Origin of the sequence: Roseateles sp., from assembly GCF_965262435.1 — a bacterium.
Taxonomy (GTDB): Bacteria; Pseudomonadota; Gammaproteobacteria; order Burkholderiales; family Burkholderiaceae_C; genus Paucibacter_A.
In genome coordinates, this window is record NZ_OZ253537.1 from 916,795 (window position 1) to 973,681 (window position 56,887).

Here is a 56,887-nt window from a genome sequence, read left to right on the forward strand (position 1 = left end):
TGCGCAGGCCAGCGAGTGCACGCCTGCCAGCAATGATAGGTCGGCTGTGAACTCGCTCCTTGTCAACCCTGCTCAGGGGCAGAGCCCTCACCTCTTGGTCGACGGGCTTATGACCGATCGTTCTGCTCGGGCCATTTGGCTTGAAGGCAAGCTCTGAGGCTGTCTTCGGCTGCGCTCAGGCAATGCATCACAAGGCTGATCGGAGTCAGCGGCTCGCGTGTGGGGGGCATGTCGAAGAAGCCGAAAACCCGCTGATGAGGACGATTCGCCGGCTCGACAAGCTCTTCGACCAGCAGGCCCGAGGCAAGGCCAAGCTGCTGCGCAGCTGAAGGTGCCCCCCGAAATGGGCACTAGCTTGTCCCATTGCACAATGCATGCCTAACGCCACTTCAATTCGGAACAAATGCCTGTGCGCGCCACGGCCAGTCGTTTGAAGTGGGAGCTAGCTCTGTACAAACCCAACACCACTCCTCATGCGCTTTGAAGGCATCTTGACTTCCTGGAACGACGAACGTGGTTTCGGCCGTATTGAATCAAGCCAAGGCGGCGAGCCCATTTTCGTGCACGTCTCGGCCTGGCCTCGCAACAGCGGCCGTCCGCTGCTGAATCAGGCGGTTTCGTTCGAGATCGAGCTTGGGCCCAAGGGGAAGCGTGCGTTGAAGGTCCAGCTGCTCCAGGCTCGACGACCGCCAAGACAGTCCGCGCGCGCCAGCCAGGCCCAGTGGGGAACGGCAACCTTGTTTGCGATTCCAGCTTTCTTGGTGATTTATCTGCTCCTTGCCATGGCTTGGAAACTGCCGATCTGGGTGGCCGGCTTGTATCTGGCTATGAGTGTTGCGAGCTTTCTGGCATATGCGGCAGACAAGTCGGCAGCAAGCAGGGGTTCTAGGCGCACGCCAGAAAGCACGCTGCACATGCTGGCACTCATTGGCGGTTGGCCGGGTGCGCTGTTGGCGCAGCAGCTGTTGCGCCACAAGTCCAGCAAGCAGGAGTTCAGGCAGGTGTTCTGGGCAACCGTGGTCGCCAATGTCATCGGTCTCGCGGTTCTGGCCTCACCCTTTCGACAGGTCTTGCTCAAATCTCTGGGCTGAAGGCGTCGATTGCGAGTTTTCGTGCCTGCCGGCCCGTAGACCCGCAGCGGTAGGAAGGGGACCTTGGCTTGAATTTCAAGGCAAGACCTGACTCCTCGACACCCCTGAGGCGAAACTGCCGCCCCACCTCGCTAACTTGGAGCCCGTGTTTGTTGCTGGACATCTGCCACAACAAGCGGCTGGAGGTCTTGAGCTACCGAGGCCACGCCAAGGTCGGACGCTGAGACCTGTGAACTGCATCGTGCATGGCATAGATAAGTTCGCGCTTGGGCTTGGGGCAAACCGGGGTTCCGTAACGCGTCCTGCGGACGGCACAATCGGGCTCAGACCCCGAGAACGGGGTTCACAGATTCCATCTCTCCGATGAGCTCAACGACTCGCCCGCGCAGACATTCTCACGCCACAGGCGGCGTGGTGGCTGTGGATCTCGGCTTGTTCGATAGCCTCGTTGGCCATCACTCTCCCGCGACCCAGGTGATACATGTCGGACCCGAACCCACCTAGCAAGACCATCGACCCACACATCGAGCTTGGGCAGTTGTTGCCCGCTTTGTCGGCGGTGGTGTGGCTGCTCCTTGCTTACGGCTCGGTCACAAAACTAGCCAGCAGCACGGCGTCTTTGATGACCTGCCTTGCAATGGCCGGTGCATTCGCCTCGGTGCTGCTGCGTTCGATGTTTCGAGGCCAGACATTCGCTGCGAAGACATTGGGTTTTGGCCTTGTGGCTTGTTGCCTCCTGATCCTTGCTCCCGTCTTTGGATTGGATGGCAGCTTCTCCGGTCCAGTCGATTCCTATCAATGCGTCGGCGCCGGCACAGCCTGTTGGGTAGAGCTCAGGAATGCCTTGCACATTCAGGGCGCCATCTGCGCTATCGCCGCTGCGATCGTGGTCGCTGGGCGGACCAAAGCTCAGTGAGACCCAGCCAAGGAGTGACGAGTTCCCGCCGCAGGTTTCAAGTCAAGACCTGACTCCTCGACTCCACCGCGGTGGCATACCTCACCGTATTGGGGGTGTACATCCAGCCCATAGAGCGTGAATACTCTCTTGAAGTCGGTCGAGCTTCGCCAACTTCACTGCAGCGAGCTGGAGGTACGGTATGAGCACCGAACACGGGTTGGACAAGTGGGCGAAAGCGAGCGTGGCTCGCGAGCAAGGGCGTCCAAGGTGGCAGAGGATCCTTGGCAACTTTGGCTTTGGTTTCGTCTTTCTCGGGGCGCTTCTGAATCTCGCGCTCTTCCTGTTCGTCACTGCAACAGGGCCGGGTTTCCCGTATTTGTATGAGCCGTGGTGGCTGACGTATTACTTGGTCAGCTGCATCGCCGGTTGGTATTGGCAGCGGCGCGCACGTTCAATCGCTGGCGAATAACGCAATTTTCAAGCGGACAGACGCTGGAAGGTGACCGGCCGCGCCCTGCGTTTGGCTGCCCCTGAATCCAGGCGGCGGGTTCAGGCTCTGAAACGCAAGACGGTACCCGACCCTGGTACCCAAGCGCGGGTATGACACGCAGCCCGCGAATCGGCACGGCCGAGCCGGCGCTGTTGTTTGAGAGCCTGCAGATCAGCATGAGTCGACTCGAATGGGGCGGAGGCCCCTTCTTTCTCACGTCAAACGAATCCGGCCAGAACAGCGGGTTGGTGGCGGAGTCCAAGTGGCGGAGCCTGGTCTCAAGCGCTTGTTTGAGCTGCCCCCGGCATCGACGCCGGGTCCATCCAGAACGCGCCCCACAGATGCCCGTCCGGGTCGGACAGATCACGGGCGTACATGAAACCCAAGTCCTGCACCGGGTTCACATCGGCCTTGCCGCCGTGTGCGGCGGCGGCGGTGTTCATGGAGTCGACGGCTTCGCGGCTGCCCAGCGACAGGTTCAGCATCGAGTCGGCTGTGCCGGCGGGCGGGAAGGGGCGGTCGGTGAAGCTGCGCCATTTGGCGTGCGTGAGCAGCATCACATGGATGGCCTCGCTCCAGACCATGGCCGTGCCGGCCTCGTCGCTGAGCTGCGGGTTGGGCTCAAAGCCCAGGGCTTGGTAGAAGGCATTCGAAGCCGGTAGGTCCTGCACGGGCAGGCTGATGAAGATCATCTTCTGGGTGGTGGCCATGGATGGGGCGCTCCTGTGGGTGAGGTCGGTGGGCTTGCTGACTGAATGAACGATACGGCGCTCATCAGCCCTACGACGCTCCAGCATGGGCCGAATCGACAAGCACCGAGAGGGCTTGTGATTCAAACCGCCAGAAGAGCGGTTCTTCAGCGGGCCGCTGCCTGCGCCACCAACTGCACCAGCAGCGCCGAGGACGCCCGCGCCATCGGCCCGTCGGCTCGGCTGGTCAAGGCGATGGGCACGCGGGCGCCGAGCACGATGCCAGCACCGGTGGCGCCGGCCAGGTATTCGAGCTGCTTGGCCAGCATATTGCCGCTTTCCAGGTCGGGCACGGCCAAGATATCAGCCTGGCCGGCCACCGGCGAGGCAATGCCCTTGATGCGGGCCGCCTCCGCCGAGATGGCGTTGTCAAAGGCCAGGGGGCCGTCGAGCACGCCGCCACTGATCTGGCCTCGGTCGGCCATCTTGCACAGCGCGGCTGCGTCCAGGGTCGAGGGGATGTTGGCGTTGACGGTCTCGACCGCCGAGAGCAGGGCCACATGGGGCCGATCGACGCCGAGGATGCGCGCGAAGTCGATGGCGTTCTGCACGATGTCGCGCTTCTCGTCCAGGGTCGGCCGGATGTTGAGCGCGGCGTCGGTGATCAGCAAAGGCTTGCTGTAGAGCGGCACATCGAAGCGGAACACATGGGACACGCGCCGGCCGGTGCGCAGCTCCTTGCGCGCCAGCACGGCGCGCACCAGCTCGTCGGTGTGCAAGCTGCCCTTCATCAGGCTGGCTACGGCGCCGCTGGCGGCCAGCTCGGCCGCATGTTCGGCCGCCGCGTGGCTGTGCGGCATGGCGATGAGGTCCAGGCCACCCAGGTCCAGGCCGCAGGCCTCGGCGACCGCGCGCAGGCGTGCCTCCGGGCCGATCAAGACCGGCTCCAGCAGCCCCAAACGCGCAGCATCGACGGCGCCGGTCAGCGAGGCTTCGTCGCAGGGGTGGACCACGGCGCAACGCACGGCCGGCAGCGCGCGGCCCAGGGCCAGCAAGGCATTGAAGCGCGCTTGCGGGTCGAAGAGGTGGATCTCGGGCCGGCTGCTGCGCGGCAGGCGGATCTTCTGCGTCGGCGCCAGCACGCGGGCGATGCCGCTGGCGACGCGCTCGCCCTTCTGGTTGATCAGCTCGCAGGCGAGCTCGACGGCGCCGCGCGCGGCGTCTTTGGCCGTGACCGTGACGCTGACGGTCAGCGTGTCGCCGACGCGCACCGGGACTATGAAATGCAGGCTCTGGTCCAGATAGCGGGTGCCGGCGCCGGGGAACTGGGTGCCCAGCAAGGCCGAGACCAGGGCGCCGCTCCACATGCCGTGGCCGACCACCTCGTGCATCAGCGGCGCTGTGCCGTCGCCGCTGTCCAGGTGGGCGGGGTTGCTGTCGCCCGAGACGGCGGCAAAGGCGGCGATGTCCTGGGCACTCAAAGTGCGCACCAGGCGGGCACCCTGGCCGATCTGCAGTTCGTCAAAGGTCAGGTTTTCGACCAGGTCGGAGGCGACGTTGTTCATGGCGGGCCCTGGCAGCAAGAGAGAAGTAGATGCCCATGGTCTGCGATGCGGATGGCAGGGCCATGACAGGGGCTGCAGTCGGCTCAAAGCAGCTCCTTCGGTCTCCCTCGTGAGGCCCTGCAGTTCGGGCCGCCGCCGGGCTCATAGTTCCGGGGTCGGCCCTGGCGGGCCGACTGCCTTGCGCTGCTCGCGTCTCGGGGCTGGCGCATAACTCACTGCACTCACTGCGCTCGTTCCGTTCAGACAGACGCGCCAAGTTAGAGCTTGAAGCGCGCGGGTACGCGCGCGCCCCGAGCCGCTGCGCTGCTCAGCCCTTCACAAATCGCCCAGCAGCGGCCCGAACTGCAGGGCGCTTGCATCGCGGTCAATGTGCCCCTCGGAGATGAGCCACGCCAGCGCAGCGAGGTCGCCGGGCAATCAAACTTCCGCTTTCAGCTGGAACCGCGGCTCGCGGAGCTTGAGAATTTTTGTAGCGAGCGGCTGTCAGGCTAGGCTAAGCCCGGACAGCACCAGTCCTGAGGACTGGCGCTGCCTGGTGAAGGCCGAGGCCTCCGGCCGAGGCGGACGGAGCACAGGAACCGGAACGTACTTCCTGTACGTGAGGATTCCGAGCACCGGACCAACGACGCATGGCAGTCGCGCAGTAGAAAATTCACAAGCGTTCAGGCGCCGCGCACGGGCAGGCGCAGATCGTCTAGGTAGTCGCGTTTGATGTTCACGCTGCTGCGCTGGCCCAGGTCCTTGAAGTGGTGTTGCAGCCAGTTCTGGGCATGGCTGCGGCCCAGGTCGCGCAGCTGGTGGATCAGGGCGGCGCTGGTCGAGCTCTTGCTGGCGGCGCTGAAGGCCTCCAGCGCTTCGCCGCCGTCGATGCGGTGCATCAATACGTCTTTGTAATGCGCCGGGTCCAGCTTGCCTTCGGCCAGCAGGCGCTTGACGAAGTCGATGGCGCGCATCTCGGCGATCAGGGCGGCGTTGAAGCTGATCTCGTTGAGCCGGTCCAGGATTTGGGCGCTGCTGGTGGGCAGGGCTTCGCGTTCGATCGGGTTGATCTGCACCAGCACGATGTCGCGGCCCGTGCATTGATAGATCAGCGGATGGATGGCCGGGTTGCCGGAGTAGCCGCCGTCCCAGTAGTGCTGACCGTCAATCTCCACGGCCTTGAACAGGGTCGGCAGGCAGGCCGAGGCCATGACGGCGTCGACGCTGAGGCGTTCGCCCGAGAAGATCTCGGCCTTGCCGGTGCTGACCCGGGTGGCGACCACAAAGACCTTGGGGATCTTGCCGGCCTGGCGGGCCATGGCCTCGAAATCGATCTGGCCAGCGACAAAGCTGCGCAGCGGGTTGATGTCGAAGGGGTTGGACTGGTAGGGCGAGACCGTGCTGGTCCAGAGCGCGCTCATGGCGCTGAGCCAGGGTGCGGCGGCCGAACTCTCGTCCGCCGCCTGGCCAAACAGAAAGCCGAAGGGCGCGCGCTGCGCCTCGCCCAGCGCGCCCATGGCGATCACACCATTCCAAAACGCAGCCAGCGACTCGCGCGCCGCCTCCCGGGGGTCAGGTCGTGCCTTGTCCAGGGCCTGAGCAAAGCCATGGGCCAGGGCCACGGCATTCATGGCGCCAGCGCTGGTGCCGCTGAGGCCCTCGATTTCGAGCCGGCCGTCTTCCAGCAGCGCGTCCAGCACGCCCCAGGTGAAGGCGCCATGTGAACCGCCGCCCTGCAGGGCCAGGTTGATGGGCGGCGGTGGCGCGCTGCTGGGGCGGGTCATCGCTCAATCGCCAAACACGACCTTCTTCTTCTTGCCGACCCAGTTCTCCAGCTGCGGGCCATACACCTCATCCACGCGGTTGCGCTTGACCTTGAAGGTCGGGGTGATGAAGCCGTTGTCCACCGTCCAGGGTGTCTTGACGGCGACCAGGCAGTCCAGCTGCTCATGTGGGTCGAGGTGGCTGTTGACCTCGGCCAGGTGGGCGCTCAAGGTCTGCACCAGGGCGGCGCGGTCGGCTTCGTTGGCGCTGTGCTCGATGGCGTTTTGTGACAGCATGACCACGCCGACCGGCTGGCCCATATTGGCGCCGGTCACCACGCAGGCTTCCACGGCCGGGTGGGCGCCCAGGCGGTCTTCGATGGGCGCCGGGGCCACGTACTTGCCCTTGCTGGTCTTGAACAGGTCCTTGACGCGGCCGGTGATGCGCAAGCAGTTGCGGCCGTCGAACTGGCCTTTGTCGCCGGTGCGCAGCCAGCCGTCTTCGGTGAAGGCAGCGCGGCTCATCTCGGGCTCTTTGTAGTAGCCGCTCATGGTGGCGGGGGTGCGCACCAGCAGCTCGCCCGTCTGCGGGTCCAGGCGTGCTTCCACACCTTCATAGCCAGGGCCGACGGTGCCGATCTGGTTCTGGCCCGGCACGGTGATGTGCGAGATGGCCAGGTTCTCGGTCATGCCATAGCCCTCATTGATGTGCAGACCGAGCTTGCGGTACCACTCGAGCAAGGGCACGGGCATGGGCGCTGCACCGCCGGCGCAAACACGCGCCTGGTCCAGGCCCAGGGCCTTGAGGATCTTGCGCCGCACCAGGCCGCCGATCAGGGGCAGGCTGAGCAGCAGGTCGAGTTTCTTCTGCGGCATCTTGGCCTGGATGCCTTGCTGGAACTTCACCCACAGGCGCGGCACCGAGAAGAAGATGGTGGGCCGGGCACGCTGCAGGTCGAGCGTGAAGGTGTCCAGGCTCTCGGCAAAGTAGACCTGGAAACCGGTGCGCAGCCAGCCGTGTTCGATCAGCACGCGCTCGACCACATGGGCCAGGGGCAGGTAGGACAGCAGGCGGTCTTCTGCGCCCATGGGGATGCGCTTGAGCGCAGCGCTCAAAGCCCAGGCGAAGTTGCCGAAGCTGTGCATCACGCCCTTGGGCGCGCCGGTCGTGCCCGAGGTGTAGATCAGGGTGGCCAGGTCTTCGGCCGCGCGCACGGGTTCGCCTTGCAGCGGCGCGGTGCGGGCGCAAATGGCGTCCCAGCCCTCGTAGGACTTTTTGGCGTCGTCGGGCGAGAGCGGGTAGCTGATGCAGGGCAGGCCGGCGGGCACACCGGGCTTCATGCCTTCCCAGCCGTCGAGCTTGCCGATGAAGCAGGCGCGTGCCTCGCTGTGCTCAAGGATCTGGCGGATGGTCTCCGAGGCCAGGGTCGGGTAGAGCGGCACCGAGACGTAACCCGCCATCCAGATGGCCAGATCGCTGAACAGCCACCAGGCGCAGTTCTTGGACAGGATGGCGACCTTGGCGCCCGGCTCCCAGCCCTGCTCCTGGCCCATGGCCTGCAGGTGAGCGGCCATGCGCCGTACCTGGTCGCCGACTTGGGTCCAGGTGAACTCCTGGGTCTGGCCCTGGCCCATGGGCTGGGTCAGGGAGATCCGCTCGGCCTGGGTGCGTTCCAGCAGGTAGAAGCGTTGCAGGGCCAGGTTGTCGGTCGGGATTGCGGGCATGGGCTGTCTCCTTGTGTGGACTGCATGAAAGCAGGCGCGTTTGTACGCCTAGGCTAACCAGGGCGTCAGGAGCAGCCTAGCGGGTTTTTGCTGGCCTTGTGTTGATCAGGGGCAGCTCTCTAGACCGGCGGCGCGAAAAAAGTAGCCGCCGCTCGGGCCCGAGCGCCTCAGCTGGCCTCGGCTTCTGCCAGGGCCTGCAGCGCGGCGGCCAGGGCGGCCTCGTCGACCCCCTCGCCCCGCTGCACCGGCGCCTCAGCCAGCGCGGCTGTGCCTTCGCGCTTGAGGCGGCTCACCCACTGGCCGGCGTCGCGGCCGCCGGCGAAGGCAGCGCTTTGCAGCAAGACCTGACCCTCGGCGCTGACCAGCTTGAAGTAGAACTGGCCATCGGCCTCGCGGTACTGCTTGAACATCGGCAGGGCGGCCTTGGCGGCCTTGGCCGTGTCGACCGCAGGCGCAGCCACGGCGGTGAAGCGGCGCAGGCCCACGGCCTCGCGGGCTCGGGCCAGCAGTGGGCCGGCGATGGCGCGGGCCTTTTCGGCACCTTGCTGCAGGATCTCTTCGATGCGCTCGGGGTGGGCCATCAGGGCGTCGTAGCGCGCGCGCATGGGGGCGATCTCGGCCTCGATCAGCTCGAACAGTTGCTGCTTGGCCTCGCCCCAGGCCAGGCCAGCGCGCAGGGCGGCGCGGAAATCGGCGCGCTGCTGCGGCGTGGCGAAGGCGTCGTAAATCGTCACCAGGGCCTGGCCTTCCGGCTCCTTGGGCTCGCCGGGCAGGCGGCTGTCGGTGACGATGCGGGCGATCGCCTCCTTCAGGCCTTTGCTGCCGCCTTCGAACAGCGGGATGCTGTTGTCATAGCTCTTGCTCATCTTGCGGCCGTCCAGGCCGGGCAAGAGGGCCACGTCTTCCTCGACATTGGCCTCGGGCAGGACGAAGAACTCGGTGTTCCGGCCGAACTGGTGGTTGAAGCGCTGCGCCACGTCGCGCGCCATCTCGATGTGCTGCACCTGGTCCTTGCCGACCGGCACGCGGTGGGCGTTGAAGATCAGGATGTCGGCCGCCATCAGGATGGGGTAGCTGTAGAGGCCCATGGTGATGCCGGCATCCGGGTCCTCGCCGGCGGCCAGGTTGGCGTCCACCGCGCCCTTGTAGGCATGGGCGCGGTTCATCTGGCCCTTGGAGGTGATGCAGGTCAGCAGCCAGGTCAGCTCGGGGATCTCGGGGATGTCGCTCTGGCGGTAGAAGGTGACGCGAGAGGTGTCCAGGCCGGCGGCCAGCCAGACGGCGGCAATCTCCAGGCGCGAGCGGTTGATGCGCTCGGGCTCGTCGCACTTGATCAGCGCGTGATAGTCCGCCATGAAGAAGAAGCTCTCCACGCCCGCCTCGCGGCTGGCGGCGATGGCCGGGCGGATGGCGCCGACATAGTTGCCGAGGTGCAGGGTGCCGGTGGTGGTGATGCCGGTCAGGACGCGCTGATTCATGGTGTGTGCGGGAATATCGGTGAGCGAAGGAAGAAAAAGGGCTCCGCGCCATTCTTTGTGAGCGCTTATTGTCACTGCAAGCGGCGCCGCAGCCGCTAGCATGGGGGTTCGTGTCGCCACCGCTGCCTCTGCCGGGTCCAGAGGCCATGTCTGCCTGCCATGACTGCGCTGATGTTGATGGGTGCCGGGTTGAACGCGATGCTGGGCATCGCCCTGCTGCTGCTCTGGCGCCAGGACCCGCGCTTCCCCCAGGTTCGGCAATGGGGCTACAGCTGGATTCTGCTGTCCCTGGGCCTGACCCTGGGCATTGCGCTGGCGCCCGAACAGGAGCCCAGCTGGCAGCACGACTTGCAGGCGCTGGCGGCCTCGGCCAGCCTCATGGGTTCGCTGATGCTCTTGATCGCCGGCGCGCGCAGCTACCGCCAGTTGCCTTTTCATCGGGCCCTGTGGTTGCCGGCCTTTTTGCTGATGATGGCCAGCATCGTCGTGCTCGCCCGCCTGGACCACAGCCTGGCCGTGATCGCGGCCACGGTTTATCTGGTGGCCGGCTCCTGGGCTTGCGCTTGGTGGATGGGGCAAGGCGGCCATGCCGGCGAACGCTTTGTGGCGGCTTGCTTCGTGGCCGTCGGCTTCGTCCATGCCAGCAGCCCCTTGCTCGACCCCCTGGGCCGCTCGCCCATCACCCACACCCTGGGCCTGTTTGTGCAGACGACCTTGTCCCTGGGCCTGATCCTGCTGTCGGTGGCGCGCGCCCATGCCGACACCCGGCGCCAGAGCAACCGCTTTGAACAGCTGACCCAGCATTCCCTGCAAGGCCTGGTGGTGCTGCAGCAGCACCGTGCCGCTTATGCCAACCCGGCGGCGCGCGAGATGTTCGGCTTCCCGCCCGGCGAACAGACCGTGTCCCGGGACCAATCTTCCGATCTGCTCTCGACCCTGGTGCCCATGGACCAGCAGCGTTCGGCGAGCGAGCGCCATGCCCTGGTGCTGGCCGACCCCGATGCGCGCATCGAATGGGAGGCCACACGGCTCACCCGCGAGGGCCGTGCCCTCTATGTGCGCGGCCTGTCCAGCCATCTGGAATGGGACGGCGCGCCGGCCGAGCTGCTGGTGATGATCGACGACAGCTCACGCCAGCGGGCCGTCGACGCGCTGCGCCGCCAGGCCCTGCACGACGAGTTGACCGATCTGCCCAACCGCAATTTCGCGGTCGCTCGCCTGCGCGAGCTGACGCGCACCGGCGGCGCGCCCTTTGCGTTGATCTCGGCCGATGTCGACCGCTTTCAGCTGGTCAATGAAAGCCTGGGTCATGCCGTCGGTGACGCCTTGCTGCACGCCGTGGCGCGCCGCCTGTGCCGCCACTTGCCGGTGCAAGCCATGCTGACGCGTTTGGGTGAAGACCAGTTCCTGGTGCTGCTGGAGGGTGTGGCCGAGCGCCGCGAGGTAGAGCCGGTGGTGGCGCAGATCCTGCAGCTGCTGGAGCAGCCTTTTGAGGTCGATGGCGAGGCCTTGTTCGTCCATCTGTCCCTGGGGGTGGCTCGCTTCCCGCAGGACGGGGCGGACGTCGACAGCCTCTTGCGCGCGGCCGACTCGGCCATGCACCGGGCCAAGCAGCGCGCCGGCAGTGCCTGCGAGTACTTCGAGCCGCGCATGAATGTGCGCTCGCGCGCCCGCCTGGAAGCCGAGCAGTCCCTGGGCCGGGCCATCGTCGAGCGCGAGTTCATCCTCGAATACCAACCCAAGTTCCGCGCCGACAGCCGCAAGCTCTGCGGCTTCGAGGCCTTGGTGCGCTGGGAGCGGCCGGGCCTGGGCCGGGTCAGCCCGGCCGATTTCGTGCCGGCGGCCGAGCGCACCGGCCAGATCAGCGCGCTCGGCCAACTGATCGTCGAGATTGCCAGCCAGCAGCTGCGCGAGTGGCTGGACCGCTGGGGCCTGTTGATGCCAGTGGCCGTCAATGTCTCACCGCTGCAGTTCGACGACGCGAGCTTTGCCCAACGCCTGCTGGACCGGCTCGATGCGCTGCAGCTGCCGCACCAGAGCCTGGAAATCGAGATCACCGAGTCCGCCGCCATCGGCCACTTGGGTCGGGTTTTGCCCCAGCTGCAACAGCTGCGCCAGGCTGGCGTGCTCTGCAGCATGGACGACTTCGGCACCGGCCAGAGTTCGCTCACCATGTTGCGCCAGCTGCCCATCAGCTGCATGAAGCTGGACCGCAGCATGATCGAGCCGCTGCCCGAGCCTCAGGCCAGCGCCATCGTCAAGGCCACCTGCGCGCTGGGTCGCTCCTTGAGCCTGGAGGTGGTGGCCGAGGGGGTCGAGAACGAGGCCCAGGCCCTGGCGGCACGCGATCTTGGGTGCACGCAGTTGCAGGGTTATCACCTGAGCCGTCCGCTGGCCGCAGCGGCGGCCGGCGAGCTTCTGGGGCGCAGCCTGGGCTGAAAGAAAGACAGAAGGAAGGCTCGCCGTTCAGCCGCGCGCCGACTCGATGCCGACCCAGCCTTTCTCGGTGTAGCGCTCGCCGGCCACGCTGCCGGCCGCGAACAGGCTGTCGAGGGCGCTCAGCTGGGCGCTGTCGAGGCGGATCTCGCCGGCTTGCCAGTTGCTGCGCAGATGGGTCTGGCGCCGGGTGCCGGGATTCACCAGGGTGTGCGGCTGCTTGTGGATCACCCAGGCCAGGGCCAGCTGAGCGGCGCTGTGTCCCCAGTCTGCCGCCAGGCCGGCCAGGCGCTCGGCCAGGGCGCGGTTGTGCTCCCCGGCCTCGCCATTGAAACGCGGCAGGGCACGGCGGAAGTCATCGGGGGCCAGGTCTTGCGTGGCCGGCAGCTGGGCGCTCAGCAGGGCGCGGCCCAAGGGGCTGTAGGCGACAAAGGCCACGCCCAACTTGGCAGTCGCGGCGAGCATGGCCTGCTCGGCGCTGCGCTCCCAGAGCGAGTATTCGTTCTGCAGCGCCGCCACTGGCAGCACCGCATGAGCGCGGCGCAGCGTGTCTTCGCTGACTTCGGACAGACCCACGGCGCCAATCTTGCCCTCGGCCTTCAGGTCTGCCAGGGTCAGCATCAGCTCCTCGATCGGCACGGCCGGGTCGCGGCGGTGCACATAGAACAGCTCGATGCGCTCCAGCCCCAGGCGCTGCAGCGAGGCTTCGCAGGCAGTGCGGGCGTATGCGGCGGAGTTGTCGATATGGCGCTCGTAGGTGCCCGGAGGGCGCTTGATGCCGAATTTGCTGGCCACCAGCATGTCCGCCCGCTGCGCCGGGCTCAGCTCGGCCAGGAAGCGGCCGAGCAGGCGCTCGTTGTGACCGGAGCCGTAGGTGTCGGCGGTGTCGAGATGGCGCACCCCGAGCTCGCGGGCGGCATGCAGGGTGGCCAGCGACTCGGCGTCGTCGAAGGCGCCATAGAACTCGCTCATGCCCATCAGGCCGAGGCCGACGGCGGGGATGTCGCGGCCGGCCAGGCGGCGGTGCAGGGGAGCTGTGGACGAGGTGTTCATGCGGTGGTGCTCACGGTAGGCGGTGGATCGAGGTCTGCATGGTGACGGCCGGCCCTGGCCTTCACAAGCCGCCGCAAGCCGCACGGGCTGTGCAGCCCTGCTTCACAATCGCCGGGTGTCTGGGGAAGCTCTTCATCCATCGGCCCGGCCCCTGAGAGCGCGGTCTCGGGCGGCCTGCGGTGTTGCACTTCTCGCCAATAGCGACGGCTATTGGCTTCAAACTGCGCCTTGCAGCCCATCCCGATCCGCGCCACATGGCCTCGCCCCGATTGATGAAGAGCTTCCCTCGCGAAACCGAACTCCAAACCCTGCGTGTCTTTACCGCCGTGGCTGAAGCGCGCAGCTACCGCCGCGCGGCCCAGCAGCTGGGCCTCTCGCCATCGGCCGTCAGCCAGGCCATGCGCCGGCTGGAAGCGCAGCTGGGCGTGGCCTTGTTGAACCGCAGCACCCGCAGCGTGGCGCTGACAGCCGCGGGTGAGCGACTCCTGGCCGGTGCCGTGCCCGCCATGCTGAGTCTGGAGCGGGCTTTGGCCGGCGTGGTCGAGCTCGGCGGGCGGGTCTCGGGCAGCCTGCGCCTGAGCGTGCCGCGCAGTGCAGCCCGACTCTTGATGACCCCATTGTTGGCGCGTTATGTCGCCGCCCACCCTCAGGTGCAGGTGGAGCTGTGCACGCAGGACGGCCTGGTCGACATCGTCGAGCAGGGCTTCGATGCCGGCGTTCGGTTTGCCGAGCGCTTGCCGGCCGATATGGTGGCGGTGCCGCTCGGTGGCGCGCAGCGTTTTGTCGCGGTGGCGTCAGCTGAGTTCTTGCTGCGCCACCCGGCGCCGCAGCAGCCGCAGGACCTGCTCGGCCTGCCCTGCGTGCGCCAGCGCTTCGCCAGCGGCGGCTTGTTCCGCTGGAGCTTTCTTGAACACGCGGGCGGCTGCCGTTGCGCTGGCCTGGCTTGCGCGCGAGCGGGCCTGACGATCGATCTCGACGTGCCGGGCCCCTTGACGGTGGATGATCAGGCGGTGGCCCTGCAAGCGGCGCTGGACGGCGCGGGTGTTGCGTATGTGTACCAGCTGGCGGCCGCACCCTTGTTGCAGAGCGGCCAGCTCGTCGAGCTGCTGGCTGACTGGTGCCCGCCGGGCACCGGTTTCGCGCTCTACTACCCCGGCCGGCGCCAGACCAGCCCGGCCTTGCGGGCCTTGATCGAGCTCTTGCAGTCGCCGTCTACGTCGCTCAAGCCTGAGCCGAGGTGAGCCGCGCGGTCGGGCTGCGGCGCTGGCGCGCCAACAAACCCAACGTCAGCAAGCCGGCCAGCAGCATGACCGAGCTGGCAGCTTCGGGCACGGGGGTGAGCAGGTAGCCGAAGCCGTTCTGGTCGCTGACCAGCACCTGGCCGGCGTCATTGAGACCCCAGACGTCGTTCAGATACAGGCCATCGCCGAGGCTGACCAGGCTGTTCATGTCCACCATGCCCTGGCCATTGGCGCCGGTGATGAAGGCGTGACCGGCGGCGTAGGAGGCGCCGTCAGTGCCGTTGAACAGATTGCCCACCACGACACCGGCGTTGTTGATGAAGCTGGCCTGGCTGTGCAGCCAGCCCAGGGTGCCGAGATCGCTCATGCCCTGAGCGCCAGCGCCGGTGATGAAGGCGTGCAGGTTGCCGTCTGCCATGCGCGAGCTGCCCGACACCTGCCCCAGGCTGTTGATGGCCAGGGCCGTGCTGCTGCGGCCACCCAGCGTACCGAGGTCGGTGATGGCGAGGCCGTTCAGGCCCCAGACCACAGCGTGCACGCTGCCATCGCTCAAACCGGAGTTGCCGACGATCAGTCCGGCATTGTTGATGCCCAGGGCGGCACTGGTGCTGCCCCCCAAGGTGGCCAGGCGCAGCGCTTCGGTGCTGTTGGCCAGCCATTGAACCGCTTGAAACTTGTTGCTGCTGTCACGGGCCATGCCGACTGCAGTGCCGCTGTCGTTGATGCCACGTGCGGTGCTGACATTGCCACCCAGGCCGCCAAGCAGCACGGGGTTCTGGCCCTGGGCACCGGTGACAAAGGCTTGGACACTGAGCGGGCCGCTGCCTGCGGCCAGTTCGCCGGCGATCTGACCTGAGAAGTTGATCGCGTTGCCGGTCGCATCGCCTGGCAGTTGGGTGCGGGCCACCAGGCCCAGGCCGTTGGCACCACTGAGGAAGGCTTGAACGTTGCCCTGCGCGTCGGCGCTGGTGCCGCTGACCTGGCCCTTGGCATTGAGCGCGTAGGCGAACACATTGCCGGTGCCGCTCAGGCTCTGGACCTGGTAGCTCTGGGCTTGGGCCTGGCCGCTGCACAGCAGGCCGAGGCCGAGCGCCAGCAAGGTCATCAGCGGCAGGGCGGCGCGCAGGCGGGGCAGGGCTTGGAGCTTGCTGGAGGCGGGCTGTGTCATGAATGTGGAGTGCAGAGCAGAGGCCGTGAGCACGGTGAGCAGCGGCCCTCACTGGAGAACGCATGCAGCCCGCGCCACCGGCGAGGTGGTCGAAGCGCGCGATTCTCGACAGGCCCGGGCCCGCTCGCTCTCCGTGCAATCCCTGTGTTGCAGCGGCATCCCCCTGAACCCAGGGGGGCGGTGTCAGCTGGCCATTGCCTCGCCCAGGCGCACCGCGCTGCCGCGCTGCCCCAGGCTTTCGCCCTGCCAGGCCGGGTTGAACTGCAGGCCCTGGCTGGCCGGGAAGAGCATCACCACGGTGGAGCCGAGCAGGAAGCGGCCGAGCTCGTCGCCCTTCTTGAGGCTGACCTGGCCGGGTGCGTAACTCCATTCGCGCACGGAGCCCGGGCGCGGCGGGTTGACCACGCCGTGCCAGCTGGTGGCCATGCTGCCGACGATGGTCGCGCCGACCAGCACCATGACCCAAGGGCCTTGCTCGCCTTCAAAGACGCAGACCACGCGCTCGTTGCGGGCGAACAGGCCCGGCACGCCGCGCGCTGTCACCGGGTTGACCGAGAACAGATCGCCGGGCACATGGATCATGCGCGTCAGGCGGCCATCGCAAGGCATGTGGATGCGGTGGTAGTCCTTGGGGCTGAGGTAGATGTTGGCGAAATGGCCGTCGCGGAACTGGGCGGCCAGGCTGGCGTCGCCGCCGACCAGGGCGGTGCAGCTGAAGTCGTGGCCCTTGGCCTGGAAGATCTGCTCACCCTGGATGCGGCCGAACTGGCTGATCGCGCCGTCCACCGGGCAGATCAGGGGTGCATCGGCCAAGGGGCGGGCGCCGGGCTTGAGCGCCCGGGTGAAGAACTCGTTGAAGCTCGGGTAGGCGGCGATGTCGGGGTTGGCCGCCTCGGCCATATTGACCTGGTAGCGGGCCACGAAGCGCCGGATGATGGCTGTGGTCAGCCCGCCCATGCGTGCGCCGGCGACCCAGCCGGCAAAGCGGGTCAGTGCCTGCTTGGGCAGCAGGTGTTGCAGCAGCACGGCGTGGCGTTCGGACAGGGCCATCGTGGTTTCCGGTGAGAAGGGCGCGCGATTGTAGCGAGCCGTCGTTTTGGGCTTTGGGCGGATGCCTCTATACGAAACGTATATGTTTTGAATACAATGGTGCCATGGGAATCGTCAAAATTTCAGACCAAATGCACGAGAGCCTGCGCGTCGCCAGCCAGGCCTTGTCGCGCTCCATCAATGCCCAGGCCGAGCACTGGATGCGCATCGGCCTCTTGGCCGAGCTCTACCCAGACCTCGACCACCGCGAGCTCTGCCGCCTGCTGATCCGCGCCGAACAGGCCGGGGGGCTGGACCTGGCCAGCGCTGCGGCCGGCCAGCTTGATGCTGCCTCAGGCCGTCCGGCCGGCCATGCCAAGGGCATGCAATGAACGGCCGCGTCAAGATCCGCACGGCGGAAGAGATCGCCAAGGCGCGCGAGTCGGGCCGCCTGGCCGCCCAGGTGCTGCAGATGATCACGCCCCATGTGCAGCCCGGCGTCAGCACCGACGAACTGGACCGCATCTGCCGCGAGTACATCGTCGATGAGCTCGGTGTCACGCCGGCCAATATCGGCTACCACGGCTACCCCAAGACCCTGTGCAGCTCGGTCAACGAGGTGGTTTGCCACGGCATCCCTTCGCCGACCAAGATCCTCAAAGAGGGCGACATCGTCAATCTCGACGTGGCCCTGATCAAGGACGGCTGGTTCGGTGACACCAGCCGCATGTATTTCGTCGGCCACCCCAAGCCGGCCGCGCGCCGCCTGGTGCAGGTGACCTACGAGGCCCTGCGTGCCGGCATCCGCAAGGTGCGGCCCGGCGCCACCCTGGGCGATATCGGCCACGCCATCCAGAGCGTGGCCCACCAGGCCGGCTACAGCGTGGTGCGCGAGTATGGCGGCCATGGCATCGGCGATATCTATCACGACCAGCCTCACGTCAACCACTTCGGCAAGCCCGGCGAGGGCTTGAAGCTGCAGGCCGGCATGATCTTCACCATCGAGCCCATGATCAACGCCGGCAAGCGCGGCGTGAAGGAGCTCTCGGACGGCTGGACCGTGGTCACGCAAGACCGCTCGTTGTCGGCGCAGTGGGAGCATATGGTGCTGGTCACCGACAGCGGCTTCGATCTGCTGACCGCCTGGCCCGAGGGCACGGGCGACTACCCGGCGATTGCCTGAGCGTCTGCCGCCTCCGCGGGCGGGCTGCGCCGGCCCGCATGGAGCCGGTGGCGGCGGCGCAGTTCCTGCAGCAAGGGCAGCAGCTCTTCGCTGGGCTGCGGATTCTGGCGCTGGTAGCGGCGCCCGCCGTCTTCGCGGCTCAGCAACTTCATCTCCACCAGCTCGCGGCGCAGGGTGCAGTGGTCACCGAAGCAGTGCTGGGCCTGGAGCAAGGCGTTGACCTCGCCCTCGGTGTAGATGCGGCGGCTGTCGAAATGCAGCCACAAACCCCAGATGGCCAGGCGCTGAACCTGATGCCGGCTGGGCCAGCGGGCAAGGCGCCCTTGCTCGTCAAACTGGCGCAGCGCGCGGTCGGCCAGCTCGCTCAGGCCCGGATGGCGTGGGCCGCGGGCCGGCGCGATCGGCTCGGAAGGAGGCACTGCTGCGGCGAGCAGCACGGGCTGCAGGGCGGCCTGCGCACGCAAGGCCTGCAAATTGCGGTGGCCGGCGGCGCGCGCCAGCATATTGAGCAGGCTCAGGTGCGAGGGCGCCTGCGGCGTGCTGGCCAGATGGCTGTCCAGCTGTTGGCGCAGGGATTTGGCCAGGGCCGAGAGGTCCTCGGCATGGAAGGGAATGGCAAGACGGGTCATGGCGTGAAAGTCTCCACAGCGCGCGCGCAGGGTCTGCTCGGCTCCAAGCTGAACAGTGCTGGTGCTTGCCGACTTCCAGACGAGCGCACGCAGGGGTGAGGATGATCACGGGCCTGAGTCTGTGCTTCTGGTGCCAATGGCAGGTTTAGCTCGCGGCAGCGCCGCGCGGCAAGGCCTGGGTGTGCTGCCGACCCGGGGCCGCAGTATAGGTGTGGCGCGGGCGGCCGGGTACCATGGCGACTCTGCCTTTTTCCCCCACCTTGCCCTGATTTGTGCCTGCTCATGCAGGTCTGCCTGGGCTGCTTTGTCTCCCGTACCCACTGATCGCCATGGAAATCTATCTCGACGCCAATGCCACCACGCCCGTGCTGCCGCAGGCCAAGGCGGCGGCCATCCAGGCCATGGTGGAGGACTACGGCAACCCCAGCAGCGTGCACAGCACCGGGCTCAAGGCGCGCGCCCTGATCGACGGCGTGCGCGCCCGCGCTCAGCGTCTGCTGGACACGGGCCGCGGCCAGCTGCTCTTCGTCAGCGGCGCCACCGAAGGCATACAGACGGCCGTGCTCTCGGCCCTGCACGCGCTGCGCGAGCGCCGTGAGGCCGGCGAGGCCATCGGCAGCCAGCTGCTCTACGGCGCCACCGAGCACAAGGCTGTGCCCGAGGCGCTCAAGCATTGGAATGCGGTGCTGGGCCTGAACCTGGCGATTCGGGCGATCCCGGTCAAGCTCCAGGGCCAGCACGACCTGGATTTCCTGCGCCGTGAAGCGCCCCAGGCCGGCCTGGTCTGCACCATGGCCGCCAACAACGAAACTGGCGTGGTCAGCGACCTGGCCGGCATCGAGGCGGCGCTCGAGGCCAGCGGCAGCGCCGCTTTCTGGATGGTGGACGGCGTGCAGGCCCTGGGCAAGATCCCGCTGCGCCTGAGCCAGAGCCGCATCGATTACGCGCCCTTCTCCGGCCACAAGCTCTACGCGCCCAAGGGCATCGGTCTGCTCTATGTGCGCAATGGCGCGCCCTTCACCCCGCTGATGGCCGGCGGGGGCCAGGAGGGCGCGCTGCGCTCGGGCACCGAGAACATGTCCGGCATCGCTGCCCTGGGCGCGGTGTTGGAGGCCCTGGAAGACCCGGAAGGCAAGACCTTCCGAAGCCATGCCGAGATGAGCGGCTTCCGCGCCCGCCTGGCGGCCGCGCTGGAGCAGGCCTTTCCTGGCTTGGTCTATAACGCGCCGCTGGCGCAGAGCCTGCCCACCACCCTCAATTTCTCGGTGCCGGGCCTGAGCTCGCGCCTGCTGCAAGACCTGTTCGACGCCGCCGATGTGCGCGTCAGCGGTGGCTCGGCCTGCAGCGCGGCCAAGGCTGCGCCGAGCTTTGTGCTGCAGGCCATGGGCTTGCCCGACTGGCAAGCCGCCGGCGCCGTGCGCCTGTCCATCGGCCCGGCCGTGGACGAGGCTTTCATCGCCGAAGCCTGTGCCCGCATCCAGGCCTGCGGAGAATCGCTGCGCCGCAATTGCATGAGCCCGACTGACAACCTGCCCACCGTCGGCGAGGGCCTGAGCCGCTTCATGCTGGAAGGCGCCTGCTGCTATGTGCTGGCCGATGCGGCCGCGCAGCGCTGTGTGCTGATCGACCCCCTCCCCGAGCAACTCAGCCGCCTGGCCCAGGTCTTGCGCTGTCAAAACTATCCCATTGCCGCCGTGCTCAGCAGCAGCGGCGCGGCTGCCCACGGCGAGGCACGCGCCTTGCTGGCGGCCGAGCTGCCCGACCTGCTCGACGCCGCGGCCGAGATCGATGCGCTCGGCTGGCCGCTGACGCAGACCGAACTGGACTTGGGCGCCAGGCGCTTGCGCCGCGTGCTTTTGGACGGTGGCGGCCAGGCCTTGCTGCTCAGCGAAGGCGGGCCGGCGCAAGCCTGCTGCCTGGCTTTCGTCGACCCGCAGCAGGCGCTGGCGCTGGCCGAGCAGATCGGTCCGCAGGCCTTGATCGCACCGCCGAGCGACCTGGCCCAGCTGCTGGCCAGCACCGTGGCGCTGGAGCGTGGCGAGGCCGTGGCCGCGCCCCTTTTGCAGCTTTCGGGCGAGCAGCTGCAGCGCTTTGTCGACGCCCACCCCGACGCCTTGCTGATCGATGTGCGCGAGCCCTACGAGCAGTTCCTGAGCCAGACGCCCGAGCTGGCCGGCGTTGCCTTGCAAGCCATGCCGCTGTCGCGCTTTCTCAATGCCATTCCGGGCTGGCTGGCCGAGCAACAGCCGCTGCTGTTCTTCTGCCGCAGCGGCAACCGCAGCCGCCAGGCCGCGCAAGCCCTGGCCCGCCTGGGCCATGGCCAGGCCTGGACCCTGGCCGGAGGCCTGGCCCTGCTGCCCGATGCGCCCATCGTGGCGCCTGCGGCCGACCCGGCCTTGCTGGTCTGAGGGCAGGCGATGAGCGAACCTCATGTCCATTCCTCCTTCTACCGTTTTGTCGCCCTGGCCGAGCCCGAGGCGGTGGCGGCCCGGCTGCGCGAGCTGAGCACACCTGAGACCGGCATCGGCGGCAACATCCTGGTGGCCGGCGAAGGCATCAGCGGCGCCATCGCCGCGCCGGCCGGCGCGCTGTCCGCCTTCGAGCGCGCGCTGCACGAAGACCCCGCCTTTGGCGGCGCGTTCCAAGGCCTGGTGTTCAAGCACAGCGCTTGCGCGACCCGGCCCTTCACCCTGATCAAGGTCCATTGCAAGCCCGAGATCGTCGCCTTCGGCGTGCCCGGTGTCAGCGGCCTGCCGGCCCCCGATCTGCCTGACACCCATGTCTCGCCGCAGCGCTGGCGCGAGCTGATCAGCGAGCCCGATGTGCTGGTGCTGGACAACCGCAACAGCTTTGAGTACCGGCTGGGCCGCTTCAAGAATGCGATCGACCCTGAGGTTGCGCATTTCCGCGACTTTCCGGCCTATGTGGAGGCCCATGCCGAGGCCTGGAAGGCCGAAGGCAAGCGCATCGCCATGTACTGCACCGGCGGCATCCGCTGCGAGAAGACCAGTGCCTGGATGCAGAGCCAGGGTCTCGATGTCTACCAGCTCGACGGCGGCATCGTCAGCTATTTCGAGCAGATGCCCGATGCGGCGGCCGACTGGCAGGGCGAATGCTTTGTCTTCGACAAACGCATGGCCCTGGACACCCGGCTGCAGGAAACCGCCACCACGGCCGAGCAGGTCTATGGCGACGATCCCAAGGAAGCCTGGCGCTTGGCGCGGGCCAAGCGCCTCGATCCGGCCGGCTGAAGCGGAGCCCTCACTGCCATGCGCCAATTTCTTGCCGTCCTGCTGCTGAGTCTGCTGCTCTACCTGGCCTGGCAGCTGCTGGGCGGCCGACGCCGCGCCGAGCTGGGCCGCCTGCTGCGGCGCCATGCCTGGCGCCTGGCCTTGCTGTTTGCGCTCTTGCTTGGGCTCTTGCTGCTGGCCTATTTCTTCCCGCCCATCCACCTGCTCTGAAGGCCCCGATATGAAACGAAGCCCCACCACCCTGGCCCTGCTGGGCCTGTGCGCCCTGCTGAGCGCTTGCAGCCAGATCGACACCGGCAATGTCGGCGTCGAGCGCACCCTGGGCAAGGTCGGTGCCGAGTCACTGCCGCCCGGCGTCTACTTCACGCTGTTCAAGTCGGTGGACGAGTTCACGACCAAGGAGGTCAGCTTCTCGCTCAATGACATGACGCCCAAGAGCCGCGACAACCTGACCATGAAGGACGTGGACCTGGACATTTACTTCAAGACCACGCCTGGTGCGGTGCCGGGTCTGTATGTGAAGTACCAGGGCGATGTGGTCCAGCATGGCGACATCGTCAAGGGCGGCACCAAGGACCTGGTGATCGCCTTCAGCCGTGTTTCGCGCGAGGCGCGGGAGGCGGTCTACAAGGCCATCGCCCAGCTCGATGCCACCACCATGCACACCAAGCGCACCGAGCTGGCTGAGCTGGTGCGGGCCGGCCTGCAGCAGGAGCTGGACGCCAATGACAAGGGCGCCTTTGTCGTCACCGCCGTCAATGTGCGCAATCTGCTGACCGACCCGGCCATCGAGTCGGCGATCCGCCAGCGCGCCGAGACCGACCAGGCGATCGAGAAGAAGCGCAAGGAGATCGAGCTGGCCAAGGCCGAAGCTGAACGCCTGATCGTGCAGGCCGAGGGCGAGGCGCGCGCCAACCGCATCGTCAGCGAATCGCTGACCCCGGCCCTGAAAGAGATCAAGCTGGCCGAGATCCACCGCGAGACTGCCATTGCCATCGCCGGCAAGGCCGGCAACACGGTGCTGATGAGCCCGGGCGCCCAGCCCTTGATCCCGGTGCGCTGAGCCCGACCGGGGTCTTTTGCAAGGCCAACGATAATCGGGCACGCCGCTTCGGTGCCCCTGCGATCCTTTCTTCGTCCATGTCCAATCTCATCGTCCACGGCGGCACGCCTCTTGCCGGCCGCATCGTCCCCTCGGCCAACAAAAACGCCGTCCTGCCCATCCTCTGCGCGACCCTGCTGACGCGCGAGCCGGTGCGCCTGCACGGGGTGCCCGACATCACGGACGTGAAAAAGATCCTCGATGTCTTCCGCAGCCTGGGCAGCTCGGTCGAGATGGACGCCAAGAGCCGGGTGCTGAACCTGCACCACCGCGACACCCACTTCGACGCCGCCCGCGACCGCCTGCCCGAAGAGATGCGCAGTTCCATCATGCTGGTGCCCGGCCTGCTGGCGCGCTTTTGCTCGGCCCGTATCGAGGACGATGTGACCGGCTGCACCCTGGGCGTGCGCGAAATCGACCCCCATGTCGAGGTGTTCCAGCGCTTCGGCGCCAGCGTCGAGCGTCAGCCCGACGGCCTGGTCCTGGGCGTGCCCGCACGCCTGCAGGCCAACGACCACTGGACCGACTACGCCTCGGTCACCACGACCGAGAATTTCGTGCTCTGCGCCGCCCTGGCCAGCGGCCGTTCGACGCTGATGAACGCCGCCTCCGAGCCCCATGTGCAGGAGTTCTGCGCCTTTCTGAAGCTCTTGGGCGCGCAGATCGAAGGCCTGGGCACCTCGCGCCTGACCATCCACGGCGTCGAGCGCCTGGGCGGAGGTGAATTCACCTTCGCCGAAGACTTCCACGAGATCGTCACCTTCCTGGCCCTGGGTGCCATCACCGGCGGGCGGGTCGAGGTGAAGAACTCCACGCCCGAGCAGTTCCCGCTGATCGACCGCACCTTTGCCAAATTTGGCGTGCAGATCATTCATGAGAGCGGCTGGTCGCGCTCGGTCACGAATGGCCCGCTCAAGGTCAAGGAACCGTTCACCCGCAACATCCTGCAGAAGGTCGAGGCAGCGCCCTGGCCTTACCTGCCGGTCGATCTGCTGCCCATCTTTGTCGCCCTGGGCGTCAAGGCCGAAGGCAGCGTGATGTTCTGGAACAAGATTTATGACGGCGCCATGGGCTGGACTTCGGAGCTGAGCAAGTTCGGCGCCCACGCCTTCCTGTCCGACCCGCACCGCATGGTCACCTTCGGCGGCAAGCCCTTGCACGCGGCCGAAGTCGAGAGCCCTTACATCATCCGTGTGGCCATCGCCCTGCTGATGGTGGCGGCCAGCATCCCGGGCAAGTCGGTGATCCGAAACGCCACGCCGATCCGCCGCGCCCACCCGCAATTCGTCGAGAACATCTGCTCCCTGGGCGCACGCATCGAGTGGGTCGACAGCGAGTGAATCCAGGCGCGAGGGTCAGGGCCGGCCGGCGTGGCTGGCGCCGTTTGAGTGCGCTGGCGTTGCTGGGCATGCTGCCCATGGCCGTGCTTGCCCAGGCCTCCTCGCCCGCGGCCGACCTCGGCCCCGAACCAGGCGTGATCCGCTGGATGGTGCGCGATGTGCCGCCGCACTTCGCCTATGTCGCCGGCCGGCCGCCGCAGCGCGCGTCCGATCTGGGCAATGGCGAAGTCGATGGCTACCTGCGCCTGCTGATCCAGCACATGCCCCAGTACCGCCATGAGTTTCTCGATGCCGGCTTTCCGCGCTTCGAGGCCCTGGTGCGCCAGGGGCAGACCCTGTGCTCGCCCTTGCATGTCAACACGCCGGAGCGGCAGAGCTGGCTCTACTTCACCCATGTTCACCCGGCGCTGATTTCGCGCCAGCTGGTGGTGGTGACGCGGCGCGAGCTGGCCCCGCGCTTCGAGAAATTCGGCCGCCAGGTGCCGCTGGGCGAACTGCTGCAGAGCGAGTTGGTCGGCCTGTTGCCACGTGACCGATCCTATGGGCCCAAGGTCGACGCCGCCTTGCAGGGCGCCGGGCCGCGCGCGCCCAAGACGGTGGTGACCGGGCGTCAGACCCATCTGCTGGCCATGCTGCTGGCCCAGCGCATGGACTACACCCTGGACTACGCCAGTGCCGTGGACGAGTACTTGAAGAGCGTTCCCCAGGTGCCGGGCGAGCTGCTCAAGCTGCCCTTGCTGGAAGGCGCCAGCACCGCCCTGGCCACCTATGCCTGCAGCCGCACGCCGGAAGGGCGCAAGCAGATCGAGGCCATCGACCAGGCCGCGCGCAAGCTGGCGGCCGACCCACAGCGCGAGGCCTGGATCCAGGCCTGGCGCGGCGCCGCGCTGGATGACTCGGAGCGACAGCGCCTCAAGCGCTATCTGGACGAGCGCGCGCGCGGCGGCCCGCAGATCGACTGAGCCCGCCGCCGCACGCCTGCCACCATGAGTCGGCCGCCCAAACTGGCTCTGCCCTTGCGCGATGGCGTGGCCGCCAGCGTGCTGGCCTGCCCGCCCGGCGACTGGCCCGGCCTGCTCGACTTCCTGGTCGAGCGCATGCCCGGCGTGGCGCCCGCGGTCTGGCAGCAGCGCCTGCAGCAGGGCGAGGTGCTCGATGAGCGGGGTCAGGTCTTGCCCCTGCATGCGCCCTACCGCCCGGGCAGCCGGGTCTATTACTGGCGCAGCTTGGCGCAGGAGCCGCGCGTGCCTTTCGAGGCCCGCATCTTGTTTCAAGACGAGCTGCTGCTGGTGGCCGACAAGCCGCATTTCCTGCCCGTGCTGCCCAGCGGCCGCTATGTCCAGGAAACCTTGCTGACCCGCCTGCGCCTGGCCACCGGCCTGGCCGAGCTGAGCCCCATCCACCGCATCGACCGCGAAACCGCCGGTCTGGTGGTCTTCAGCCTGCAGCCGGCCACGCGCGGTGCTTACCAGGCCTTGTTCCGCGAGCGTGCTGTGGGCAAGGTCTACGAGGCCGTGGCCGGCCTGCCCGAGCCCCTGGGCCTGAGCCTGAGCCTGAGCCTGAGCCTGAGCCTGCCGCTGACCCGGCGCAGCCGCTTGATGGAGCGCAGCGAGGCCTTCATGCAGATGGAAGAAGTGCCGGGCGAGCCCAATGCCGAGACACAGATCGAGCTGTTGCAGCGCCACGCTAGCCTGCCCCTGGCGCGCTACCGCTTGAGCCCGAGCACCGGCCAGAAACACCAGCTGCGCGCGCACATGAACGCGCTTGGCCTGCCCTTGCTGGGCGACCGCATCTACCCGCAGCTGCTGCCGCCCGAGCCGGCCGATGCGCCCGACTACCGCCAACCCTTGCAGCTGCTGGCCCAGAGCCTGAGCTTTCAAGACCCCATCAGCGGCCAGCAGCGCCGCTTCGAGAGCGAGCTGCGCCTGATGGCTTTTTGAGCCGGCGCTTTAGAAATCCAGCAGCAGCTGGGCGCTGAACATATCGCCACGCCGGCCATAGGTGCGGCCCCAGAGGTAGGCCAAGTTGAGGCTCACGCCGCGCTGGCCCTCGGGCACCCAGTGCAGCACCGGCCCCGCGCGGTGCGATTGCTGGTCGGCGGGCAGCCAATGGTTCCAGCGCCCCAGCTCGCCAAAGCCCTGCAGGCCCAGACGCAGACCTGGCTGCATGGGCCGGGACCACTGCCATTGCAGCTTGAGCTGGCTGCCCTCGTGGCGCGCCCAGTCATGTTCGAGCAGCAGATTGAAGTTGAGCCTGTGCAAGCCCCAGTCGCCTTGCCAGCTCGGGCCGATCTCCAGCGCCGTGCCGCCGCGGCGGCCGCGGTTGTGGATCAGCTGGCTGTGCAGTGCCAGGTCGAAGTCGCTGTCGGCACCGGTGAGCAGCCACTGGTTCATCCAGTTGAGTGAGCTGAGCTTCTGCGCTCGCCAGCCAGGGCCGATCCAGCTGAGCAAGAACTCGCTGGTCCAGCGCTCGCTGAAGCCGTGGCGCAGGCCCAGCTCGGGCCAGAGCAGGGCAGGCTCACCGGGTGCCTGCACGGTCCAATAGCGCAGGTCCAGCGAGGTCTTGCCGGCCGCGGCGTAGGGCCGCACGAGGTAATAGCCCGGGTCAGCCTGGGCCGGCGCGCACAGGCTCAGCGCGGCGAGCAGGTGCAAGCTCAGGACTGCGAAGTGAATTCGGGCTGCGGCTGCCATGGTGAGCGGTGAGCATAGCGGCTTGTTTCCACAGATCGGGCTTCGTCCTGCCCGCTAACATCGGGCCATGATCACCTCGCTCGACTTGGCCCTGATTTACCTGTTTGCCGCGGTGGCCGGTGTGGTGGCCTGCCGCTTCCTGCGCTTGCCGCCCATGCTGGGCTATCTGGCCGTGGGTGTGCTGATCGGCCCCAATGCGCTGGCGCTGGCCGGTGACACGGTGGGCATTCGCTACCTGGCCGAGTTCGGTGTCGTGTTCCTGATGTTCGTGATCGGCCTGGAGTTCAATCTGCCCAAGCTGCGCAGCATGCGCAATCTGGTCTTCGGCCTGGGGCTCCTGCAGGTGCTGATCACCATCGTGGCCACCATCCTCGGTCACCATTTGCTACAGGCCGGGCTGCAGTTCTTCGGCCTGCCCTGGGAGCTGAATTGGCAGGGGGCCCTGGTGCTCGGTGCGGCCATGGCCATGAGCAGCACCGCCATCGTCGTCAAGATGATGAGCGAGCGCCTGGAGCTGGAGAGCGAGCATGGCCGCCGTGTCGTGGGTGTGCTGCTGTTCCAGGATTTGGCCGTGGTGCCGCTGTTGGTGTTGATTCCAGCCCTGAACAGCGACGGCCCGGCCATGGCCCAGTCCCTGGCCTGGGCCACGCTGAAGGCAGGCGTGCTGTTGACCCTCCTGTTGGTCGGCGGCCAGAAGGTGATGCGCTGGTGGCTGACCCTGGTGGCGCGGCGCAAGAGCGACGAGCTCTTCATGCTCAATCTGCTGCTGGTCACCCTGGGTCTGGCCTGGTTGACCGAGCATGCCGGCCTGTCCCTGGCGCTGGGTGCCTTTGTCGCCGGCATGCTGATCGCCGAGACCGAATACAAGCACCAGGTGGAGACCGACATCCGGCCCTTCCACGATGTGCTGTTGGGTCTGTTTTTCATCACCATCGGCATGAAGCTGGACTGGAGCACCTTGTCCGAGCAGTGGCTGCTGGTGATTGCGCTGAGCGTTCTGCCTGTGCTGGCCAAGTTCGTGCTGATTGCCGGTCTGGCACGCTTGTTCAAAGCGCCCGCCGGCGTGGCCTTGCGCACCGGCATCTATCTTGCGCAGGCGGGCGAGTTCGGTTTCGTGCTGCTGACCCTGGGCGCCCAGCACCAGTTGATCGCGCCGCAATGGGTCAGCGCGGTGCTGGCCAGCATGGTGCTGTCGATGCTGGCCACGCCGTTCTTGATCATGTACAGCAACCGCATCGTCATGAAGCTGTCCAGCAGCGACTGGATGATGCAGTCCCTGCAGCTGACCACCATCGCCAAGAAGTCCATCAAGGCGCAAGCCCATGTGATCATCTGCGGCTACGGACGCAGCGGCCAGAACCTGGCTCGCCTGTTGGACGGCGAGCACATCCCCTATATGGCCCTGGATCTGGACCCCGACCGCGTGCGCCAAGCGGCCGCGGCCGGCCAGAGCGTGGTGTTTGGTGACGCCGCCCGCCTGCAAAGCCTGATGGCGGCCGGCCTGGCGCGCGCCAGCGCCGTGGTCGTCAGCTACCCGGACACAGCCTCGGCGCTCAAGATCCTGCATCTGGTGCATTCGCATGCGCCGCAGGTGCCGGTGGTGGTGCGCACCATCGACGACAGCGACCTGGAGCGCCTGCGTGCCGCCGGTGCCACCGAGGTGGTGCCCGAGGCCATCGAGGGCTCGCTGATGCTGGCCAGCCATGCCCTGGCTCTGGTCGGCGTGCCCATGCGCCGCGTGATTCGCTTGACCCGTGACGCGCGCGATGCGCGTTATGGCTTGTTGCGCGGCTACTTCCACGGCGCCGATGATGACACCGGCGAGGAACGTCAGCATGCCCGCCTGCGCTCCGTCACCCTGCCCGTGGCCAGCCCCTATATGCACACCGCCCTGGGTCTGCTCGCCCTGCATGCCACGGGCGTGTCGGTGGTGTCGGTGCGACGCGTCAACGGCGCGGTGGTGCCGGCCGATGAGCAGATGCTGCTACAGGGCGGCGACACCCTGGTGCTTTCGGGCTTGCCCGAGGCCCTGGCTCTGGCCGAGGAAAAGCTGCTGCGCAGCGATTGAAGCGGGCCGGCGAGGCGTTCTTCAGCCGCGCAGCAGCGCCGCCAGCGCCTGCGCGTCGAGCACCGTCGCTTCTTCCTGTCCTTCCAGAATCCCATCGGCCAGGCCGCGCTTGTCGCGGTGCAGGTCGATGATGCGCTCCTCGACCGAGCCAGCGGTCACCAGGCGGTAGACGGTCACCGGGCGCTGCTGGCCCATGCGGTGGGCGCGGCCGGTGGCCTGGTCCTCGGCGGCCGGGTTCCACCAGGGGTCGACGATCAGCACATAGTCGGCCATGGTCAGGTTGAGGCCGAAGCCGCCGGCCTTGAGGCTGATCAGGAAGACCTCACCCTCGCCGCGCTGGAAGGCGGCCACGCGCTTGGTCCGCTCGGCCGCCGGCGTGCTGCCGTCCAGGTACTGGAAGGGCACGCCCATGGCCTGCAGACGCTCGGCCAGCAGGGCCAGGTAGTCGGTGAACTGGCTGAACACCAGGGCCTTGTGCGAGCCCTCGACCAGCTCGCGCACGATGCGTTCGAACTCGCCCAGCTTGGAGCCCAGCAGGCCCAGCTCGGGCGCGACCAGGCGTGGGTCGCAGGCAGCGCGGCGCAAGCGCATCAGCTCGGCCAGCACCTGCATCGGTGCCGGCTGGCCGGCCTTGGCGGCGGCGGACACGGCGTCTTGGGCATTGCGGCGCAGTGCCTCCAGGAAGGCCTTTTCCTCGCTGCTGGGCTGCACCAGATGGACGATCTCGGTGCGCGGCGGCAGGTCTTGCAAGACCTGCTGCTTGGTCCGCCGCAAGAGGAAGGGCGAGACCAGGCGGCGCAGGCGCTGGCGGGCGGCGTTGTCCTGCTGCTTCTCGATCGGCCCGGCGAAGCGCTCGTTGAACTGGCTGGCGCTGCCCAGCAGGCCGGGGTTGATCAGGTTCATGATGGACCAGAGGTCGGCCAGGCGGTTCTCCACCGGTGTGCCCGAGAGCGCCAGGCGGAAGCCGGCCTGGAACTCGGCCACCGATTTCGCGCGCTTGGTGGCCGCGTTCTTGAGCGCCTGCGCCTCGTCCATCACCAGGGTGGCCCAGGCTTTCTCGGCCAGGCTTTCGGCGTCGATCTGGGCCAGGGCATAACTGATCACCACCACGTCACCGGGGCCGGCGGCGGCGATCAGGCCGGCGCGGTCGGCGTCTTCACCGTAGATGCTGCAGCGCAGGCCCGGCGCGAACTGCGCCGTCTCAGCCAGCCAGTTGCCGCAGACCGAGGTCGGCGCCAGCACCAGGGCCGGGCCCAGTTCGGCGCGCTGCAAGAGCAGGGCCAGGGTCTGCACCGTCTTGCCCAGGCCCATGTCGTCGGCCAGGCAAGCGCCCAGGCCGGCCGCAGCCAGGCGGCTCATCCACTGAAAGCCCTGCAGCTGGTAGCCGCGCAGCTCGGCGCGCAAGCCCTTGGGCAGGGCCGGTTCGCTGCGTGCGGCGTGGCCGAGGGCGTCCATGCGCGCCTGCCAGGGTGAATCGCCGGCGACGCTCATGCCCTCCAACGTTTCCTCCAGCCAGGAGGCGGCCGCCTGCGGCAGCTGCAGCTGGTCTTTCTTGGCCTGGGCCAGGGCATCGAGGTCGCGCAGCTGCTGGCGCAGCTGTTCGCTCAGGGCCAGGTACTCGCCCTCGCCCAGGCGCACAAAGCGGCTGCGCGATTCGCGCGCCAGCTTCATCAGCTCTTGCAGGCCAAGCACGCGCGATTCATCCAGCTGCGCCTCGCCGCTCAGGCCCAGCCAGTCGCGGCCGCTGCTGACGCCCACCGTCATGGCCGCGCTGGCCAGCGGCGTCACGCGCAGCGGCTTGCCCTTGGGCCAGTCGAGTGCGGCGATGCCGGGCAGGCCGGGCAGCACCTCGACCGCGCGCAGCGCCTCCTCGGCGTCGAGCAGCTGCCAGGGTGATTCAGGCGCCAGTTCGGGGTCCAGGAAGGGCAGGGCCTCGAGCACGGCGGCCCGGGCCGCGCGCTCGGCTAGCAGATCGCGTTCGGTGGCCAGGCTCACGCCTTCATGCATGCACATCAAACGCGCCCGGCCCTGGCCCGGCGTGACGGCCGGCCCGAAGTTGCCAAAGGGCTGGGCCACCAGCTGCAGCTGCAGGCCTTCGCCCAAGGGAAGCAGGCGGGCGTGCAGGCGGCTGTCGCCGGCCACCAGCTGGCCGGCCGCGGCATCGCTGTGCAGCTGGAAATGGGCGCTCAGCACCTGCAGTGCGGCGCCTAACTCGGCATTCGCCGTGACCGGCACCGACCAGCCCTGGGACACCAGCTCCGCGACGCGGCGCTGGGCATTGCTGATGCGGATCAGGCGGGCGTTCTGAGGGCCGTCGCGCAGCACGCGCAAGGCGTCGCGCTTGGCGCTCTCGGTGTCGTGGCTGTTGCCCAGCCAGCCGAACAGGCGTGGCGGCTCGCTGGCGATCAGGGGCGGGTGGATGTGGAACTCGAACTGTTCGCCGCCGCCGCCGTCCGCGCTCGGCCGCCGGCGCACCTCCAGCTCGGGCTGGGCCTCGACCAGCTCGACCCACTGGCCCGGTGCATCGGCGAACATCAGGGCCGGGTGACCGATCAAGGCGATGGCGGCTTGCGCGACATCGAGCTGCCAGCTGTTGGCCCCGCCGTAAAGGCTGCGCTCGATATGGCGCAGCACCGCGTTGTCGCGCGCATGGGCGGCGCCGTTTTTTTTCAGCTTGCCCAGGCTGACTTCTTTCAGCTTGAGCACGCCGCGCGCGCTGAGGCTGCGCTCGAAAGGCTCGACATCCTGCACCCGGCCCTCCTTGTCCAAGCTCAGGGCCCAGGCCAGCTCGGGCCCCTCACTGCTGGCGCTGCTCTTCTTCTCGTCGCCCAAGGTGGCGATGGCGGCCAGGGCATCGCGCCAGGGCTCGCGCGGTGCGCTCAGGAAGCTGGCCGGCGCGCTCATGCCGCCCAGATCGACCTTGAACGAGCCCAGCTCCAGGCGCTCGGCGGACTGGGCCACGGCCGCGGCCAACCAGGTCTGGCCGCTGGCCTGCAGGCGTTCCAGCAGGCCTTGCACGGCGGCGCCGTCCCAGCCGGGCGCGGGCTTGTTCAGCCAGGCGGCCAGCAGCAGGCGGTCGGCCGCATGGCCCAGGCTGTGCTCGCGCGACTCCAGGCCGGGCAGATGGGCCAGAGCATCGGGGTCCAGGCTGTCCTCGCCGAGGCGGCTGCCGATGACATGGGCCCAGCGGCCCCAGAGCTCTTGCGGCGAGGGCTTGCGCGAGCCCGACTCGCTGATGCAGAACTTGCGCGCGGCGGCCCAGGCCAGCGCATCGTCCTGGGCCAGGTGGCAGAGCACATAGATGCGGGTCAGGTCAGCGCTCAGCGGCGCACGGCGCGCGCCGGAGATTTTGCGGATGTCCTTGATGGCCATGTCGAACTGGGCGATGGCGGCCGCCCACTGGCCTTGCGCGGCCAGCGCCGCCGCCTCGTACTGCGGCAGGCTGGGGCCAGCGAGGCCGCTCAGCAGCTGGCGCATGCCGCTGAAATCAAGCGCCAGCAGGCGCGCTTCGGCCAGGCGTGCACGCAGCGCCGGCGTGATTTGCGCCGGCGCCGCCGCGAAGCCTTGCTGCAACCATTGCTTGATGCGCTGGGCGCGGCTGTCGCCGACATGGAGCAGGTCGATGCACAGGCTCAGCAGCTCGCTGCGCAGGTCGGGGGCCATGGCTTCCAGCAAGGCGGGCGACCAGGGCTCGGTGATGGCACTGAGCAAAAGAACGGGGTCGCGCAGCTCGGCCAGCTCCGCGTCCATATGGGTGTGGAAGTCAGTCTGGGTGAGGCCCGAATGGATGAAGAGGCGCAGCATCTGCAGCTTCTCGGCCTCGTTGCGAAAGCTGATCCAGTTGATCTTGCGGGTCACCTCGCCATAGCCACCGCCGTAGACCCAGGCCAGGCGCTTCCAGTAGCTCTTGCGGGCTTCCTTGTCCAGCAGCAGGGCTTCCAGGCGTTCCCGGTGGGTGTTCAGGTCGGCGGCATGGCCCAGGCCGGGCACCAGCTCCACCAGGCCCTGGCGGCGCAGGGACTGCAGGGCCTCGTTGACGTGGCTGGCGCCGAAGGGCCGGCCAGACGGTTGGCGGCTGGCGTCCACCGCCTGCAGCCATTGCAGCAAGCCGGCCGCGCCGCGCCCGCCGCCGCTCAGCAGCAGGGCGTCCAGCACCGCCTGCTCGTCGGTCCGGCTGATGTCCAGTTCGCCACCCGCGGCCGGCTCCGGTGCACCGGCTTGCCTGGCTTTGGCCTGCGCCACGATGTCCTGCAGCTGCTCACGGCTGAGGCCTGCCTTGCCGGGCAGCGGACTGTGCGGCAGGGTTTCAGGTGGGGCGGGTTTCTTGGCCATGGGCGCGCACTCTTGTTTCTCTCTCTCTTGGAGGCGCGAGTATGCCAAGCGCGCTGGCGGCCGAGCCGGTGTGCTGCAAATCACGCCGCTCCGATGCGCGGCCTGGGTCTGCGCCTTTGTGCCGGCAAAGCCGGTAATGCTCCCTTGTTTCAACGCTGGGGCTCAGTACATTGGAGGGCCCTGTCACACGGCGCCGGTATGGAGCGGCGCCGCGACAGCCACACCGTCCCTTTTGATGCCCCTCATGAAAATTCGCGTCCTCGGCTGTTCCGGCGCCATTGCGGCCGGTTACAAGACCACCGCCTTCCTGCTCGACGACGATGTGCTGATCGACGCCGGCACGGGTGTGGCCGATCTGGCGCTGGAGGACCTGGCCCGCATCGACCACATCCTGGTCAGCCATTCCCATCTCGACCATGTGCTGTCGATCCCGCTGCTGGCCGATTCGGTGCTGCGCATCCGCGCCGAGGCCGGCCGGCCGCCGATTCAGGTTCATGGCTTGCCGGCCACCCTGGAGGCGCTGCGCCGGCACATCTTCAACGGCGTGATCTGGCCCGATTTCACCCGCCTGCCCAGCGCGGCGCGGCCGGTGCTGAGCCTGCATGCCTTCGAGGTGGGCGATGTGCTGGACCTGGGCGGTCGGCGCATCGAGGTGCTCAGCGCCGCCCACACCGTGCCGGCCTGCGGCTTTGCCGTGGCCGGCGCCGAGGGCCACTGGGTCTTCACCGGCGACACCGGCCCCAACCCGGCGCTCTGGGCCCGGCTGGCCAAGCTGCGGGTCAGCCACCTGGTGATCGAGACCGCCTTCAGCAACGAGGAGCAGGAGTTGGCCGACCTCAGCCGGCATTTGAGCCCCGCCCGCCTCGGCGCCGAGCTGGCCCAGCTGCGCGGCTCGGTGCAGGTGCAGATCACCCATATCAAACCAGGCGAGGGCCAGGCCGTGATGGCCGAAGTCGCCGCCCTCGCTAGCGGCCACCGGATCAGCGCCTTGGCGGCGGGCATGGTGATGGAGCTGGGCGGCGCGCCGGCGGTTTGAGATCAGCCCAAGGAAAATGCAGGCCCGAGGCTGCTAGCCTTGGTTAGAACAACGGCAGCCCCTCCGGCTGCCGTTTTGCATTCCGCCGCCCCTTTGATCGGGCGGCCTCGGGATGAACTGACAAGAACTGTCACTTGGCACTTTATGTCGGCCGGATTGAGGGGGTGACTGACAAAAATTGTCAGTCGAAACCCGACAGGCGCCGCCATTCGTGCGCTTTCTCACGCAATCGGGCGGGTTCAGCCCTGGCACGACCCCTGCATTCAGGGGGTGTGTCCCTACCCCCCCGTTCACTTTTTGCAGGAGTACTCACCATGAAGCGCGTCCAACAAGGTTTCACACTGATCGAACTGATGATCGTCGTGGCGATCATCGGTATCTTGGCAGCCGTGGCGTTGCCGGCTTATCAGGATTACACAACCAAGGGCAAGATGTCTGAGGCTTCTGCTTTGGCCGCTACAGCAATCAAGAACATCAACGTTGCGTTCAATGATGGAAGTTTGAGCGCGACTACGGCCAATGCTGATTTGGGTATGGCAGCGGCAGGTTCCATCACTGGTAAGTATGTAGCTTCGGTGACTGCTGCAGGTACCAGTGCAACTGTTGGTACCGTGACCATCGTTATGCGAGGCTTCAACGACACGGCAATTGATGGCAAAAATGTCGTTTACACCGTGACATGCACCGCCGGCGCGTCATGCATCACCACGGTAGGAGGCTCCGTTCCGACCAAGTTCTATCCGAAGACTTGATAGCTTGTAAGTAAGATTTATCTGAATGAAGGGCGGTCCAAAGAGACCGCCCTTTTTCACTATTGAAGGCTTTAAATTTAATGTGAAGTTGCTTGGATTTGGTTTCAAAGAATGCTTCGTTTGCAATCAAAGTGCATTCGATTTATTTGGAACTCTCAGGGTGCATAAGGATAAAGGAGTCGTTCAATGAAATCTCGTGGTTTTGGGTTTACTTTGATCGAGATTCTTGTGGCGTTGCTGGTGCTTGGGGGGCTTGTTGCAATCTCGACACCTGTCTACCGCAGCTATGTGGATAGAGCGCGCATGAGCGAAGCAGTCTCTGTGGTGCAAACTGTTTTGCTCTCGGCTTCGGAACTATGCGGAATGAATGCCTTACGGAGCGCTACAGATGCTCAATTGGGCGTGAGTACACCTTCAGCCTTTGCAACCGCAAAGGTTGTTGCTTCTATCTCTGCCTCAGACGTGAGTGCAGATGGTCTATACGTAACGGTCACGTTGAAGAAATTTGGCGATGTTAGTGCAGGGGATACTTTGGTCATCAAAGGTTCTTGCCAGAACCGGTCAATGAATTGGACCGTCGATACCAGTAGCACTGCACCTGCCCAATTGCTACCCAAGCAAATTTAGTCAGAATTTTCTGATCGACGCTCTTTAAGCCTTGCAAATCGTTCGACTTCGAACACCGGGCCGTACAACAGCAGCTGCCATAAGTTGATCGTTGAGATCCACAAACCGCCACGCATCCCTCGTGAACGGCTGGCGGATGAAGCCCTCGACCCCCGCCTGGCAAAGATCGACTCGCATCAGGTGGTGGTGCGGCTGGTAAGGCATATAGCTCAGCAGCAGGCGGTTCAGTTGCTGGATCATGGCGTAGCGTTCCGGCCCATCGGCCAGCAGGCGCTGCTGGGCATAGAGCTTGTCATAGGCGGGCAGCTGGAAGCGGGCGTCATTGCTCTGGCCGGCGTTGGGGCCGTAGCCCATGCTCAGCAGGAAGTCCGCATCGGGCGCGCCGAGGTCCCAGACATAGCCCCAGATCATCAGCTGGCTGGCCAGGGCCTTCTTGATCAGCTCGCCAAAAGTGGCCGACTCGAACTCGATGCGCAGGCCCAGCGCGTCCATCTGCTTTTTCCACAGCTCGTCGATCAGGCGCTGGCGTGAGCTGCCGGCCGTGCCGGCGCGGCGCAGGGTCAGGCGGCTGCCGTCGGGTTGCAGGCGGTAGCCCTCGGCATCGCGCTTGTCGTAGCCGTAGAGGTCCAGCAAGGCGCGGGCGCGCGCCATGTCGTGGCGGCCCACTTCGCTGTGCAAGGCGGGGTCGTGGCCATAGACCATGGGCGGCAGCATGGACTGGGCCGGCACGGCCTGGCCTTTGTAGACGATGCGGATTTCCGCTTCGTTGTCATAGGCCAGCGTGATGGCCCGGCGCAGGGCGACGCGCTCGGCGGACAGGCCGCCGACCACCGGGTCCTCCATATTGAAAAAGCTGAAGCCGATGTCGGCACCATGGCTCCGGAAGACCTGCACGCCACGCTTGCGCAGATTGGGTGCCAGCTGCCCGCCCGGCAGGGCCAACGGAGCCACCTCGGTGGGCATCTCCAGCAGGTCGAGCTCGCCGCCATTGAAGGCCAGCCAGCGCGGTTGCGTCTCGACGATGATGCTGATCTGTATCTCGTCCAGCATGGGCAGGCGCCGCCCCTTCAGCAGCCGGGCAATGGCCTGGCTCTGGGCATCGGGCGGCACCTCGCCGGCTTCATAGATCTGCTCGCGGAAGCTGGGGTTGCGCTCCAGCACGATCTGCGAGCTGCGCCGCCAGCTCTTCAGCCGGAAGGGCCCGGTGCCGACCGGGTGGGCCAGCAGATCGGCCGCATAAGCCTCCACCACCTCGCGCGCCATGGCGCCGGTGTAGCCGGCATTGGCGAACAGGTGGACGAAGCGCGGGTCGGGCTCGGCCAGGCGCACCTCGAAGCGGTAGCGGTCCAAGGCCCGCAAGCCCGGCACCTCGCGCTCGTAGTCGAAGGGCGTTTTGCGCTGGATGGCCTGTTCGCGCAGCTCGCTCAGGCCCAGGATCTTGGCGTTCTCGAACTGGTAGAGATGCTCGGTCTTGAGCAGCGGGTCGTAGAAGCGTTTGACCGTGTAGACGTAGTCCTGCGCCACCAGCTCGCGCGGCCGGCCCTTGAAGACGGGGTCATCGGCAAAGAAGGTGCCGGGCTGGATGGTGAAGACGAAACGCTTGAAATCAGCGGACACCTCAGGCAGTCCGGCGGCGGTCTGCGGCCGCAACTGCACCGGCCGCGCCAGCAGGTCATAGGTCAGTGGGGATTCAAAGATATGGGCGTTGACTGCCACCGAGGTGCGGTCGGACACCTGGGCGGGGTCGAAGCCGACTTCGGCGGAGTTGAAGGCGGTGCGCAGCACTTTGCGCTTCGGCGTGGCGGTGCTTGCGGGCAAGGCTTGGGCCCAAGGGCTGGCCACCAGCAGGCCTGCGGCGGCCATCAGCTCACGTCTTTGCATCGTCGTTCAGTCTCTTCTGAGGGCTCAGCGCTTCGTGGGTAGGCGCTCGGTGTCGATGTCCAGGTACTGCCAGAAGTCGTAGCGGAACAAGGGCCGGCGGTAGCCGATCAACCAGGGCTGGGAGATGTCGGAGACCAGGCGATGGACATGGGTCTTCATGGGCATATAGGCCGCCTGAATGCGCTTGGCCTGCAGGAACAGGGCTTCGCGCTCGGGGCCATCAGGCATCAGTTGCAGTCGGTCATAGAGGGCGTCGAACTCGCTGTTCTTGAAGCGCGACAGATTCTGGTTGCCGGCTTGCGGCCCGTAGAGGCGCTGCAGCGCCGGCAGGCCGTCGGGCGCGGCGGCCACCGTGCCCAGGTACCAGAGCATGAGCTTGCCAGCCCGGGCCATCTTCAGCTGTTCCGGCCATTTGCCGTGCAGGAAGCGGACCTTGATGCGCACCGCCTTGAGGTTGCGCTGCCATTGCTCGTCATACTGGCGCGACAAGGCATCGGGCTGGTTGGCCACCTCGATTTCCAGCGGGCTGCCGTCCGGCATGTCGCGCCAGCCATCGCCGTCGCGGTCGACATAGCCATACAGGTCCAGCAGGGCATTGGCGCGCGCCGCGCTGTAGTCGCCGTTGCTGCTCTTGAAGGTCTCGGCGTAGCCGCTGGTGTGGGGCAGCACCATGGACTGCGCGACGATGGCCTGGCCGCGCCGCACGCGCCGGATCTCGCTCTCGACATCGATGGACAGGGCAATCGCGCGCCGCAGCGCGACCTTCTCGGGGCCGTAGCCGCCGACGGTGGGGTCCTCCATATTGAAGTAGGTGAAGGCGCTGTCGGCCGCCAGCACCCGGCTCAGCTTCATACCCTGCTTGGCCAGATTGGGGGCCAGCTTGCCATGCGGAATGGCCACGTTGACGAAGTCGGTGGGCAGGCGTTCGAGAAAGTCATGCTCCCGGTTCAGGAAGGAGAGCCAGCGCGGCTGGCTCTCCTCGATGATGGCGATTTCCACCCGGTCGATCATGGGGATGCGCCGGCCCTTGAAGCGGGCGGCCAAGGCCTGGCCCTCGGCATCGTCGGCATTGGGTTCGGCATCGTAGAAGCGCTCGCGGTAGACGGGGTTCTTCTCCAGCACCATGCGCGAGCTGCGGCGCCATTCCGTGAGCTGGAAGGGCCCGGTGCCGACCGGGTGCTCCATGGTGTCGCGGCCGTACTGCTCGGCCACTTCCCAGGCGACCGCGCCAAACAAGTCGCTGCGCGCCAATTGCTCCAGCAGGCGCGGGCGCCCCTGGTCCAGCTTGATCTGCAAGGTGTAGCGGTCGAGCGCCTGCAGGCCTTCGATGGGCTTTTTGCTCTCAAAGGGCTGCTTGCTGCTCAGCGCCCTTTGGCGCAAGGCGGCCAGGCCGCTGACGCCCCATTCGTCCACCGTGTTCCACATGGGGCTCTTCAGCGCCGGGTCGGCAAAGCGCTTGAAGCTGTAGACGTAATCGGCGGCCACCAACTCGCGCTTCTGGCCCTTGAAAGCGGGGTGATCGGTGAAGTAAATCCCGGGCTGGATCTTGATCGTCCAGGTGCGGAAATCAGCCGAAACCTCGGGCATGGCGGCCGCTGTCAGCGGCTTGACCTTGACCGGGCGGGCCAGGAAGTCGTAGGTGTAGAGCGCCTCAAAGATGTGCGGCGTCACCGTCATCGAGTAGGTGTCGCTGATCTGGGCCGGGTCAAAGCCGGTCTCGGCCACCAGGAAGGCATAACGCAAGACCTTGGCGGCTTCGGCTTTCTGCGCTACTTGGGCCACTTGGCTTGATGGCGCCAAGGGGCTTGCGACGGCTGCGAGGCTCAAGGCCAGGCACGCGGCGCTGGCCAGTTTCAGGGGCCATCTCGTGACCAGGTTGTGCAGCCTCATCAGCGTGGTGCTTTCTCGGTGTCAATGTCCACATACTCCCACCAGTTCAGCCAGAACGGTGGGCGGCGGTAGCCGATCAGCCGGGGCTGGGCCAGATCGGTCAGCAGGCGGTGGCCGCGCGCGCGGTAGGGCGCGTAAGCTGCGGCCACACGCTTGGCCTCGGCAAACACGGCCGCCCGTTCGGGGCCATCGGGCAGGGCATTGGCTTGTTCGTAAAGCTTGTCCATCAGCGGCAGCTTGAAGCGTGCGTAATTGCTGCCGCCGGTGCGCGGGCTGTAGAACAGGCCCAGGGCGTCCTGTCCATCGGGCGCGGCGGCCGAGCTGGCCAAGGACCAGATCTGGAACTTGCCGGCCCGCATGGCCTTGAGGTTCTCCGGCCACTTGGCGGTCTTGAACTCGATGCGCAGGCCGATCTGGGCCATGGCCTTTTGCCAGATCTGGTCGATCTGGCGCTGGAAGCTCTCCGGCGTGCTCAGGCTCTCCAGGCGCAGGGGGCTGCCATCGGGCTGCTCGCGGAAGCCGTCGCCGTCGCGGTCGATGTAGCCGTAGAGGTCCAGCAGGGCGCGGGCACGCGCCGGGTCGTAGTCGCCGCCCTCGCTCTTGAACTGCGGGTCATAGCCGGTGGTGTGCGGCATCAGGATGGACTGCGCACCGATCGCCTGGCCGCGCCGCACGATGCGGATCTCGCGTTCGGTGTCCGTGCCCAAGGCCATGGCGCGGCGCAGGGCCACGCGCTCCGGCTGGTTGCCGCCGATCACCGGGTCCTCGGTGTTGAAGACGGTGAACAGCACGTCCGAGGTCAACACGCGGTAGCCCTGGATGCCGCGTCTGGCCAGGCCCGGTGCCAGCGTGCCGCCGGGCATGGCCTGGTTGATGAAGTCCTCCGGCACCCGGTCGATCAGGTCGAACTGGCCGTTCAGGAAGGACAGCCAGCGCGGCTGGTTCTCTTCGATGATGGACACCTCCACCCGGTCGATCATGGGCAGGCGTCGCCCCTTGAGACGGGCCAGCAAGGCCTGACCCTCGGCGTCGTCGACGCGCGGCTGTGCGTCGTAGTAACGTTCCCGGTAGCCGGGGTTGCGTTCCAACACAATCAGCGAACTGCGCCGCCAGCTGGCCAGGCGGAAGGGCCCCGTGCCCACCGGGTGTTCCATGGAACGCTGCGGGTAGGCCTCGACCACTTCGCGCGCCACGGCGCCGAACAAGCTGCCGTCGGCCAGCAGCTGGTCGAAACGGGGGCGGCTCAGGCCCAGCTTGATCTGCAAGGTGTAGCGGTCCAGGGCCTGCAGGCCTTCGATCGGGCGTTCGTAGTCGAAGGCCTGCTTGCTGCGTGCCAGCTCGGCGCGGTATTCGTTGAGCCCGAGCAAGTGGTTTTCTTCTAGTGCGTCCCAGGCCGGGCTATTGGTCGCGGGGTCGGCGAAGCGCTTGAAGCTGTAGACATAGTCGGCAGCGGTCAGCTCGCGCCGTTGGCCCTTGAAGGCAGGGTCGTCAGCGAAATAGATGCCCGGCTGGATGCGCACAGTCCAGGTCTTGAAATCAGCGCTGACCTCGGGCAGGGCCACCGCGGTCAGCGGTTTGATCCGGGCCGGCCGCGCCAGATGGTCGTAGGTCAGCAGGGACTCGAAGATGTGCTGGGTGATGGTGCGTGAATAGATGTCCTGCACTTTGGCGGGGTCGAAGCCGGTCTCGGCGATGCGAAAGGCGTAGCGCAGCACGCGCGGCGCACCCTCGTTGCTGGCCTCTGGTGTGGCCTGTGCGGGCCCGGCCGCGATGGCCAGCAGCAGGCCTGCGCCGAGCAGTCGCTTGGTCCAGCAGGCCAGGGCCCGCCGCGGCGTCGTGAACAGTGTCATGGCGCCCACCTCAGGACTTCTTGCCGGCCGGCGGCTGGCTGTCCAGGAAGCGCCAAAAGCCTTGCAGGAAGGGGTGGGGCAGATAGCCCTTCAGCCAGGGCTGGGCCAGGCGCAGGCGGATGCGGTGCACATGGGCTTTCATGGGCATGTAGGCGGTCAGCAGGCGCTCGGCCTCTTGAATCAGGGCCAGGCGCTCCGGGCCATCGGCCATGCTTTGGCTGCGCTGCACCAGGCGGTCGTACTCGGGCAGGTTGAAGCGGCTGAGGTTGTCTTCACCCTTGGCCGGGCCGTAGGCGGTGGCCAGCAGGGAGTCGGCGTCCGGCATGTCGGCCGTCCAGCTCAGCATCCAGACCATCAGGCGGCCGGCGCGCGCGGCTTTCATATTGTCCGGCCAGTTGGCGCTCTTGAAATCGACCTGTACATGCAGCGCGGCCATGTGCTTGCGCCAGAGCTCGTTGAAGGCGCGCGAGTTGCTGTCGGGCTGGGTGTGGTACTCCAGGCGCAGGGGGCTGCCATCGGGCAGCTCGCGCCAGCCGTCGCCGTCGCGGTCGATGTAGCCGTACATGTCCAGCAGGGCGCGTGCCTTGGCCAGGTTGTACTCGCTCATCTCGGTCTTGATCTGAGGCTGGTAGCCGAAGGTGTTGGGCGTGATGATGCTTTGTGCCGGAATCGCCTGGCGGCGGCGCACCGAGCGCACTTCCTCTTCGTTGTCATAGCCCAGGCTGATGGCGCGGCGCAGCGCCACCTTCTCGGGCGCATAACCGCCCACCACCGGATCTTCCATATTGAAATAACTGAAGATCACATCGGACAGCAGATTGCGGTACAAACTCATGCCGCGCTTGGCCAGATGGGGCGCCAGCTGGCCGCCCGGTGCGGCCAGGGCCGCGTATTCATTGGGCACGGCCAGGAAGTCGAAGTCACCGCCCAGATAGGCCAGCCAGCGCGGCTGGTTCTCGGTGACGATGGACACCTCGACCCGGTCCACCAGGGGCAGGCGCCGGCCCTTGAGTTCGCGCGCCACGGCCTGGGCGGCCGCGTCATCGGGCGCCGGGCTTTCGTCGAAATAGGCTTCGCGAAAGCCCGGGTTGCGCTCCAGCACCAGTCGCGAGGCGCGCCGCCAGTCCTTGAGCACAAAAGGCCCGGTGCCCACCGGGTGCTCGCCGATGCTGTCGCCGTAGGCCTCCACCACCTCGCGCGCCACGGCCAGGCTCATGACTTGAGCCAAGCGGTGGGCGAAGCGCGGGCTGGGCCGGCCCAGCTTGATGATCAGGGTGTAGCGGTCCGGCGTTTGCAGGCCCTCGACCGGGGCGTCGTAATCGAAGGGTTTGCCGCTCTTGACGCTGCGCTCGCGCAGGCCTGCCAGGCCCAGGATTTGTTCGCTCTCCAGATTGGCGAAATGCGGGCTGCGCAGGCGCGGGTCAAAGTGGCGCTTGAGCGCAAAGGCATAGTCGGCCGCCACCAGTTCGCGCTTTTCTCCCGGTTTCAGACCCTTGAAGGCCGGGTCGGCCGCGAAATGGATACCGGGCTTGATGTGCAGGGTGAACTGTTTGAAGTCGGCGCTGACCTCGGGCAGGGCGGTGGCCGTCAGCGGCTTGAGCTTGACCGGCCGGGCCAGGTAGTCGTAGACCAGGGGCGACTCGAAGATGTTGGAGACGATCTCGCCCGAGTACTCGTCACTGACCTGGGCGGGGTCCAGGCTGGTCTCGGCAATCTGGAAGGCCATGCGCAGCACATGGGCCGATGCCGAGGCCGGCTTGGGCTCCGGGGCGGCCAGCGCAGCGCTGCACCAGAGCAGGCAGGCGGCCAGGGCCAGGGCAGGCCTCAGCGGGCTGGGGTGCCGGCGTCTCCACATCATTCGCGTCTCCTCATTCCTCGCTTGCGTCGTTTTTTGGACATCGCTTGCGTGGCTCTCGGGCGGCGTCAGAGGGGTGGAGGTTTTTGCCGCCGCACCCTTCAGACCACAGCCCCGGCCACACCGCCCGATGCGAACGCATCCTCGGCAAACAAACGCGCCGGCCAGCCTGGGGCTGCGGCGCGTTCGGTGCTGCGGGACGCTGGCGCGGCGCTAGTCGCTGCTACAGCGTTCTGATCTGGGCCGGAGTCTAGTGCCAATGGCGGGGCCCGGCCATGCAGTCGAACCCCAAGGCTGGCTGCTTGAGCAGCCACGCTCGGCTTATTTGTTTTCGCGCAGGAAGCGCTCCTGGTCGATGTCCACATAGTTCCAGAAGGTGCGGACGAAGACGTTGCGCTCGTAGCCGATCACCCAGGGCTGGGCCAGGTCGGTGAAGATGCGGTGGATGTCCATCTTGTAGGGCATGTAGGCAATCATCAGGCGCTGGGCCTCGCGCATCACAGCCTGGCGCTCGGGGCCGTCGGGCAGGGCTTTTTGCTTTTGGTACAGCTCGTTGAAGGCCGGCAGGTCGAAGCGAGCCTTGTTGGCCTTGCCCTTGGCGCGGCCGTCGCCCAGGGCCAGGAAGGTGTCGTTGTCCGGGGTCGAGGCGACCCAGCTGACGCCCCACATCTGCAGCTTGCCGGCATTGGCCGACTTCAGGTTCTCGGGCCATTTGGCCGTCTTGAAGACCATCTTGACCTGCAGTGCGTCCATGCCCTTGTTCCAGAGCTCGACCAGCTGGCGGCTGTCGGTGGTGGGCTGGGTGGCGTATTCGATGCGCAGGGGCGAACCGTCGGGCATGTCGCGCCATCCGTCGCCGTTCTTGTCGACATAGCCGTACAGGTCGAGCAAGCCCTTGGCCTTGGCCAAGTTGAATTCGCTCATCTCCGACTTGAAGGCCGGGTCATAGCCGAACACGCCCGGGATGGACGGGCCTTGCGCGGGAATGCCCTGGCCGCGGCGGGCCAGGCGGATCTGCTTGTTCACGTCCATGGCCAGGGAGATGGCGCGGCGCAGCGCGATCTTCTCCGGCGTGTAGCCGCCCACGGTCGCGTCTTCCATATTGAAGTAGGAGAAGGCGATCTCGGGGTAGACGAAGCGCGTCATTTGCACGCCCTTCTTGGCCAGATTGGGCGCCAGCTTGTTGCCGGGAATGGCCACACCGGCGAATTCGAAGGGCAGCTCGGGCAGCAGTTCGGCCTCGCCGCCGAGGAAGGACAGCCAGCGCGGCTGGGTCTCTTCGATGATGGCGATCTCCACCCGGTCGATCATGGGCAGGCGGCGGCCCTGCAAGGCCTTGACCTGGGCGGCCAGCTCGGGCTTGCCGGCCGGGGGCTGCTCTTTGTAGAACTCCTCGCGGTAGTTCGGGTTCTTCTCGAGCACGATGCGCGAGCTGCGGCGCCATTCGGCCAAGCGCCATGCGCCGGTGCCGACCGGGTGTTCCATGATCTTGTCCGAATAGGCCTCGACCACTTCGCGCGCCACGGCGCCCAGGAAGCCGGAATCGGCGAACTGGTTGATGAAGCGCGGGTCGTTCACGCCCAGCTTGATCTGGAATTTGTAGCGGCTGAGCTGCTGCAGGCCTTCGACCGGGCGGTCGTAGTCAAAGGGCTTCTTGGTTGCCATCAGCTCCTTGCGCAGCTCCGACAGGCCCAGGATCTTGACGTTCTCAAGCAGGTAGAGGTTGGGGCTCTTCCACTGCGGGTCGTAGTGGCGCTTGATGGAATAGATGTAGTCGGCGGCGGTCAGCTCGCGCTTGTTTCCCTTGAAGGCCGGGTCGTCGTTGAAGTAGATGCCGGGCTTCACTTCGAAGGTCAGGGTCTTGAAGTCGGCCGCGATCTCGGGCATGGCCACCAAGGTGTTGGGCACCAGCTTGGCCGGTGAGGCCAGGTACTCGAACTTCAGCGGCGCGTCGAAGATGCCGGCGGCCACGGTCTTGGAATAGGTGTCGGAGATCTGCGCCGGGTCGAAGCCGGTTTCGGCCACGCGGAAGGCATAGCGCAGGACCTTGGGCGCGGCCTTGGCGGCTTCGGCCGCAGCGCTGTCGCCGGCCGACCAGGCCGGAGCGCAGGCGGCCGCCAGGGTCAGCCAGGCCAGGGCGCGCCGGACGGCGCCGCTGCGGGCATGGTGCTGCGTGGGGGTCGGTCCTTGCGGATTGCTCATGGTCATGCTCGGTGATGAATGAAGTTCGCGGGGGGCAGGGCCCAAGAATGCGGCCTGGCGCTGGTGTCTGCCACGTGGCGGGCCCGGCGCGCAAAATCGCGCAGTCTAGGGCCTGACCGGCAGTTCGGCGCTGTCTGGGGTCATGCATATCGTGCATCAGCTCCTGCGATTTTCATTCATGCGCAGGCAAGTCCGTCCAGGTATAGCCCCCTGGCCATGGGGCGCTCAGGGCAAACGCCGTGAAAACCCGTGCCCGCTTCGCTTAGACTCGCGCAACTTTTCCCGCAAACCCCGTCCGCCACCCGCGTGCGGGGTTTCTATTTGTCGAACCGACGACGCGTTAACTGGAGCCCGACAGCAATGGCGGCATATCTGCTCAGACGCCTGTGGCAAATGATTCCGACTCTGCTCGGCGTCGTGCTGCTGGTGTTTTTCCTCTTCAAGTACTTCGGTGGCGACCCCGCCGAAATCATGGGCGGCCTGAACGCCAGCCCCGAGCAGATCAATGCGATCCGCGAACAGCTGGGCCTGAACAAACCGGTCTGGGAACAGCTCTGGATCTTCATCAAGCAGATCGTCACCTTCGACTGGGGCAAGAGCTGGGCGACCAATGAATCGGTCGCCAATCTGTTTGCCAGCCGTTTGCCGGCGACGCTGACGGTGATGCTGCCCATCCTGATTCTGGAAGTCTCGCTGGCGATTCCCTTCGCCCTGGCCGTGGCCGCCGTGCGCGGCAGCCTGACCGACCGCACGGTCATGATCCTGAGCACCGTGGCGGTGTCGATCTCGCTGCTGGTCTATGTGATCGTGGGCCAGTATGTGTTCGCCTTCCGCCTGGGCTGGTTCCCGGTGCAGGGCTGGACCGACAGTGTCTGGACCAATCTGACCACCTACGCGCCCCTGCCCATCATGGTGGCCGTGGCGGTGGCGATTGCGCCCTACACGCGCCTCTACCGCACCTTCTTCCTCGACGAGATCGGCCATGACTATGTGCGCACCGCGCGCGCCAAGGGCATGACCGAGCGCACCATCCTGCTCAAGCATGTGCTGCGCAACGCCATGATCCCCATCATGACCAACATCTCGGTGGCCCTGCCCGGCGTCTTCGTCGGCAGCTTCCTGCTTGAGGTGTTCTTCTCCATCCCCGGTCTGGGCCGCGAGATCCTGCTGGCGGTGAACCGCAGCGACTATCCCGTCATCCAGGCTTTCGCCATCTACATCGCCTTCCTGACCATGGTGGTGAACCTGATCACCGACGTGCTCTACAAGCTGGTCGACCCGCGCGTGGTGCTGAAATGAAAATCAAGAATTCTCCAGTTTCATTCCGCTTCGGAGATGCGAAATGAGTGCAGTCATGTCTTCTCCGACCCCCTCCGCCGGCAACCCCAAGGCGCAGAAATCTGAAGGCGTGTGGGCCGCTTCCTGGCGCCGCATGAAGGCCGACAAGGTGGGCATGGTGTCCATGGCCATCGTCGCGTTCTTCCTGCTGATGGTGATCGCCTCGGCCAGTGGCCTGCTGGCCAAGGACTGGCAGAAGGAAGTGGGCGTGCCCAATGCGCCGCCGACCTTCATGGGCCCGGCTCCGGCCGAGGCCAGCGGCGTGATCGCCCAGCCCAAGGGCCCCAATGTCGACCTCAGCGACATCGACCCGCTGGCGCCCAAGTACAAGGAATGGGAAGAGCGCGCCAGTAAGTTCAAGACCGAGGATGTGGTCAAGGCCGAGACCCTGCCCCTGGGCGGCGACCGCCTGGGCCGCGATGTGTTGGCCAAGGTGATCAAGGGCGCGGAAGTGTCCATCCTGGTGGGCGTATTGGCGGCCGTGGTGGCCACCATCATCGGCACCGTGCTGGGCGCGATCTCGGGCTTCTTCGGCGGCAAGATCGGCGACTTCCTCGAGTGGCTCTACAACGTCTTCACCGCCATCCCCAGCATCCTCTTGATCTTTGCCTTCGCGGTGATCTTCGGCAAGGGCGTGCTCTCGGTGGTGATGATTCTGGGTCTGGCCGGCTGGCCCGGCATCTACCGCCTGATCCGTGCCGAGTTCATGAAGCACTCGGTGCGCGAATATGTGCGCTCGGCCGAGGCCATCGGCGCCTCACGCTACTCGCGCATGTTCAAGCACATCCTGCCCAATGTCTCGCATGTGGCCCTGGTGCAGCTGAGCCTGCATGTGGTGAGCTTCATCAAGAGCGAGGTCATCCTGTCCTATCTGGGCCTGGGTGTGGGCGTGGACCAGGTCTCCTGGGGCACCATGCTGAGCGAATCGCAGAGCGAGCTGATCCTCGGCTACTGGTGGCAGCTGGTCTCCGTGACCGCCCTGATGGCGGTGTTCGTGACGGCGTTTGCGCTGTTCACCGACGCCCTGCGCGATGCGCTGGACCCGAAATTGCGCGGCCTGGAGTGATCTAAAAAATGCTGCTTTCAATTCAAGACCTCAAGGTCGCCTTCCGCATGGGCAAGGTGAACGGCCAGATGCAACGCGCGCTGGCCGTCAAGGGCATCAGCTTCGACATCCCCGAGAACTCGACCGTGGCCCTGGTGGGTGAGTCGGGCTCGGGCAAGTCGGTGACGGCCATGTCCATCCTTAACCTGCTGCCCAGCAATGCCGAGCGTCAGGGCAAGATCCTGTTCCAGGGCCGAGACCTGCTGCAGACTTCGCTGCCCGAGCTGCAAGCCATCCGCGGCCGCGACATCGCCTGCGTGTTCCAGGACCCCATGACCTCCTTGAACCCGGTCTTCACCGTGGCCGACCAGATCATGGAGCCCTTGATCAAGCACATGGGCATGAGCAAGAAGCAGGCCCTGGTGCGTGCCGAGGAGTTGCTCAACGAAGTGGGCATCCCCGAGCCCAAGCGCCGCCTCAAGGCCTACCCGCACGAGATGTCCGGCGGCCAGCAGCAGCGCGTGATGATTGCCGTGGCCCTCGCTTGCAGTCCCAAGCTGCTGATTGCCGACGAGCCGACCACGGCGCTCGATGTGACCATTCAGCGCCAGGTCATGGAGCTGATGGCCAAGCTCAAAGAGACGCACAAGATGAGCCTCTTGTTCATCTCGCACGATCTGGGCGTGGTCGGTGAGATCTCCGACCAGGTGGTGGTGATGCGCCATGGCGAGATCCGCGAGAAGGCCCCCGTGGCCGAGATCTTCAGCGCCCCCAAGGACAGCTACACCAAGGCCTTGCTGGCCTGCCGCCCCTCCTTGACCGAGAACCCTGCGCGCCTGATGGTCATCGACGACCACATTGCTGCGCAGAAGGGCGAGGCCCGCGTGCAAGCTCTGGGCAAGGCCAAGGACCCGAACGCACCGGTCATTCTGGAAGCGCGCGGCCTGCAGAAGAGCTTCTTCTTCAAGGCCGGCCTGTTCAGCAAGAAGGAGTTCAAGGCGGTCAAGAACGTCAGCTTCAAGCTGCGCAAGGGCTACACCCTGGGCGTGGTCGGCGAGTCCGGTTCGGGCAAGACCACCATGGGCCTGACCCTGCTGCGCCTGCATGAGCCCAGCGGCGGCGAAGTGCTGTTCGAGGGCAAGGACCTGCTCAAGATGAGCGGCAATGACTGGCAGAAGATGCGCCGTCGCATCCAGGTCGTGTTCCAGAACCCGTATGCTTCACTGAACCCGCGCTTCACCATCGGCCAGACCTTGGTCGAGCCGATGGAGATTCACAAGATCGGTAAGGACCATGAGGACCGCCTGGCCCGCGCCAGCGCCCTGCTCAAGAAGGTGGGCCTGGATGACACCGTGCTGAACAAATACCCGCACGAGTTCTCGGGCGGCCAGCGTCAGCGCATCGCCATCGCCCGCTGCCTGACCCTCAACCCCGAGGTCTTGGTGCTGGACGAAGCCGTGTCGGCGCTGGACGTGTCGGTGCAAGCCCAGGTGCTCAATCTGCTCAAGGATCTGCAGGACGAGTTTGGCCTCAGCTATGTCTTCATCAGCCATGACCTGGCGGTGGTGAAGTTCATCTCCGACGAGGTGCTGGTGATGCAGAACGGCGATGTGGTCGAGCAGAGCGAGACCCAGGCTTTGTTGGCCTCTCCCAAGCAGGAGTACACCCGCAAGCTGCTCGGCGCGGTGCCGCGCGGCTACCAGGGCGAGGTGCCCGCAGCAGCGGCTGCCTGAGGGTTGAGCCCGCGTTACGCGGGCTTGGGCGGCGAATGAACGCTTGGTACTCGCGTGATGGCACACGCCAAGGGGTCAGCTTCAATTTCAGTTGAGCCTGACCCCAGCTTGGGGGTTCAGCCGGCGCGGCCGCGGCGAATCAGGGTCCAGGCGGCGGGCAGGGCCAGCCAGAATCCCGAGGCCGGCATCAGCAGCACGCCCAGCACGCTGAGCAGCAGCACGCCCCAGCCCAGGCGAGTCATAGCCACCGCGTCGCCCAGGCGTTCCAAGGGTGTGATGGCCAGGGCCAGCACCGCCAGCAGCAGGCCGAACAGCAGGAACCAGGCCGTGGCTGCGGCCACCGGGTCCTGGCCCACGCTGTTGAAGACACCGCGCTCCACCAGGGTCAGCAGGGGCTGGCGCAGCAGCAGGAAAGCGACGCCGGTGTGCAGCGCGGCCACGGCCATCAGCCAATGGCCGACCCAGGCGCGCGAGGTGGGTGCGGTGAGAGCAGACGCAGAAGACATGGGGTTCATGGGGGTTTCCTTTCAAGAAGCAGGGGGACCGCTCAGGCGTGAATCCAGGCGTTCTGCGTGCGCACGCGAGCGCCCAGGTCGCGCAGCATTTGCAGCAGGCCCAGATAGGCGCGGTCGAAATAGGGCAGCTCGGCGGCCATGGTGTGCAGATGGCCGACGGCGGTGCGTTGGTATTCGGCACTCGTTCGTGGCGGCGGCGGGTGAAGGCCGAAGTCGAACAGCTCTTGTGTGAAGGGCCGCAGCTGCCAGTCGAGAATCCCTTGCAGCGCCGGCAGCAGCTCCTGGCAAAAGGCCGCGTGGCCGAGCTCGGGCTGGAGCAGGCCCAGGCCCAGATAGGCTTGATGCAGAGCCGCCGTGTCGCAGGGCCGGCGCAGCAGGGCGCACCAAGCCGCGCGCAAGTGTTGGCAGAAGGCAGGGCTCAGGCGGCGGGTGCAGCCAAAGTCCAGCAGGCCCAGCTGCCCGTTTGGCATGAAGAGGCTGTTGCCGGGATGCGGGTCGGCCTGCAGGCGCTGCAGCTCGAAGACGCTGCGCAGGAAGAGGTCGAACAGCAGCTGCCCGTAGCGGTCGCGCTCGGCCTGGCTGGGCCCGGTGGCCAGCCATTCCTTCAGATGCAAGCCCGGCAAGCGCTCCATGGTCAGCACGCGCCGGCTGCTCAGCGCCGCCACCGGCTGAGGCAGGCGAAGCGCCGGCTGCGCCGCCAACTGCTCGCCAAACCAGCGCAGCTGCTCGGCCTCGTGCAGATAGTCCAGCTCCTCGGCGAGCGTGGCTTCGATGTCCTTCAGCAAGCTGTCCAGCACCGCCGCTCGCGGCAAGGCCTGGCTCGGCCCCAGCGTGCTCAGCAGCAGGCGCAAGAGCTGCATATCGCTGTGGATGGATGCGGCCATGCCCGGGTACTGGAGTTTGACGGCCAGCTCGCGGCCGTCGGCCAGCGTTGCCCCATGCACCTGGCCCAGGCTGGCGGCCGCGAAAGCCTGCGTTTCAAAGCTCGCGAACAAGGTCTCGGGCCCGGCGCCGAACTCCTGGCGCACGAGCTTGATCACCAGGGCCCGGTTCAGCGGCGTGACCTGGTACTGCGCCTTGGTCAGCTCCAGTCGCAAGCCCTCGGGCAGCAGGTCCAGCTCCATGCTCAGCAGCTGGGCGGCTTTCAGCGCCGTGCCTTTGAGCTGATTCAGGGCGCCGAACAGGATGCGACCCAGCTGGGCCTCATGTGCGTGCTGAGCCAGTTGGGCAGATTCACTGCCGGGGGTCAGGTCTTGCCCCCGGGCCTGCAGTCGGCGGCTCAGCTGCGCCATGCCGGCGCGCGCCACCGCCTTGCCGGCAATCGCCGTCCGCGCCAACCGGCCGGTGCGCGGTGGCTTGCTGTTCATGGGCAGCGTGGCGCCTGAGCCAGCAGGCGCGGCACGATCAGCCGGTGTACCGGCCCCACCACGCTCATGTACAGCCGCCCCAGCGCCTGCTTCTCATGGACGACGGTGCTGAGCCAGAGCTGGCCCTCGGCCTTGTAGAGCGAGACCTGCACACGCAGGTGGCGGTCGTCGTCGCCAAGGATCAGCTCCTTGGGGTGCAATTCGTTCAGACGGAAGATGCCGACTCGGTCGCCCACCCGGTAGGCCTCGGCTGGCTTGCTCGGCTCGTGCGGGCTCAGGCTGCCCAGGTCCTTCAGGCCCACCAGGCGGACCGCGCGGTTGCGCAGTGCCATCAAGCCGTGCATCCAGTCCGGCGTGTTCGCCACCAGGGCCAAGTAGCTTTGCATGGGGCTGAGCTCTGGGTGGGGGTCGGCCAGGCAGTAGCTGTCGGCGAAGTCGGCGCCTGCCAATGTTCGGGCGATCCGGCTTGCGGCCGGCAGCGCCGTGGCCTGCACGCGCGGCCTCATCGCAGCTGCTCCCAGACTTGCTTCAGGCCGATCAGATGGACGATGCCGTAGCCGAGGCAGACCAGAGAACTCCAGAGCAGAAACGGCGTCACGCGCTCCGGCGCGAGGGCCTGCAGAGGAAGGATGGCCAGGCCGCGCAGGCAGTAGATGGCCGTGATCAGGCACAGTGCCAGTTTGGGCCAGGGCAGTTGCAGGCTCAGCGCGCCACTGGCCGCGAGCGCGTAGAGCGCCCACAGGCCCAGCACCATGGCGATGCCGCTGGTCAAGAGCGGCGGCCACCAATGCCCCGCTTCGCTCAGGCGCGCCATGTGTTCGCCGGCACCGAAGAAGCGGTACCAAGGCGCGCCGCCGAACACGATCAGCACATGGAGCAGGGCCGCGACACCGCTGAGGCTGGCGGCCAGCAGCAGCCAGACATTGAGATCGCCGAGCATGCTTCTCATCGCCCGGCTCCTGCGCTCAGGCCGCGTTTGGCCAGGGCCAGCAGTTCCAGCAGGCCGCCACCCTGCGGTTGCAGCAGGCGCGCCAGCTGGCTGCGCAGCATGAAGCCGCCCAGATCGAGCAGCTTGTTGATCACGCCGCTCTGCAGGGCCAGGACCAGCACGCCCAGGCTCAGGTCGATCAGCTGGCTGGTGTTGCCGAACTCTTCCGAATCGTCGCGCAGCCAGTAGGCGACGAGGCCGTAGACGGCATCGGCCAGCAGGCCGCCCAGGCTGGGTTTGAAGGCACAGGGCGCGATCTCGCCGGCCGCCTCGGCCTGCTCCAGCATGGCGATGAAAGCCTGGCGCAACAGCTCCTTGCCCGGCAAGGTCTGGCTGAGCAGCAGCATGGGCGCGCCTTGGATCAGGCGGTGGGCGATGGCCACGAACTCGCGGTCGGCCAGCAGCAGCTCCAGCAGGCTGTCCAGCAGCAGCTGCAGGCGTTCCTGCAGGCCGAAATCCTGCTGGCCGCGGGTCTTCTGCATCAGGGCGATCGCGTCGCCCGCCTGCTGCTCGAAATAGGCCAGCACCAGCTTTTCTTTGCTGGGGAAGTACTTGTAGATGGTCGCGTCGCCCAGCTCAGCGGCCCGGGCGATCTCTTTCATGGTCGTGCCTTCAAAGCCCTGGCGACTCATCAGGTCCACGGCCACGCGCAAGAGCAGGCGCCGGGTTTTGTCTTGCTGGGTTTTGCTGATGCGCATGTTTAATGAATACCAACTATCGTTTGTTGGCAATTTATCGCGATTTATTGTGTAGTGCAACAGATTTCGGCTGAACGGCTCCTTGGGTGACTTTGTCGCTGCGGCGCCCGCCTCAGGCCTGTGCCGCTGGTCATGGGTGTTTTGGCGCGCCAGCCTGAGGCCCGCGCCGTCGCGGTGCGTGCGGCGGCGCTTCGTGGAGTTCCCTGGCGCCCTTCGCTGCGAATGCGCACAGTGCGGCCAGCCACACGGCCCGCCCTAACCCGCCAGGCCGACAGGCACATGTTCAACCTCACCCAAGCTCTCGCTCGCCATGAATCCTGCACGCACCCACCTTCTCCAAGCCAAGGCCGCCTGGGCCTTCGCCATGCTGGCCGCAGCCGGCTTCGGCGCTCAGGCCGCGGAGCCCTCACCCAGCGAGGGCTTGCATGGCTTGATCGGCGTCGGCGCCGTCTACAGCCCGACCTATGTCGGTGCCAAAGAGAGCCGCAGCCATGCCGTCTTGCTGCCCGATCTGCGCTACCGCAAGGGCGCCTTCGAGGCCTCGACGATGGGTGGCCTGCGCTACTGGGCGGTCGAGCGGCCTGACTTTCAATTCGCACTGACCCTTGGCGCAGATGCCGGCCGCGAGGACCACAAGGTCAAGGGCTTTCTGGGCCAGAGCGGCAGCGACCGCCTGCGCGGCATGGGCAAGATCAAGGCCAGCGGCGAGCTGGGTGTGGCCGGCAGCTGGAGCGGCCTGGGCCTGCCTCTGAACTTCGAGCTCAAGACGGCGCTGGGCAAGAAGGGCCATGGCGGCACGCTCGGCAGCATCGGTAGCAGCCTGCCCCTGCTGGCCAGCGGCCCGCTGGAAGTGGGCGTCGAGGCCTCGCTGGGCTTTGCTGACAAGCGCTACCTGCAGTCTTACTACGGCGTCACTGCGGCTCAGGCCGCGGCCACCTCGTTCAAGGAGTTCCACCCCAAAGCTGGCCTCTATGGTGCCGACCTGGGCTTGTCGGCCCGCTACAAGCTCAGTGAATCCATGAGCCTGATGGCCAACGCCAGCTACCACCGCGTGCTCGGCGATGCGGCCAAGAGCCCCGTGGTTGAGCGCAAGGGCGCGCCCACCGTGCTGCTGGGCCTGGGCTACACCTTCTAAGCCTGAGGATCAGCGGCTGCCACGCAGCAGGGCGCGGGTGGTTTGCTCCTGCTCGTTGTAGCGCTGCTGCGCGCTCAGCGGCTTGATCTTGCCCGCTTGCAGGGCGGCCTGGTCAAGGTTGGCGCCCCAGGTAGCGCCGGCTCGCAGCGCCTGCGGTGCGGCCAGGCCGGCGCTGAAGTTGGCGGGCAGCCAGGGCATGAGCTCTTTCAGCACCAGATCGAGTCGCGGCCGGATGGCCGCCTCGCCGATGCGGCCGCGCTGGCCCCAGCTGACCAGCAGATCGGCGCTGTTGCCGCCGGAGCTCAGCTTGTTGGTGACGGCGTAATCGCGCCACACGCCCAGGCGCAGCTGCATCAGGGCCTCTTCGATCAGCATGGCCGTGTCTTCGCGCGAGAAGTTGGCGCCGCTGGCGATGGAGTAGCTGTAGTCGTCGTTGACGCGGTCCTGGCTGAAGAAGCGCACCACATCCTCGGGCTGGTAGGCGATCTGGGTGGCCGTGGGCGTGTCGCCATAGGACAGCACCCGCGCCAGGCCGCGCATCTCCAGCGAGAAGAAGGGGTAGCGCTGGTTCAGCTGCTCCGAGGCGGTCTGGGCCGGCACGGCCTCATAGACCCGGCTGCTGCTGCCCAGCAAGCCGGCGTGCACGCGCGGAGGCAGGAAGTCGGCTGCGTGGCTGAGCTCGTGGTACAGCAGGGAGCCCAGCGCGTTCTGCACATCCTCGAGGCTGCGCGAGGCGCGCTTGGCCACGGCCAGGCTGGTGATGGCGTGGCGGTTGTCCTTCACATAACGCCAGGGGCTGGCGTAGTTGAGTGCGCTGCCGTTGTCGCTGCGCGGGTCGGGGGTTTCGCTGACCGTGTCGCGCTGCTCGGGCGTCAGCCAGAGGTTGGCGGCGTCCAGGTAGATGGCGCCGGTGGCGCTCCAGTAGAAAGCCGGCCGCACCCGGCCGCCGATCACCACCGCCGTCACCGAGGCCAGCATGCGGCGGAAGTCGCCGTGCGTGTCCTGTTCGCGCAGAAAGCGCTCGAAGTTCGCGCCCATCCAGTCGTTGGACACCAGCACGCGGTCCATGATCTCGTCCACCGTCGGCGTGCCGTTGCTGCTGCTGGCGCTGCCCAGCAAGGGCAGCTTGCTCAGGGTGCAAAGGTTGTTGGGGTTGCTGGAGCTCAGGCCCGGGTGGTAGATGCATTCGCTCAAGGCGGCGGCCCGGGTGCTGCTGGCCTTGTAGGGGTAGACACGGCTGGGCGTCTCGTTGCTGGCGAACAGCGGGTTGGCGGGCAGGGGCGGCAGGGCTTGCACCAGCAGGCTGAACTCGCCGCTGGCGCTGCGGCCGTCGCCAAGGTCAGCACTGGCGCGCAGGCGCAGCAGGCTGTCGCTGCTGCTGGCCGGCGCCGTGGCCAGCAGGCGAGCACCGCTGGCGCCGCCCAGATCCAGGCTTGGCCCTTCCAGCTGTTCCCAACGCCATGTGGCCTTGGCCAGGTCCGCCTCGCTCAGGCCTGGCAGCCAGGCGCGCAGCGAGAACTTGCCGCCCGCATGCACGCTGGGCTCGCCGCGCAGGACCGCACGCAGGGCTGCAGGGTTGGTGTCGGCCGCGACCGTCAGCGGCAGGCTGGCGCTGAAGCTGCGGCCCAGCTCATCTTGGTAGCTGAGCTCGAAGCGATGGCTGCCGGCCGCGGCCGGCTCCAGAGTGATGGACTGGGAGCGCGCCGACAGGGCGCTCAAGGTCGTGCCTTCCTTTTGTTCCCAGCGCAGCTGGCTCAGGCGGTGGCCGGCGCAGGCGAGCAGGCTGAGTTCCTGGTTGCGGCCCGCCTGCAGCGCGGCCGGTTGTACCAGGCGCGCCACTGAATTGCTCTGGCACTGGCTGCTCAGCGCCGGCACCTCGGCCGCGGGCGGAGGCGGCGTCACCGGGCTGTCGCTGCCACCGCCCCCGCCACCGCAGGCGCTCAGCAAGACAAGGCTGGACCAGGCGGCGCTGCAAACGAGGCGGCGGCGGATCTTGAAGGTGTTCATGGCCTAGCGGCTCCCTGTTGGAAATGCCGGGGGGTCACGGCCGTGCGCTGCTCGCGCCGCGCGCCCGGCCCCCCATGTCAAACTGGCGCGATGTTACAAGCGACCGCCCGCCGCCTGGGCGCCTTCAGCGGGCCCTTCCGCCTCTTGCTGATCAGTGATTCCCTGATGCTGCTGTCGCTGATGGTCGGCCATGTCGCCGTGCCCTGGTGGGTGGCCAGCGAGGGCGGCGCCGCTCATCTGGCCATCTTCGCCGCCAGCATGGCCGGGGCCTCCTTCATCGCCTTGCCCCTGCTCTCGCCCATGGGCGACCGGGTGGACAAGAAACTCCTGATCTCGGGCGGTCTGGCCTTGATGGCGATTGAAGGCTTGGTGCTGGCTGGGCTGGCCCAGGCCGGCATCTATCACCTGGGCTGGATCATGGCGCTGGAGCTGTGCGCCGTGGTGGCCATGGCGGCCATCATGCCGGCCTCCTTCAGCATCGTCGCCGAGCTCTTGCCTGCCAGCCAGTTGACCGAAGGCCTGGGCTTGCAGAAAAGCGCGCAGGCCATCGGTCGCTTGATGGGGCCGGCTCTGGGCGGCGCGGTGCTGGCCCTGGCCGGCACGGCAGCGGCGCTCTGGCTGCATGCGGTCTTGCTGGCGCTGGCGGCGGCCCTGGCTTTGCGCATCAAGGCAGCCACGCCTGCGCCAGGTGCCAGCGAGCGCCATTGGCTGCAGGACCTGCGCGCCGGCCTGGCGGCCAAATGGAAAATGCCGCTGGAGCGCGGCTGG

General features: G+C 66.9%; 46 protein-coding genes (1 of these 46 cut by a window edge). 24 read left to right on the forward strand and 22 right to left on the reverse strand.

Annotation, left to right across the window (positions count from 1 at the left end; translation table 11 throughout):
- Positions 1-140: 140 nt before the first annotated feature.
- From ACQY39_RS04100 to ACQY39_RS04115, 4 genes are all read left to right on the forward strand, one after another.
- Positions 141-329, forward strand: a complete 189-nt coding sequence (locus tag ACQY39_RS04100; RefSeq protein ID WP_428503647.1) for a DUF2200 family protein — start codon at positions 141-143, stop codon at positions 327-329.
- A 144-nt stretch (positions 330-473) separates the two neighbouring features.
- The gene (locus ACQY39_RS04105; protein ID WP_428503649.1) at positions 474-1,091 is read left to right on the forward strand and encodes a DUF1294 domain-containing protein; all 618 of its coding nucleotides are present in this window, start codon (positions 474-476) and stop codon (positions 1,089-1,091) included.
- 481 nt (positions 1,092-1,572) lie between these two features.
- Entirely contained in the window at positions 1,573-2,007 is a 435-nt protein-coding gene (locus ACQY39_RS04110; RefSeq protein ID WP_428503651.1) for a hypothetical protein, read from the forward strand.
- A 181-nt stretch (positions 2,008-2,188) separates the two neighbouring features.
- The gene (locus ACQY39_RS04115) at positions 2,189-2,458 is read left to right on the forward strand and encodes a hypothetical protein (RefSeq protein WP_428503653.1); all 270 of its coding nucleotides are present in this window, start codon (positions 2,189-2,191) and stop codon (positions 2,456-2,458) included.
- Between the two features lie 299 nt (positions 2,459-2,757).
- Here ACQY39_RS04115 and ACQY39_RS04120 read toward each other — a convergent pair whose 3' ends face one another.
- The 5 genes from ACQY39_RS04120 to ACQY39_RS04140 form a co-directional block, all read right to left on the reverse strand.
- Positions 2,758-3,189, reverse strand: a complete 432-nt coding sequence (locus ACQY39_RS04120) for a VOC family protein (protein WP_428503655.1) — start codon at positions 3,187-3,189, stop codon at positions 2,758-2,760.
- A gap of 146 nt (positions 3,190-3,335) precedes the next feature.
- The gene (locus ACQY39_RS04125; RefSeq protein WP_428503657.1) at positions 3,336-4,733 is read right to left on the reverse strand and encodes a bifunctional enoyl-CoA hydratase/phosphate acetyltransferase; all 1,398 of its coding nucleotides are present in this window, start codon (positions 4,731-4,733) and stop codon (positions 3,336-3,338) included.
- Between the two features lie 662 nt (positions 4,734-5,395).
- On the reverse strand, positions 5,396-6,496 hold the full coding sequence (locus tag ACQY39_RS04130; RefSeq protein ID WP_428503659.1) for a patatin-like phospholipase family protein: 1,101 nt from the start codon (positions 6,494-6,496) through the stop codon (positions 5,396-5,398).
- A 3-nt stretch (positions 6,497-6,499) separates the two neighbouring features.
- On the reverse strand, positions 6,500-8,200 hold the full coding sequence (locus tag ACQY39_RS04135; protein ID WP_428503663.1) for an AMP-binding protein: 1,701 nt from the start codon (positions 8,198-8,200) through the stop codon (positions 6,500-6,502).
- 167 nt (positions 8,201-8,367) lie between these two features.
- On the reverse strand, positions 8,368-9,678 hold the full coding sequence (locus ACQY39_RS04140) for a tryptophan--tRNA ligase (RefSeq protein ID WP_428503665.1): 1,311 nt from the start codon (positions 9,676-9,678) through the stop codon (positions 8,368-8,370).
- Positions 9,679-9,837: 159 nt separating this feature from the next.
- On the opposite strand from ACQY39_RS04140, the gene ACQY39_RS04145 reads away from it, so the two are divergent.
- Positions 9,838-12,117, forward strand: coding sequence for a putative bifunctional diguanylate cyclase/phosphodiesterase (locus ACQY39_RS04145; protein ID WP_428503667.1), 2,280 nt, complete (start codon positions 9,838-9,840; stop codon positions 12,115-12,117).
- A gap of 27 nt (positions 12,118-12,144) precedes the next feature.
- Here ACQY39_RS04145 and ACQY39_RS04150 read toward each other — a convergent pair whose 3' ends face one another.
- Positions 12,145-13,167 (reverse strand): aldo/keto reductase, encoded by a 1,023-nt coding sequence (locus ACQY39_RS04150; protein WP_428503669.1) that lies wholly within the window; start codon positions 13,165-13,167, stop codon positions 12,145-12,147.
- Between the two features lie 254 nt (positions 13,168-13,421).
- On the opposite strand from ACQY39_RS04150, the gene ACQY39_RS04155 reads away from it, so the two are divergent.
- Complete coding sequence (locus ACQY39_RS04155) at positions 13,422-14,408, forward strand: LysR family transcriptional regulator (protein ID WP_428503671.1); 987 nt, start codon at positions 13,422-13,424, stop codon at positions 14,406-14,408.
- Here the strand turns inward: ACQY39_RS04155 and ACQY39_RS04160 are convergent.
- Positions 14,389-15,576 (reverse strand): hypothetical protein, encoded by a 1,188-nt coding sequence (locus tag ACQY39_RS04160; RefSeq protein ID WP_428503673.1) that lies wholly within the window; start codon positions 15,574-15,576, stop codon positions 14,389-14,391. The two genes, ACQY39_RS04155 and ACQY39_RS04160, sit on opposite strands and share 20 nt — an antisense overlap.
- Before the next feature lie 183 nt (positions 15,577-15,759).
- Entirely contained in the window at positions 15,760-16,620 is an 861-nt protein-coding gene (asd, locus tag ACQY39_RS04165; RefSeq protein ID WP_428510718.1) for an archaetidylserine decarboxylase, read from the reverse strand.
- 110 nt (positions 16,621-16,730) lie between these two features.
- On the opposite strand from asd, the gene ACQY39_RS04170 reads away from it, so the two are divergent.
- Together ACQY39_RS04170 and map are read left to right on the forward strand one after the other, a co-directional pair.
- Positions 16,731-16,997 (forward strand): ParD-like family protein, encoded by a 267-nt coding sequence (locus ACQY39_RS04170; protein ID WP_428503675.1) that lies wholly within the window; start codon positions 16,731-16,733, stop codon positions 16,995-16,997.
- A complete protein-coding gene (gene map / locus ACQY39_RS04175) occupies positions 16,994-17,788 on the forward strand; it encodes a type I methionyl aminopeptidase (RefSeq protein WP_428503677.1) in 795 nt (264 codons plus the stop codon). The genes ACQY39_RS04170 and map overlap by 4 nt, the downstream gene beginning before the upstream one ends.
- Here the strand turns inward: map and ACQY39_RS04180 are convergent.
- Entirely contained in the window at positions 17,770-18,417 is a 648-nt protein-coding gene (locus ACQY39_RS04180; protein WP_428503679.1) for a DUF2087 domain-containing protein, read from the reverse strand. The two genes, map and ACQY39_RS04180, sit on opposite strands and share 19 nt — an antisense overlap.
- Positions 18,418-18,746: 329 nt before the next feature.
- Here ACQY39_RS04180 and ACQY39_RS04185 point away from each other — a divergent pair, with 329 nt between their 5' ends.
- The 7 genes from ACQY39_RS04185 (at position 18,747) to ACQY39_RS04215 (ending at position 26,050) form a co-directional block, all read left to right on the forward strand.
- The gene (locus tag ACQY39_RS04185) at positions 18,747-20,825 is read left to right on the forward strand and encodes an aminotransferase class V-fold PLP-dependent enzyme (RefSeq protein ID WP_428503681.1); all 2,079 of its coding nucleotides are present in this window, start codon (positions 18,747-18,749) and stop codon (positions 20,823-20,825) included.
- A 9-nt stretch (positions 20,826-20,834) separates the two neighbouring features.
- Positions 20,835-21,668, forward strand: a complete 834-nt coding sequence (locus tag ACQY39_RS04190) for a rhodanese-related sulfurtransferase (protein WP_428503683.1) — start codon at positions 20,835-20,837, stop codon at positions 21,666-21,668.
- 18 nt (positions 21,669-21,686) lie between these two features.
- On the forward strand, positions 21,687-21,878 hold the full coding sequence (locus ACQY39_RS04195; RefSeq protein ID WP_428503685.1) for a hypothetical protein: 192 nt from the start codon (positions 21,687-21,689) through the stop codon (positions 21,876-21,878).
- Between the two features lie 10 nt (positions 21,879-21,888).
- The gene (locus ACQY39_RS04200) at positions 21,889-22,731 is read left to right on the forward strand and encodes an SPFH domain-containing protein (RefSeq protein WP_428503687.1); all 843 of its coding nucleotides are present in this window, start codon (positions 21,889-21,891) and stop codon (positions 22,729-22,731) included.
- A 77-nt stretch (positions 22,732-22,808) separates the two neighbouring features.
- Positions 22,809-24,110, forward strand: coding sequence for a UDP-N-acetylglucosamine 1-carboxyvinyltransferase (locus tag ACQY39_RS04205; RefSeq protein WP_428503689.1), 1,302 nt, complete (start codon positions 22,809-22,811; stop codon positions 24,108-24,110).
- 44 nt (positions 24,111-24,154) lie between these two features.
- Positions 24,155-25,072, forward strand: a complete 918-nt coding sequence (locus ACQY39_RS04210) for a hypothetical protein (protein WP_428503691.1) — start codon at positions 24,155-24,157, stop codon at positions 25,070-25,072.
- Between the two features lie 24 nt (positions 25,073-25,096).
- On the forward strand, positions 25,097-26,050 hold the full coding sequence (locus ACQY39_RS04215) for a pseudouridine synthase (protein WP_428503693.1): 954 nt from the start codon (positions 25,097-25,099) through the stop codon (positions 26,048-26,050).
- 9 nt (positions 26,051-26,059) lie between these two features.
- Here the strand turns inward: ACQY39_RS04215 and ACQY39_RS04220 are convergent, their stop codons facing one another.
- Positions 26,060-26,800 (reverse strand): hypothetical protein, encoded by a 741-nt coding sequence (locus ACQY39_RS04220; protein WP_428503695.1) that lies wholly within the window; start codon positions 26,798-26,800, stop codon positions 26,060-26,062.
- A 67-nt stretch (positions 26,801-26,867) separates the two neighbouring features.
- Between ACQY39_RS04220 and ACQY39_RS04225 the strand changes: the two genes are divergently transcribed.
- A complete protein-coding gene (locus ACQY39_RS04225; RefSeq protein WP_428503697.1) occupies positions 26,868-28,868 on the forward strand; it encodes a cation:proton antiporter in 2,001 nt (666 codons plus the stop codon).
- Between the two features lie 21 nt (positions 28,869-28,889).
- Here the strand turns inward: ACQY39_RS04225 and ACQY39_RS04230 are convergent, their stop codons facing one another.
- Positions 28,890-33,200: a DEAD/DEAH box helicase gene (locus tag ACQY39_RS04230; RefSeq protein ID WP_428503699.1), complete on the reverse strand. Its 4,311-nt coding sequence runs from the start codon at positions 33,198-33,200 to the stop codon at positions 28,890-28,892.
- A 244-nt stretch (positions 33,201-33,444) separates the two neighbouring features.
- Between ACQY39_RS04230 and ACQY39_RS04235 the strand changes: the two genes are divergently transcribed.
- From ACQY39_RS04235 to ACQY39_RS04245, 3 genes are all read left to right on the forward strand, one after another.
- A complete protein-coding gene (locus ACQY39_RS04235; RefSeq protein WP_428503701.1) occupies positions 33,445-34,236 on the forward strand; it encodes an MBL fold metallo-hydrolase in 792 nt (263 codons plus the stop codon).
- 314 nt (positions 34,237-34,550) lie between these two features.
- A complete protein-coding gene (locus ACQY39_RS04240; RefSeq protein ID WP_428503703.1) occupies positions 34,551-34,988 on the forward strand; it encodes a pilin in 438 nt (145 codons plus the stop codon).
- A gap of 186 nt (positions 34,989-35,174) precedes the next feature.
- Positions 35,175-35,615, forward strand: a complete 441-nt coding sequence (locus ACQY39_RS04245; protein ID WP_428503705.1) for a pilin — start codon at positions 35,175-35,177, stop codon at positions 35,613-35,615.
- Positions 35,616-35,639: 24 nt separating this feature from the next.
- Here the strand turns inward: ACQY39_RS04245 and ACQY39_RS04250 are convergent, their stop codons facing one another.
- From ACQY39_RS04250 to ACQY39_RS04270, 5 genes are all read right to left on the reverse strand, one after another.
- On the reverse strand, positions 35,640-37,496 hold the full coding sequence (locus tag ACQY39_RS04250; RefSeq protein WP_428503707.1) for an ABC transporter substrate-binding protein: 1,857 nt from the start codon (positions 37,494-37,496) through the stop codon (positions 35,640-35,642).
- A 24-nt stretch (positions 37,497-37,520) separates the two neighbouring features.
- Positions 37,521-39,386 carry an ABC transporter substrate-binding protein gene (locus ACQY39_RS04255; RefSeq protein WP_428503709.1) on the reverse strand — a complete coding sequence of 622 codons (1,866 nt, stop codon included), beginning with the start codon at positions 39,384-39,386 and terminating at the stop codon, positions 37,521-37,523.
- A complete protein-coding gene (locus ACQY39_RS04260; RefSeq protein ID WP_428503711.1) occupies positions 39,386-41,236 on the reverse strand; it encodes an ABC transporter substrate-binding protein in 1,851 nt (616 codons plus the stop codon). Before ACQY39_RS04260 ends, ACQY39_RS04255 begins: the two co-directional genes overlap by 1 nt.
- 10 nt (positions 41,237-41,246) lie before the next feature.
- Complete coding sequence (locus ACQY39_RS04265) at positions 41,247-43,094, reverse strand: ABC transporter substrate-binding protein (protein ID WP_428503713.1); 1,848 nt, start codon at positions 43,092-43,094, stop codon at positions 41,247-41,249.
- A gap of 318 nt (positions 43,095-43,412) precedes the next feature.
- Positions 43,413-45,293 carry an ABC transporter substrate-binding protein gene (locus ACQY39_RS04270; protein WP_428503715.1) on the reverse strand — a complete coding sequence of 627 codons (1,881 nt, stop codon included), beginning with the start codon at positions 45,291-45,293 and terminating at the stop codon, positions 43,413-43,415.
- Between the two features lie 360 nt (positions 45,294-45,653).
- On the opposite strand from ACQY39_RS04270, the gene ACQY39_RS04275 reads away from it, so the two are divergent.
- The 3 genes from ACQY39_RS04275 to ACQY39_RS04285 are packed head-to-tail and all read left to right on the forward strand — an operon-like array spanning position 45,654 to position 49,409.
- Positions 45,654-46,592, forward strand: a complete 939-nt coding sequence (locus ACQY39_RS04275; protein ID WP_263561678.1) for an ABC transporter permease — start codon at positions 45,654-45,656, stop codon at positions 46,590-46,592.
- Positions 46,593-46,647: 55 nt separating this feature from the next.
- Complete coding sequence (locus ACQY39_RS04280; RefSeq protein ID WP_428503717.1) at positions 46,648-47,697, forward strand: ABC transporter permease; 1,050 nt, start codon at positions 46,648-46,650, stop codon at positions 47,695-47,697.
- An 8-nt stretch (positions 47,698-47,705) separates the two neighbouring features.
- Positions 47,706-49,409, forward strand: a complete 1,704-nt coding sequence (locus ACQY39_RS04285) for an ABC transporter ATP-binding protein (protein ID WP_428503719.1) — start codon at positions 47,706-47,708, stop codon at positions 49,407-49,409.
- A 116-nt stretch (positions 49,410-49,525) separates the two neighbouring features.
- Here the strand turns inward: ACQY39_RS04285 and ACQY39_RS04290 are convergent, their stop codons facing one another.
- Genes ACQY39_RS04290 through ACQY39_RS04310 form a run of 5 tightly spaced genes read right to left on the reverse strand, consistent with a single transcriptional unit; the run spans position 49,526 to position 52,977 of the window.
- On the reverse strand, positions 49,526-49,924 hold the full coding sequence (locus ACQY39_RS04290; protein WP_428503721.1) for a DUF6463 family protein: 399 nt from the start codon (positions 49,922-49,924) through the stop codon (positions 49,526-49,528).
- A gap of 32 nt (positions 49,925-49,956) precedes the next feature.
- A complete protein-coding gene (locus tag ACQY39_RS04295; RefSeq protein WP_428503723.1) occupies positions 49,957-51,291 on the reverse strand; it encodes an ABC1 kinase family protein in 1,335 nt (444 codons plus the stop codon).
- Entirely contained in the window at positions 51,288-51,797 is a 510-nt protein-coding gene (locus ACQY39_RS04300) for a DUF2867 domain-containing protein (RefSeq protein WP_428503725.1), read from the reverse strand. Before ACQY39_RS04300 ends, ACQY39_RS04295 begins: the two co-directional genes overlap by 4 nt.
- Complete coding sequence (locus tag ACQY39_RS04305; protein ID WP_428503727.1) at positions 51,794-52,240, reverse strand: hypothetical protein; 447 nt, start codon at positions 52,238-52,240, stop codon at positions 51,794-51,796. The genes ACQY39_RS04300 and ACQY39_RS04305 overlap by 4 nt, the downstream gene beginning before the upstream one ends.
- Complete coding sequence (locus tag ACQY39_RS04310) at positions 52,237-52,977, reverse strand: TetR family transcriptional regulator (RefSeq protein WP_428503729.1); 741 nt, start codon at positions 52,975-52,977, stop codon at positions 52,237-52,239. The genes ACQY39_RS04305 and ACQY39_RS04310 overlap by 4 nt, the downstream gene beginning before the upstream one ends.
- Positions 52,978-53,287: 310 nt before the next feature.
- On the opposite strand from ACQY39_RS04310, the gene ACQY39_RS04315 reads away from it, so the two are divergent.
- Positions 53,288-54,112, forward strand: a complete 825-nt coding sequence (locus ACQY39_RS04315; RefSeq protein WP_428503731.1) for a MipA/OmpV family protein — start codon at positions 53,288-53,290, stop codon at positions 54,110-54,112.
- Positions 54,113-54,121: 9 nt separating this feature from the next.
- Here the strand turns inward: ACQY39_RS04315 and ACQY39_RS04320 are convergent, their stop codons facing one another.
- Positions 54,122-56,119 carry a hypothetical protein gene (locus ACQY39_RS04320; protein ID WP_428503733.1) on the reverse strand — a complete coding sequence of 666 codons (1,998 nt, stop codon included), beginning with the start codon at positions 56,117-56,119 and terminating at the stop codon, positions 54,122-54,124.
- A 90-nt stretch (positions 56,120-56,209) separates the two neighbouring features.
- Here ACQY39_RS04320 and ACQY39_RS04325 point away from each other — a divergent pair, with 90 nt between their 5' ends.
- A protein-coding gene (locus tag ACQY39_RS04325; protein WP_428503735.1) for an MFS transporter crosses the window boundary here: on the forward strand, positions 56,210-56,887 show its 5' portion. It continues 597 nt past the right edge of the window; the window shows 678 of its 1,275 coding nt (coding positions 1-678); it begins with the start codon at positions 56,210-56,212; the stop codon falls past the right edge of the window.

Coding starts and splice junctions, on each gene's coding strand:
- ACQY39_RS04105 (WP_428503649.1), top strand. CDS start 474: ATGCGCTTTGAAGGCATCTTGACTTCCTGGAACGACGAACGTGGTTTC.
- ACQY39_RS04110 (WP_428503651.1), top strand. CDS start 1,573: ATGTCGGACCCGAACCCACCTAGCAAGACCATCGACCCACACATCGAG.
- ACQY39_RS04115 (WP_428503653.1), top strand. CDS start 2,189: ATGAGCACCGAACACGGGTTGGACAAGTGGGCGAAAGCGAGCGTGGCT.
- ACQY39_RS04120 (WP_428503655.1), bottom strand. CDS start 3,189: ATGGCCACCACCCAGAAGATGATCTTCATCAGCCTGCCCGTGCAGGAC.
- ACQY39_RS04125 (WP_428503657.1), bottom strand. CDS start 4,733: ATGAACAACGTCGCCTCCGACCTGGTCGAAAACCTGACCTTTGACGAA.
- ACQY39_RS04130 (WP_428503659.1), bottom strand. CDS start 6,496: ATGACCCGCCCCAGCAGCGCGCCACCGCCGCCCATCAACCTGGCCCTG.
- ACQY39_RS04135 (WP_428503663.1), bottom strand. CDS start 8,200: ATGCCCGCAATCCCGACCGACAACCTGGCCCTGCAACGCTTCTACCTG.
- ACQY39_RS04140 (WP_428503665.1), bottom strand. CDS start 9,678: ATGAATCAGCGCGTCCTGACCGGCATCACCACCACCGGCACCCTGCAC.
- ACQY39_RS04145 (WP_428503667.1), top strand. CDS start 9,838: ATGACTGCGCTGATGTTGATGGGTGCCGGGTTGAACGCGATGCTGGGC.
- ACQY39_RS04150 (WP_428503669.1), bottom strand. CDS start 13,167: ATGAACACCTCGTCCACAGCTCCCCTGCACCGCCGCCTGGCCGGCCGC.
- ACQY39_RS04155 (WP_428503671.1), top strand. CDS start 13,422: ATGGCCTCGCCCCGATTGATGAAGAGCTTCCCTCGCGAAACCGAACTC.
- ACQY39_RS04160 (WP_428503673.1), bottom strand. CDS start 15,576: ATGACACAGCCCGCCTCCAGCAAGCTCCAAGCCCTGCCCCGCCTGCGC.
- ACQY39_RS04170 (WP_428503675.1), top strand. CDS start 16,731: ATGGGAATCGTCAAAATTTCAGACCAAATGCACGAGAGCCTGCGCGTC.
- map (WP_428503677.1), top strand. CDS start 16,994: ATGAACGGCCGCGTCAAGATCCGCACGGCGGAAGAGATCGCCAAGGCG.
- ACQY39_RS04180 (WP_428503679.1), bottom strand. CDS start 18,417: ATGACCCGTCTTGCCATTCCCTTCCATGCCGAGGACCTCTCGGCCCTG.
- ACQY39_RS04185 (WP_428503681.1), top strand. CDS start 18,747: ATGGAAATCTATCTCGACGCCAATGCCACCACGCCCGTGCTGCCGCAG.
- ACQY39_RS04190 (WP_428503683.1), top strand. CDS start 20,835: ATGAGCGAACCTCATGTCCATTCCTCCTTCTACCGTTTTGTCGCCCTG.
- ACQY39_RS04195 (WP_428503685.1), top strand. CDS start 21,687: ATGCGCCAATTTCTTGCCGTCCTGCTGCTGAGTCTGCTGCTCTACCTG.
- ACQY39_RS04200 (WP_428503687.1), top strand. CDS start 21,889: ATGAAACGAAGCCCCACCACCCTGGCCCTGCTGGGCCTGTGCGCCCTG.
- ACQY39_RS04205 (WP_428503689.1), top strand. CDS start 22,809: ATGTCCAATCTCATCGTCCACGGCGGCACGCCTCTTGCCGGCCGCATC.
- ACQY39_RS04215 (WP_428503693.1), top strand. CDS start 25,097: ATGAGTCGGCCGCCCAAACTGGCTCTGCCCTTGCGCGATGGCGTGGCC.
- ACQY39_RS04220 (WP_428503695.1), bottom strand. CDS start 26,800: ATGGCAGCCGCAGCCCGAATTCACTTCGCAGTCCTGAGCTTGCACCTG.
- ACQY39_RS04225 (WP_428503697.1), top strand. CDS start 26,868: ATGATCACCTCGCTCGACTTGGCCCTGATTTACCTGTTTGCCGCGGTG.
- ACQY39_RS04230 (WP_428503699.1), bottom strand. CDS start 33,200: ATGGCCAAGAAACCCGCCCCACCTGAAACCCTGCCGCACAGTCCGCTG.
- ACQY39_RS04235 (WP_428503701.1), top strand. CDS start 33,445: ATGAAAATTCGCGTCCTCGGCTGTTCCGGCGCCATTGCGGCCGGTTAC.
- ACQY39_RS04240 (WP_428503703.1), top strand. CDS start 34,551: ATGAAGCGCGTCCAACAAGGTTTCACACTGATCGAACTGATGATCGTC.
- ACQY39_RS04245 (WP_428503705.1), top strand. CDS start 35,175: ATGAAATCTCGTGGTTTTGGGTTTACTTTGATCGAGATTCTTGTGGCG.
- ACQY39_RS04250 (WP_428503707.1), bottom strand. CDS start 37,496: ATGCAAAGACGTGAGCTGATGGCCGCCGCAGGCCTGCTGGTGGCCAGC.
- ACQY39_RS04255 (WP_428503709.1), bottom strand. CDS start 39,386: ATGAGGCTGCACAACCTGGTCACGAGATGGCCCCTGAAACTGGCCAGC.
- ACQY39_RS04260 (WP_428503711.1), bottom strand. CDS start 41,236: ATGACACTGTTCACGACGCCGCGGCGGGCCCTGGCCTGCTGGACCAAG.
- ACQY39_RS04265 (WP_428503713.1), bottom strand. CDS start 43,094: ATGATGTGGAGACGCCGGCACCCCAGCCCGCTGAGGCCTGCCCTGGCC.
- ACQY39_RS04270 (WP_428503715.1), bottom strand. CDS start 45,293: ATGAGCAATCCGCAAGGACCGACCCCCACGCAGCACCATGCCCGCAGC.
- ACQY39_RS04275 (WP_263561678.1), top strand. CDS start 45,654: ATGGCGGCATATCTGCTCAGACGCCTGTGGCAAATGATTCCGACTCTG.
- ACQY39_RS04280 (WP_428503717.1), top strand. CDS start 46,648: ATGTCTTCTCCGACCCCCTCCGCCGGCAACCCCAAGGCGCAGAAATCT.
- ACQY39_RS04285 (WP_428503719.1), top strand. CDS start 47,706: ATGCTGCTTTCAATTCAAGACCTCAAGGTCGCCTTCCGCATGGGCAAG.
- ACQY39_RS04290 (WP_428503721.1), bottom strand. CDS start 49,924: ATGAACCCCATGTCTTCTGCGTCTGCTCTCACCGCACCCACCTCGCGC.
- ACQY39_RS04295 (WP_428503723.1), bottom strand. CDS start 51,291: ATGAACAGCAAGCCACCGCGCACCGGCCGGTTGGCGCGGACGGCGATT.
- ACQY39_RS04300 (WP_428503725.1), bottom strand. CDS start 51,797: ATGAGGCCGCGCGTGCAGGCCACGGCGCTGCCGGCCGCAAGCCGGATC.
- ACQY39_RS04305 (WP_428503727.1), bottom strand. CDS start 52,240: ATGAGAAGCATGCTCGGCGATCTCAATGTCTGGCTGCTGCTGGCCGCC.
- ACQY39_RS04310 (WP_428503729.1), bottom strand. CDS start 52,977: ATGCGCATCAGCAAAACCCAGCAAGACAAAACCCGGCGCCTGCTCTTG.
- ACQY39_RS04315 (WP_428503731.1), top strand. CDS start 53,288: ATGAATCCTGCACGCACCCACCTTCTCCAAGCCAAGGCCGCCTGGGCC.
- ACQY39_RS04320 (WP_428503733.1), bottom strand. CDS start 56,119: ATGAACACCTTCAAGATCCGCCGCCGCCTCGTTTGCAGCGCCGCCTGG.